Source organism: Candidatus Bathyarchaeota archaeon (genome assembly GCA_026014585.1).
Classification (GTDB): domain Archaea; phylum Thermoproteota; class Bathyarchaeia; order Bathyarchaeales; family Bathycorpusculaceae; genus Bathycorpusculum.
The window spans coordinates 57,672-115,342 of sequence record JAOZIA010000005.1; the positions used below are offsets into that span (position 1 = coordinate 57,672).

General features: G+C 42.3%; 63 protein-coding genes (2 of these 63 cut by a window edge). 47 read left to right on the plus strand and 16 right to left on the minus strand.

Annotated features, from left to right (window positions below):
- Positions 1 to 218, minus strand: the beginning of a protein-coding gene (locus tag NWF01_03315; protein MCW4024047.1) for a LysR family transcriptional regulator. The gene continues 688 nt to the left of window position 1, outside the view; only the first 218 of its 906 coding nucleotides appear in the window; it begins with the start codon at positions 216 to 218; its stop codon lies beyond the left edge, outside the window.
- Positions 219 to 339: 121 nt separating this feature from the next.
- On the opposite strand from NWF01_03315, the gene NWF01_03320 reads away from it, so the two are divergent.
- The 5 genes from NWF01_03320 (at position 340) to mobB (ending at position 4,093) form a co-directional block, all read left to right on the plus strand.
- Positions 340 to 690: a DsrE family protein gene (locus NWF01_03320; GenBank protein ID MCW4024048.1), complete on the plus strand. Its 351-nt coding sequence runs from the start codon at positions 340 to 342 to the stop codon at positions 688 to 690.
- An 8-nt stretch (positions 691 to 698) separates the two neighbouring features.
- Positions 699 to 923, plus strand: coding sequence for a sulfurtransferase TusA family protein (locus tag NWF01_03325; GenBank protein MCW4024049.1), 225 nt, complete (start codon positions 699 to 701; stop codon positions 921 to 923).
- A gap of 85 nt (positions 924 to 1,008) precedes the next feature.
- Positions 1,009 to 2,295 (plus strand): double-cubane-cluster-containing anaerobic reductase, encoded by a 1,287-nt coding sequence (locus tag NWF01_03330; protein ID MCW4024050.1) that lies wholly within the window; start codon positions 1,009 to 1,011, stop codon positions 2,293 to 2,295.
- Between the two features lie 81 nt (positions 2,296 to 2,376).
- Positions 2,377 to 3,396: a selenide, water dikinase SelD gene (gene selD / locus NWF01_03335; protein MCW4024051.1), complete on the plus strand. Its 1,020-nt coding sequence runs from the start codon at positions 2,377 to 2,379 to the stop codon at positions 3,394 to 3,396.
- A gap of 205 nt (positions 3,397 to 3,601) precedes the next feature.
- Entirely contained in the window at positions 3,602 to 4,093 is a 492-nt protein-coding gene (mobB, locus tag NWF01_03340; GenBank protein ID MCW4024052.1) for a molybdopterin-guanine dinucleotide biosynthesis protein B, read from the plus strand.
- A 1-nt stretch (position 4,094) separates the two neighbouring features.
- On the opposite strand, the gene NWF01_03345 is transcribed toward mobB, so the two are convergent.
- Positions 4,095 to 4,598, minus strand: coding sequence for a hypothetical protein (locus tag NWF01_03345; GenBank protein ID MCW4024053.1), 504 nt, complete (start codon positions 4,596 to 4,598; stop codon positions 4,095 to 4,097).
- A 122-nt stretch (positions 4,599 to 4,720) separates the two neighbouring features.
- On the minus strand, positions 4,721 to 5,050 hold the full coding sequence (locus NWF01_03350; protein MCW4024054.1) for a LysR family transcriptional regulator: 330 nt from the start codon (positions 5,048 to 5,050) through the stop codon (positions 4,721 to 4,723).
- Positions 5,051 to 5,255: 205 nt separating this feature from the next.
- Here NWF01_03350 and NWF01_03355 point away from each other — a divergent pair, with 205 nt between their 5' ends.
- Both NWF01_03355 and gltA read left to right on the plus strand, forming a co-directional pair.
- A complete protein-coding gene (locus tag NWF01_03355; protein MCW4024055.1) occupies positions 5,256 to 6,119 on the plus strand; it encodes a sulfide/dihydroorotate dehydrogenase-like FAD/NAD-binding protein in 864 nt (287 codons plus the stop codon).
- Positions 6,104 to 7,528, plus strand: a complete 1,425-nt coding sequence (gene gltA / locus NWF01_03360) for an NADPH-dependent glutamate synthase (protein ID MCW4024056.1) — start codon at positions 6,104 to 6,106, stop codon at positions 7,526 to 7,528. Before NWF01_03355 ends, gltA begins: the two co-directional genes overlap by 16 nt.
- Before the next feature lie 34 nt (positions 7,529 to 7,562).
- On the opposite strand, the gene NWF01_03365 is transcribed toward gltA, so the two are convergent.
- The 6 genes from NWF01_03365 to NWF01_03390 form a co-directional block, all read right to left on the minus strand.
- The gene (locus NWF01_03365; protein MCW4024057.1) at positions 7,563 to 7,772 is read right to left on the minus strand and encodes a hypothetical protein; all 210 of its coding nucleotides are present in this window, start codon (positions 7,770 to 7,772) and stop codon (positions 7,563 to 7,565) included.
- An 18-nt stretch (positions 7,773 to 7,790) separates the two neighbouring features.
- Complete coding sequence (locus NWF01_03370) at positions 7,791 to 8,399, minus strand: hypothetical protein (GenBank protein ID MCW4024058.1); 609 nt, start codon at positions 8,397 to 8,399, stop codon at positions 7,791 to 7,793.
- Between the two features lie 11 nt (positions 8,400 to 8,410).
- Positions 8,411 to 9,385, minus strand: a complete 975-nt coding sequence (locus tag NWF01_03375) for a hypothetical protein (GenBank protein ID MCW4024059.1) — start codon at positions 9,383 to 9,385, stop codon at positions 8,411 to 8,413.
- 360 nt (positions 9,386 to 9,745) lie between these two features.
- Entirely contained in the window at positions 9,746 to 10,768 is a 1,023-nt protein-coding gene (locus tag NWF01_03380) for a phosphate uptake regulator PhoU (GenBank protein ID MCW4024060.1), read from the minus strand.
- A 232-nt stretch (positions 10,769 to 11,000) separates the two neighbouring features.
- Positions 11,001 to 11,747 (minus strand): ABC transporter permease subunit, encoded by a 747-nt coding sequence (locus NWF01_03385; protein ID MCW4024061.1) that lies wholly within the window; start codon positions 11,745 to 11,747, stop codon positions 11,001 to 11,003.
- Positions 11,747 to 12,673 (minus strand): ABC transporter ATP-binding protein, encoded by a 927-nt coding sequence (locus NWF01_03390; GenBank protein MCW4024062.1) that lies wholly within the window; start codon positions 12,671 to 12,673, stop codon positions 11,747 to 11,749. Before NWF01_03390 ends, NWF01_03385 begins: the two co-directional genes overlap by 1 nt.
- Positions 12,674 to 12,753: 80 nt before the next feature.
- Between NWF01_03390 and NWF01_03395 the strand changes: the two genes are divergently transcribed.
- The 11 genes from NWF01_03395 (at position 12,754) to NWF01_03445 (ending at position 21,567) form a co-directional block, all read left to right on the plus strand.
- Entirely contained in the window at positions 12,754 to 13,266 is a 513-nt protein-coding gene (locus tag NWF01_03395; GenBank protein ID MCW4024063.1) for a hypothetical protein, read from the plus strand.
- Positions 13,267 to 13,607: 341 nt separating this feature from the next.
- A complete protein-coding gene (locus tag NWF01_03400) occupies positions 13,608 to 13,985 on the plus strand; it encodes a hypothetical protein (GenBank protein ID MCW4024064.1) in 378 nt (125 codons plus the stop codon).
- Positions 13,986 to 14,014: 29 nt separating this feature from the next.
- Positions 14,015 to 14,362: a winged helix-turn-helix domain-containing protein gene (locus tag NWF01_03405; protein ID MCW4024065.1), complete on the plus strand. Its 348-nt coding sequence runs from the start codon at positions 14,015 to 14,017 to the stop codon at positions 14,360 to 14,362.
- Between the two features lie 19 nt (positions 14,363 to 14,381).
- Positions 14,382 to 14,963, plus strand: coding sequence for a DUF1616 domain-containing protein (locus NWF01_03410; GenBank protein ID MCW4024066.1), 582 nt, complete (start codon positions 14,382 to 14,384; stop codon positions 14,961 to 14,963).
- 121 nt (positions 14,964 to 15,084) lie between these two features.
- Complete coding sequence (locus NWF01_03415; GenBank protein MCW4024067.1) at positions 15,085 to 15,777, plus strand: glycosyltransferase family 2 protein; 693 nt, start codon at positions 15,085 to 15,087, stop codon at positions 15,775 to 15,777.
- Between the two features lie 52 nt (positions 15,778 to 15,829).
- The gene (locus NWF01_03420; GenBank protein MCW4024068.1) at positions 15,830 to 16,831 is read left to right on the plus strand and encodes a Gfo/Idh/MocA family oxidoreductase; all 1,002 of its coding nucleotides are present in this window, start codon (positions 15,830 to 15,832) and stop codon (positions 16,829 to 16,831) included.
- The gene (locus NWF01_03425; protein ID MCW4024069.1) at positions 16,824 to 17,762 is read left to right on the plus strand and encodes a hypothetical protein; all 939 of its coding nucleotides are present in this window, start codon (positions 16,824 to 16,826) and stop codon (positions 17,760 to 17,762) included. The genes NWF01_03420 and NWF01_03425 overlap by 8 nt, the downstream gene beginning before the upstream one ends.
- On the plus strand, positions 17,759 to 18,928 hold the full coding sequence (locus NWF01_03430) for a glycosyltransferase (GenBank protein MCW4024070.1): 1,170 nt from the start codon (positions 17,759 to 17,761) through the stop codon (positions 18,926 to 18,928). Before NWF01_03425 ends, NWF01_03430 begins: the two co-directional genes overlap by 4 nt.
- A 110-nt stretch (positions 18,929 to 19,038) precedes the next feature.
- On the plus strand, positions 19,039 to 19,950 hold the full coding sequence (locus NWF01_03435; GenBank protein MCW4024071.1) for a glycosyltransferase: 912 nt from the start codon (positions 19,039 to 19,041) through the stop codon (positions 19,948 to 19,950).
- Positions 19,937 to 20,851: a glycosyltransferase gene (locus tag NWF01_03440; GenBank protein ID MCW4024072.1), complete on the plus strand. Its 915-nt coding sequence runs from the start codon at positions 19,937 to 19,939 to the stop codon at positions 20,849 to 20,851. Before NWF01_03435 ends, NWF01_03440 begins: the two co-directional genes overlap by 14 nt.
- Positions 20,852 to 20,880: 29 nt before the next feature.
- Positions 20,881 to 21,567 carry a DUF1919 domain-containing protein gene (locus tag NWF01_03445; GenBank protein MCW4024073.1) on the plus strand — a complete coding sequence of 229 codons (687 nt, stop codon included), beginning with the start codon at positions 20,881 to 20,883 and terminating at the stop codon, positions 21,565 to 21,567.
- A gap of 50 nt (positions 21,568 to 21,617) precedes the next feature.
- Here the strand turns inward: NWF01_03445 and NWF01_03450 are convergent, their stop codons facing one another.
- On the minus strand, positions 21,618 to 23,243 hold the full coding sequence (locus NWF01_03450) for a glycoside hydrolase family 5 protein (GenBank protein MCW4024074.1): 1,626 nt from the start codon (positions 23,241 to 23,243) through the stop codon (positions 21,618 to 21,620).
- Positions 23,244 to 23,415: 172 nt separating this feature from the next.
- On the opposite strand from NWF01_03450, the gene NWF01_03455 reads away from it, so the two are divergent.
- The 20 genes from NWF01_03455 (at position 23,416) to NWF01_03550 (ending at position 46,614) form a co-directional block, all read left to right on the plus strand.
- The gene (locus NWF01_03455; GenBank protein MCW4024075.1) at positions 23,416 to 24,528 is read left to right on the plus strand and encodes a glycosyltransferase; all 1,113 of its coding nucleotides are present in this window, start codon (positions 23,416 to 23,418) and stop codon (positions 24,526 to 24,528) included.
- A gap of 15 nt (positions 24,529 to 24,543) precedes the next feature.
- Positions 24,544 to 25,719: a glycosyltransferase family 4 protein gene (locus NWF01_03460; GenBank protein MCW4024076.1), complete on the plus strand. Its 1,176-nt coding sequence runs from the start codon at positions 24,544 to 24,546 to the stop codon at positions 25,717 to 25,719.
- A 29-nt stretch (positions 25,720 to 25,748) separates the two neighbouring features.
- Positions 25,749 to 27,848: a DUF2206 domain-containing protein gene (locus NWF01_03465; protein ID MCW4024077.1), complete on the plus strand. Its 2,100-nt coding sequence runs from the start codon at positions 25,749 to 25,751 to the stop codon at positions 27,846 to 27,848.
- Positions 27,849 to 27,868: 20 nt separating this feature from the next.
- Complete coding sequence (locus NWF01_03470) at positions 27,869 to 28,945, plus strand: glycosyltransferase family 2 protein (GenBank protein MCW4024078.1); 1,077 nt, start codon at positions 27,869 to 27,871, stop codon at positions 28,943 to 28,945.
- An 84-nt stretch (positions 28,946 to 29,029) separates the two neighbouring features.
- Entirely contained in the window at positions 29,030 to 32,212 is a 3,183-nt protein-coding gene (locus tag NWF01_03475) for a hypothetical protein (GenBank protein ID MCW4024079.1), read from the plus strand.
- Positions 32,209 to 32,619: a hypothetical protein gene (locus tag NWF01_03480; protein ID MCW4024080.1), complete on the plus strand. Its 411-nt coding sequence runs from the start codon at positions 32,209 to 32,211 to the stop codon at positions 32,617 to 32,619. The genes NWF01_03475 and NWF01_03480 overlap by 4 nt, the downstream gene beginning before the upstream one ends.
- Before the next feature lie 223 nt (positions 32,620 to 32,842).
- Positions 32,843 to 33,961 (plus strand): DUF2341 domain-containing protein, encoded by a 1,119-nt coding sequence (locus NWF01_03485; protein ID MCW4024081.1) that lies wholly within the window; start codon positions 32,843 to 32,845, stop codon positions 33,959 to 33,961.
- A gap of 125 nt (positions 33,962 to 34,086) precedes the next feature.
- Complete coding sequence (locus NWF01_03490) at positions 34,087 to 34,521, plus strand: FdtA/QdtA family cupin domain-containing protein (protein MCW4024082.1); 435 nt, start codon at positions 34,087 to 34,089, stop codon at positions 34,519 to 34,521.
- Positions 34,505 to 35,197: an acetyltransferase gene (locus tag NWF01_03495; GenBank protein MCW4024083.1), complete on the plus strand. Its 693-nt coding sequence runs from the start codon at positions 34,505 to 34,507 to the stop codon at positions 35,195 to 35,197. The genes NWF01_03490 and NWF01_03495 overlap by 17 nt, the downstream gene beginning before the upstream one ends.
- On the plus strand, positions 35,194 to 36,168 hold the full coding sequence (locus NWF01_03500; protein ID MCW4024084.1) for a GNAT family N-acetyltransferase: 975 nt from the start codon (positions 35,194 to 35,196) through the stop codon (positions 36,166 to 36,168). The genes NWF01_03495 and NWF01_03500 overlap by 4 nt, the downstream gene beginning before the upstream one ends.
- Before the next feature lie 20 nt (positions 36,169 to 36,188).
- Positions 36,189 to 37,505 (plus strand): cobalamin-dependent protein, encoded by a 1,317-nt coding sequence (locus NWF01_03505; protein ID MCW4024085.1) that lies wholly within the window; start codon positions 36,189 to 36,191, stop codon positions 37,503 to 37,505.
- Positions 37,506 to 37,530: 25 nt separating this feature from the next.
- Entirely contained in the window at positions 37,531 to 38,238 is a 708-nt protein-coding gene (locus tag NWF01_03510) for a hypothetical protein (protein ID MCW4024086.1), read from the plus strand.
- Between the two features lie 84 nt (positions 38,239 to 38,322).
- On the plus strand, positions 38,323 to 39,291 hold the full coding sequence (locus tag NWF01_03515; GenBank protein MCW4024087.1) for a GNAT family N-acetyltransferase: 969 nt from the start codon (positions 38,323 to 38,325) through the stop codon (positions 39,289 to 39,291).
- A 19-nt stretch (positions 39,292 to 39,310) separates the two neighbouring features.
- Positions 39,311 to 40,324 carry a glycosyltransferase family 2 protein gene (locus NWF01_03520; protein ID MCW4024088.1) on the plus strand — a complete coding sequence of 338 codons (1,014 nt, stop codon included), beginning with the start codon at positions 39,311 to 39,313 and terminating at the stop codon, positions 40,322 to 40,324.
- Positions 40,325 to 40,343: 19 nt separating this feature from the next.
- Positions 40,344 to 41,957 carry a hypothetical protein gene (locus NWF01_03525; GenBank protein MCW4024089.1) on the plus strand — a complete coding sequence of 538 codons (1,614 nt, stop codon included), beginning with the start codon at positions 40,344 to 40,346 and terminating at the stop codon, positions 41,955 to 41,957.
- Between the two features lie 33 nt (positions 41,958 to 41,990).
- Positions 41,991 to 42,896 (plus strand): DUF362 domain-containing protein, encoded by a 906-nt coding sequence (locus NWF01_03530; GenBank protein MCW4024090.1) that lies wholly within the window; start codon positions 41,991 to 41,993, stop codon positions 42,894 to 42,896.
- A gap of 13 nt (positions 42,897 to 42,909) precedes the next feature.
- Positions 42,910 to 43,893 carry a Gfo/Idh/MocA family oxidoreductase gene (locus NWF01_03535; GenBank protein MCW4024091.1) on the plus strand — a complete coding sequence of 328 codons (984 nt, stop codon included), beginning with the start codon at positions 42,910 to 42,912 and terminating at the stop codon, positions 43,891 to 43,893.
- Between the two features lie 24 nt (positions 43,894 to 43,917).
- Positions 43,918 to 45,570 carry an oligosaccharide flippase family protein gene (locus NWF01_03540; protein ID MCW4024092.1) on the plus strand — a complete coding sequence of 551 codons (1,653 nt, stop codon included), beginning with the start codon at positions 43,918 to 43,920 and terminating at the stop codon, positions 45,568 to 45,570.
- A 54-nt stretch (positions 45,571 to 45,624) separates the two neighbouring features.
- Positions 45,625 to 46,404 carry a hypothetical protein gene (locus NWF01_03545; GenBank protein MCW4024093.1) on the plus strand — a complete coding sequence of 260 codons (780 nt, stop codon included), beginning with the start codon at positions 45,625 to 45,627 and terminating at the stop codon, positions 46,402 to 46,404.
- A 3-nt stretch (positions 46,405 to 46,407) separates the two neighbouring features.
- On the plus strand, positions 46,408 to 46,614 hold the full coding sequence (locus NWF01_03550) for a hypothetical protein (protein ID MCW4024094.1): 207 nt from the start codon (positions 46,408 to 46,410) through the stop codon (positions 46,612 to 46,614).
- Positions 46,615 to 46,620: 6 nt separating this feature from the next.
- On the opposite strand, the gene NWF01_03555 is transcribed toward NWF01_03550, so the two are convergent.
- Positions 46,621 to 47,073, minus strand: coding sequence for a hypothetical protein (locus NWF01_03555; protein MCW4024095.1), 453 nt, complete (start codon positions 47,071 to 47,073; stop codon positions 46,621 to 46,623).
- Between the two features lie 239 nt (positions 47,074 to 47,312).
- Here NWF01_03555 and NWF01_03560 point away from each other — a divergent pair, with 239 nt between their 5' ends.
- The gene (locus NWF01_03560; GenBank protein ID MCW4024096.1) at positions 47,313 to 47,957 is read left to right on the plus strand and encodes a metal-dependent hydrolase; all 645 of its coding nucleotides are present in this window, start codon (positions 47,313 to 47,315) and stop codon (positions 47,955 to 47,957) included.
- A 146-nt stretch (positions 47,958 to 48,103) separates the two neighbouring features.
- On the opposite strand, the gene NWF01_03565 is transcribed toward NWF01_03560, so the two are convergent.
- From NWF01_03565 to NWF01_03585, 5 genes are all read right to left on the minus strand, one after another.
- Positions 48,104 to 48,781, minus strand: coding sequence for an anaerobic ribonucleoside-triphosphate reductase activating protein (locus tag NWF01_03565; GenBank protein MCW4024097.1), 678 nt, complete (start codon positions 48,779 to 48,781; stop codon positions 48,104 to 48,106).
- Between the two features lie 14 nt (positions 48,782 to 48,795).
- On the minus strand, positions 48,796 to 50,928 hold the full coding sequence (locus NWF01_03570; protein ID MCW4024098.1) for a ribonucleoside triphosphate reductase: 2,133 nt from the start codon (positions 50,926 to 50,928) through the stop codon (positions 48,796 to 48,798).
- A complete protein-coding gene (gene nrdR, locus NWF01_03575; protein MCW4024099.1) occupies positions 50,925 to 51,374 on the minus strand; it encodes a transcriptional regulator NrdR in 450 nt (149 codons plus the stop codon). Before nrdR ends, NWF01_03570 begins: the two co-directional genes overlap by 4 nt.
- Before the next feature lie 242 nt (positions 51,375 to 51,616).
- The gene (locus NWF01_03580) at positions 51,617 to 51,940 is read right to left on the minus strand and encodes a hypothetical protein (protein ID MCW4024100.1); all 324 of its coding nucleotides are present in this window, start codon (positions 51,938 to 51,940) and stop codon (positions 51,617 to 51,619) included.
- Between the two features lie 80 nt (positions 51,941 to 52,020).
- A complete protein-coding gene (locus tag NWF01_03585; protein MCW4024101.1) occupies positions 52,021 to 52,197 on the minus strand; it encodes a hypothetical protein in 177 nt (58 codons plus the stop codon).
- A gap of 126 nt (positions 52,198 to 52,323) precedes the next feature.
- Between NWF01_03585 and NWF01_03590 the strand changes: the two genes are divergently transcribed.
- From NWF01_03590 to NWF01_03625, 8 genes are all read left to right on the plus strand, one after another.
- Positions 52,324 to 53,358, plus strand: coding sequence for a DUF2213 domain-containing protein (locus NWF01_03590; protein MCW4024102.1), 1,035 nt, complete (start codon positions 52,324 to 52,326; stop codon positions 53,356 to 53,358).
- Between the two features lie 172 nt (positions 53,359 to 53,530).
- Entirely contained in the window at positions 53,531 to 53,956 is a 426-nt protein-coding gene (locus NWF01_03595; protein ID MCW4024103.1) for a DUF2190 family protein, read from the plus strand.
- A gap of 10 nt (positions 53,957 to 53,966) precedes the next feature.
- Positions 53,967 to 54,923: a phage major capsid protein gene (locus NWF01_03600; protein ID MCW4024104.1), complete on the plus strand. Its 957-nt coding sequence runs from the start codon at positions 53,967 to 53,969 to the stop codon at positions 54,921 to 54,923.
- 70 nt (positions 54,924 to 54,993) lie between these two features.
- Positions 54,994 to 55,233 carry a hypothetical protein gene (locus NWF01_03605; protein ID MCW4024105.1) on the plus strand — a complete coding sequence of 80 codons (240 nt, stop codon included), beginning with the start codon at positions 54,994 to 54,996 and terminating at the stop codon, positions 55,231 to 55,233.
- A complete protein-coding gene (locus NWF01_03610; protein ID MCW4024106.1) occupies positions 55,233 to 56,438 on the plus strand; it encodes a hypothetical protein in 1,206 nt (401 codons plus the stop codon). Before NWF01_03605 ends, NWF01_03610 begins: the two co-directional genes overlap by 1 nt.
- Positions 56,439 to 56,440: 2 nt before the next feature.
- On the plus strand, positions 56,441 to 56,677 hold the full coding sequence (locus NWF01_03615; protein ID MCW4024107.1) for a hypothetical protein: 237 nt from the start codon (positions 56,441 to 56,443) through the stop codon (positions 56,675 to 56,677).
- 26 nt (positions 56,678 to 56,703) lie between these two features.
- Positions 56,704 to 57,249: a hypothetical protein gene (locus NWF01_03620; GenBank protein ID MCW4024108.1), complete on the plus strand. Its 546-nt coding sequence runs from the start codon at positions 56,704 to 56,706 to the stop codon at positions 57,247 to 57,249.
- Positions 57,250 to 57,265: 16 nt separating this feature from the next.
- Positions 57,266 to 57,671, plus strand: partial view of a LamG domain-containing protein gene (locus tag NWF01_03625; GenBank protein MCW4024109.1) — the 5' end (the start) only. Its footprint extends 1,511 nt past the window's final position; only the first 406 of its 1,917 coding nucleotides appear in the window; its start codon is at positions 57,266 to 57,268; the stop codon falls past the right edge of the window.

Below are 57,671 nucleotides of genomic sequence, written 5' to 3' on the forward strand. Positions count from 1 at the left end.
TTTTCCGCAGTTTCTTTTAGGGTTGCGCCTGCGTCGGTGACTTCCACGCCGTTGCTTGTGCGTTTGAAGAGTTCTGCGTCAAAATATTCTTCTAAGGCTGCGATTTGGTGGCTTACGGTGCCTTGGCTGGTTTTGAGTTCTTTAGCTGCTACTGAGAAACTATGTGTTTTGGCAACGGTTAAGAATGTTTTAAGATAGTCGAAGCGTATGGTTTCCATGCTGGTTTAGCCTCTTGCCCGCTTTTAATATGCCTTCTTTATGTTATTTTCTTTTTGTTTTTGGAAAATCCTTATATTAGTTTTTTTAATAACCCCTATCAAAAATCAGGGTTGAAAAACATTGGCGACCTACACAGTAATAGTTTTTGACGCTCCAGTTGCAAAAGAGCGTGCTTATTCTGCATTAAGATTCGCTTGGACCTGCGACATTGAAGGACACAAAGTTCGAATATGGCTCTTTGAGAATGGCATATACGTTGCAAAGAAAGGACAAAAACCCGCTCAAGGCTTAATCAACTTCGGCGAAACACTCGAAGACCTAGTAAAAGGCGGTGTAGAAGTCAAAGCGTGTGTTGTCTGTGCTGAAGCCCGAGGCATAACCCAAGAAGAACTCATTGACGGCGTAAAACTAGCAACCGTGCATGAACTGGTCGAGTGGACAGCCACAAGCGACAAAATCATAACCTTCTAGTGACAATTATGAGCTTTGAAACATTGGATGTTAAGGGTAAAATGTGCCCAATGCCCGTTGCGTTAACCAAGCGCAAGCTTCAAGGCATGGCTGCAGGTCAACTATTGGAGGTTGTCGGCGAGGGCGAATTGGAGTTTGATAACATTCAGCGTTGGGTTAAAAATAACGGGCATGAAATTGTTGAGGCATCCAAGGGTGGGGTTGAGTTTAAGCTTTTAATCAAAAAGCTATAAACTGCACCAATTTTTTAAATATTTTATATCAAAAATTTTAATAAGGTTCCATTTTCTAGCCCACAGCCATAGAACAGTGGTTTTCATGGCAGAAAAATATGTTGAAATGTACAAAAACCTTGGAATGGACATAGAAAAACACAATCAACTCCTAAACATTCTAGGGCAATATTACACCGCAGTTTATCTCTCACAAAAAAACCGCCCCAAAGGCATGAGCTACTTTGACTTTGTCGTCTCAGAAGTCCATGGCCTGCGCATAAAAGAACTCAACGATTCCCGCGCAGCAGGCAACAAAGTAATCGGCGCATTCTGCATCTACGCACCCGAAGAACTCGCATACGCTGCAAACGCAACAGTTGTCGGCTTGTGTGGCGGTGCAGACTTCTCCGTGCCTGATGCGGAGGCAGTTATTCCAAGGAACCTGTGTCCCCTCATCAAATCCTTCTACGGCTTCAGACTCAACGGAACCTGCCCATATTTCCAATCCAGCGACCTAGTCGTTGGTGAAACCACCTGTGACGGTAAAAAGAAAGTCTATGAACTTCTCGGCGACCTCATCCCAACCTATGTAATCGAGATTCCCCACAAACCCGACACACAACAGGGCAAAGAGTTCTGGCTTAAAGAAGTTGAGGCTTTCAAAGCCAAAATCGAAGAAGTCACAGGCAACAAAATCACCGCAGAAAAACTCAAAGAATCCATCCAACTCATCAACGAAAAACGCAAAGCCCTACAACGCCTCCAAAACCTCCGAGCACAAACTCCAGCACCCATCAGCGGCTTAGATGCGCTTTTGATTTATCAAATCAGCTTCAATGATGACCCCAAACGCTTCATCGCCAAAGTCAACGAACTCTGCGATGAACTCGATGAGCGAGTGAAAAACGGCGTCGGCGTTTCAGCTAAAGATGCCCCAAGATTGATGGTTTCAGGTTGCCCTATGGCTATTCCTAACTGGAAGCTGCACAGCATCGCTGAAGGTTTAGGCGCATCCATCGTGGTTGAGGAAAGCTGCGTTGGAACACGCTACTTCACGGATTTGGTTGAGCCTAAAGGGGACAGCATTGAAGAGTTGCTTTGGGCTATTGTGGAGAAATACAGCAAGATTCCCTGCGCATGCTTCACACCCAACGACAGACGCATAGAAAGCATAAAGGATCTCGCTAAACAGTTCAATGTTGAAGGCGTAATTTACTACACTCTGCAAAACTGCCATGACTACAATGTGGAAGCTGTCAAGGTTGACCGTGCAATGAAAGCTGCTGATTTGCCGATGCTTAAAATTGAAACTGATTATGCATTTGGCGATTCTGAACAGATTAAAACACGTGTCGAAGCGTTTCTTGAAATCATCAAGGACGAACAGTAAACCATCCCTTTCCTTTTTTAGGTTTTTATATTATAAGGCTCCAATGTTTCTTGGGGCACAAGTGCAAGGAGAACAAGAAAAATGAGCTACAGATTAACCAAAGTTGTACCCGTGCACGGATGCAGCTGCAAACTACCTCAATACCAACTCGGTGACCTTCTTGAGCAAGCAGGCATAACCGAGGAGTTCAGTGAAGATGTTTTGGCGGGTCCATGGGAAAACAGCAGCGTTGTCAAAGTCGCCGATGGCATTGCCGTCCTCAACACGCTGGATTTCTTCACTCCGATGGTTGATGAACCTGAAATTCAAGGACGAATCGCAGGTAGCAACGTAACCAGTGACATCTACACGTTGGGCGTAACAAAAATTCCCTGTGTCCTTACCATTATGGCGTTTCCTGAGAATATGCCCACTGACTTAGCGGTTGGAATGCTCAAGGGACTGGGCGATTTCTGCCGAGAAATGGACACGCCCGTTATTGGCGGTCACACAATCCGCAATCCATGGCCAATCATTGGCGGCGCCGCAACAGGCATTGGTGACCCAGAAAAAATCGTTTACACCAAAGGCGCCAAACACGGTGACAAACTGTTCTTAACTAAACCCTTAGGAATCGCGCCTGCTATGGCTGCGTATCGTCTGCGTAAAGAAGAGGAAGGCAAAGAACTCCTCCAAGACATTCCCGAATCCGTGATTGATACGGCAGTGAACGGCGCCATCACTGGCATGATAACCTCCAACAAGTCAGTTGCGGAAGTCATGCAGAAGGTTCCAGTGCATGCTGCTACTGACGTGACAGGCTTTGGATTGAAAGGGCACTCTGCGAACATGGCGATGCTTGGAAAAGTTGACATTGTAATCAATAACCTCTATGTTATCCCTGGCACACCCGTGCTGGCTGACCTTTTCGGTTATCCATTATTGACAGGTGAATCTAAGGAAACTGCGGGTGGCATCTTGATGGCGGTAGCAAAGGAAGACGCTGATGACTTACAAAGCGAGTTGGATAAGCGTAAGGTGCAGCACTGTGAGGTCGGCTACGTAAAAGAAGGCGTTGGTGTTGTTCACGTGCTAGATGATGCTAAAGTCACCGAAGCATAACCTTTTTCTTTTTTACTCATATTTTTGGTTGGAAAAGTCGCCATAGTGACCTACTCCTCTATGGGTTCTGCAATGAATTTCTAATAGGAACCAAATAGACAGCAAATAGAAATGTTAAAAAAAGTTATTCACTTGATGTGCTGTTGTTTGTTGGGTTGTTTTTTGCTTATATAAAACGGGGCAGTAGTGGTTTTGGGTGCCTTATTTGCCAAAGGTTATTGCAGTTGTTGGCGGGAAACATTCAGGAAAAACCACCATAATTGAGCATTTAATTACCGAGTTTAAACGCCGCGGCTACCATGTGGGCACAATTAAAGAGATGGTTAAGATTCCCACTTTGGATACACCCCAAACCGAAACCGACCGCTACACTCAAGCAGGCGCTGAAGTCATCGCGGCAGTACCCCGAACAGAAACAGTTGTTTTCATCAAAAAACGGCTTGATATTGGGGAGATTTTACCATATTTTGAGGGCTTAGATTTTGTGTTTTTGGAGGGGTTTGAGTCGGAAGACGCGTTTTGTAGGGTGATTGCTGCTAAAACTGTTTCTGAGGCTCAAAGTTTTATGGACAAAAATGTTCTTGCTATTTCAGGTGTGATTAGTGCGTCTGAGGATGTTGCTGTGGTGCTTGGGGTTCCTGTGTTTAATGTTTTGACGCAGGTTGCTCAGCTCGCTGATTTGATTGAGCACCGTTAGGTTACTCAACTGTTATGGACACTACATCTTTTAACGATTTTTGGGTGTCCTGTTCGTTGCTGATGATTAATCGCAAAGGTCCTTCACCATCGTTCATCGTTGACATGTACATGTTATTTTTTACGTATGCCATAATCATGGTGACATTATCTGCAAAGATATAATCAAGAGTGAATGTTTCGCTTGTACCATCTGCGCTTTGAATTATGGCTGAGGTTGCATCTTCGTGCATTTTGGCGGTATAAAGCAAAAGTGCTACAGATACACCTGCGTAGGTGTCCGTGCTTGAGTCATCAGAATTTACGTCTAGAGTTATCTGGTCAACAGACACCAAGTCGTCCAGAGTGCAATTTGCGGGAACGTACACTTTTCCTTTTATTTCAAGATTAAGGTAAGGTTCTACACCATTTAGGCAAGTGAAATAGTAAATTGGAAGTGCTAATGCAATTATAAGCACAATTGTTGCTACAGCGATTTTCTGGTTTTTCCTGCTTTTTTTTCTCAACATTTTTCACTTAGTTAATTTTTTGTTTGCCTTATCATGTAATTGTGAAGATATTATATCAAGCATGCTTAGCGTGTATGCTATTTGTATTAATAAATAGATTTTCCCAAAACTCACCCTTATTAGGGCAGTTTTTTTAGGGCATTATTTAGTTCATGTTGAGCGTTTCTGTACTTGGTAACTAAGGCTTTTCCATATTCGGTGACTTCGGAGCTACCGCCGCCTTTTGCGCCTCCTCTGACCCGTGTGACTAAGCTTTCGCCAAGGCGTTCTTCTGATATTGTTATTCTGTGGAGGGCGTACCTGTAGGACATGCCTAGATGTTGGGAGGCTTTTAGGATGGAGTGGTGTTTGTCTATTTCTTCTATGAGTTGTGCTATTCCGTCGCCGAAGGTTGCTTGGTTTTTCTCGTTTACCATCCAGACTTTTATTTTGTATGTTTGGGTGCTCAATGCTTGTCACTGTTTATTATTTTGGTGTGTTGGGCACTTAAGTTTAGTGCTTTTTTGGGGGGGTTGTGGGTTTTTGGTTTTAGTTTTTTTTATGTTGGCGCTGTGTTTGTAAACCAGCAACACTTTTATAGCATATATATTGTATATACAATTAATATTATTCAGCAGCTCAAACCGGGAGAACGTACACTTGACACAATCCAACATGCAACCCAAAGTTAATCAGGTTGTCGAAAAAATAGTCCTAAATTCAGTCACCAAAAAAATCACAGTATACGCCCCAGACATTGCAGAAAAAGCAAAAGCAGGGCAATTCGTGATTTTCAAAATACGCCAAGACAGCGAAAGAATCCCCTTAACCCTGTCATCATGGGATAAAGAAAAAGGCACAATATCCCACATTTTCCAAGAAGTCGGCTACTCAACCAAAGAGTTAGGCTCACTGGAAGTGGAAGACCACATAATGCACATAGCAGGTCCACTGGGAAACCCCAGTGAAATAGAAAACTTTGGCACTGCCGCCGTCATCTGCGGAGGCTTAGGTACAGCAGTTGCGTACCCCGTAGCAAAAGCCCTCAAAGAAGCAGGAAACAAAGTAATCTCCATTGTGGGTGCCAGAAACGCTGAACTCTTCATTTTAGAAGATGAAATGACCGCGGTGTCAGATGAAATCTACTTCACATCTGATGATGGCTCAAAAGGCCAAAAAGGCTTCGTAAGTGACGTTTTAAAATCATTAATTGCAAAAAACATCAAATTCGACATTGTATTTGCCATTGGGCCCCCAATCATGATGAGCGTAATCGCAGACATCACCCGTCCATATGGAATCAAAACCATTGCCAGCCTAAACCCAATCATGGTGGACGGCATGGGCATGTGCGGTGCCTGCAGAGTAACCATAGGTAACGAAACCAAGTTTGCCTGTGTGGACGGCCCAGAATTTGATGCTCACTTAGTTAACTTTAAAGAACTCATGCAGCGGCTCAAAAGCTACTGTACCGAAGAGAAAAACCTCATGCAAGCACACGAACACCACGGAGGAAATTGTCAATGTCACAACCACTAAACCAAAATGGAAACAATAAACGCTTCACCGCAGTTGACGTGCGAAAGCAAGACCCGTCAGTGCGAACCAAAAACTTCAAAGAAGTAGTGTTAGGCTACACCGAAGAACAAGCAATAGCTGAAGCATCCCGTTGCCTAAACTGTGTGGCACCAAAATGTGTTGAAGGTTGCCCAGTTGGCGTACAAATCCCCGCTTTCATTAAACTCATAAAACAAAACGATTATATCGATGCCATAAACAAAATCAAAGAACGCAACAGCTTACCCGCCATCTGCGGACGGGTATGTCCCCAGGAAGAACAATGCCAAAAAATGTGCATCCTAAGCAAAAAAGGCGACCCAGTTTCTATTGGTAGGCTCGAACGGTTTGTTGCCGATTTTGAGCGCGAACGAGGTATACAAGTGCCCGCAATTCCGCCAAGTAACGGCAAAAAAGTTGCTGTTGTCGGTGCAGGACCAGCTGGCTTAACCGTTGCAGCAGACCTTGCAAAACTCGGCTACAAAGTCACAATTTTCGAAGCACTTCACAAAGGCGGCGGTGTCCTTGTCTATGGTATTCCTGAGTTCCGTTTGCCAAAGCAGATTGTGCAAACCGAAATTGACTACATCACCAAGCTGGGCGTAGAGTTCCAGCCTGACTACTTAATCGGCAGAATCTTCACCATCGAAGAACTATTCAAGCAAGGCTACGAAGCAGTCTTCATCGGAACCGGTGCAGGATTGCCCAAATTCCTCTGCGTCCAAGGCGAAAATCTCAACGGCATCTACAGCGCAAACGAATTTCTCATACGCGTAAACCTCATGAAAAGCTACAAGGTCCCACAATCCAAAACCCCAATCCGCGTTGGCAAAAACGTGGCAGTTATCGGCGGCGGCAACGTTGCTTTGGATTCTGCTCGTTGCGCGTTGCGGTTAGGTGCTGATAAAGTAACAATTATTTACCGACGAACACGAAATGAGATGCCTGCACGACAAGAAGAAATCGATAATGCCGAGGAAGAAGGTATCGAATTCAAGTATCTCACTGCACCCCTCAAATTTACAGGCGACGAACAAGGTAACGTTAAGACGATGGAGACAATTTCGATGCGGCTCTGTGATGCAGATGACACTGGAAGACACCAAGTTGCACCCATAGAAGGCTCCGAATCAACCATGGACGTGGACACAGTAATCGTAGCCATCGGACGCACACCCAACCCCATCATACAAGGCACAACCCCTGGCCTAAAAACCCAGCGCGGCGGCATAATCGCCAGTGACAGCAACTTCAAAACCAGCCTCGAAGGCGTCTACGTCGGCGGCGACATCGCAACAGGCGAAGCCACCGTAATCAGCGCCATGGGCACAGGGAAAACCGCGGCAAAAAGCATCCACGAATACCTACAAAATAAAGAAAAGAAAGAATAAATCGGGAACGCTTAGGCGTCCCTTCACCTAACTTTTAGTTTTTCTCTGATTTTTGTGCTTCCCTTAACCGCTGGTTTTCCTCGATTAAAGATTTTATCGCGTCGGTTGCGGAGGTTAATAGGTCGTTGAAGCCCAAGTTGATATTGGCAACACGCATGTTGAATATTTGGATTTTTTGCTGAATCTCAGATGAGAGCTGGACTTGGTTGTGTTCGGTTTTAGGGTTTAATTGCTGCTTTTCCATTCTTTTCCAGACCTCTTACTAGCTTGTTTTGTTTTTTAACGCTTTAAGTTCCCCATTAATTCTTACTCTGATCGGGGACGCGTCTGGATCGTCTGTTTCCACCACGGAGACATCAAGGGTTTCGTCGTTGTACCGTATTTTTAGCGGACTACTGCCTAAAGCCGCAAGCTGAATCTGGCTTGTGACTCCACTGGAACGATAATTCAGATTGGGCAATGAAGATGTAAAAACCATGTTTAGATAGCTGTCACTTGTCGCTGTGGTAACGTTGAACCAAACATTAGTAAGAATTACGGCAACTCTAAAGATAATATGTAAATGAAATGCCCAAGGACTCGAAAGTGTATAATCTGCTCCGACAGGTGATGATGTTGCTGAACCAAGAACATGACTGCCTATTTTTAATTCTATATAAATACGGTCTGTTGAAGTAACAGTTCCTGAAACAGGAATATTATAATCACTTGTCCAATTAATTATTTGCCAAGCAGGCCCTGATACTGGACAATTGCCCGAACCGAGAATCGCCCCGACAGCATTGTTTTTGCGAATAACTAAATATGTGTTATCCATACCGACAATTTGGAGGTCTGAAACTGTTGGTATAGTTAATGCCAGATTAACCATCTATATTCCCCCTACGTTAGCCAGATGTCGCCGTCTACAGGTGAAGCAGGCGCACCAACACGAATTTGAAAAGGAAACGTTGAACCATCCAATTTTTTAAGACTATCAGTACGCAGTGCCGCAGTTGAAATGTATGGTGCAGTGTCCTCGAGTCCAGCGGTTAATGTTCCCCAAGTTTTTGTTTCACCAACCAGCCCAGCATAAATGTTAACGGTGTGCGCTGCAAAATCACCAAGCTGGTTTATTCCATAATCTGTTCCAATAATTCCCAGTCCCTCAGCATAAATATTGGCACATTTCAGGTTTCCAAGGTCTGTTTGGTTAAGGCGGTAAATGTGTAGGGTATCTAAGTTATAATTATATTCGCTTGTTGGAGCAAATTCTTGCCATTCCGCTGCTGTTTCATTATATTTATAGATCATGGCTTCGCCTGTGTTGATATATAATTCGCCATCTTCGGGTGTGGCACTTGGAAAATCGTTTATGTCATGCAAAGCGCTCAATTCAGAGTGCATCAGCCAAATCATAGGTTGATGAAACGGATCATACATTCCGCTACCAAGACCTAGCATACCTTGGTTAGAAGATATATATCCTCCAACTGCGAAGTCTTTTTTTACTATAAAACCTTGACTCCAAGTTAGAATCGGATTATTGGTACCAGACATTTTTATAAGGGATAAGTCCCCATAATGTCCACTATCTGTGTCCTTAAACCGAATATAGTTTTCTCCAGTAGGGATTGTATAGGTATGAGGCTTCCAAAGACCATTTTTCCATTCCCAAATGTAATGATAAACTAGATCATTTGGGCTAATTGTCGGTGTCTGGGTAGGAAGCCTGATACATCTGCTTATATTCAGGGTTAACTTATTAGTGCCATCATCATCGAATATTGTATCTAGGTTAATATAGTTCTCATCATCTGATGCTTTAATTGTAAGTTGAGGTTTGCATGTTAGGTGGTCAAATATTCCATCTACCACAGGTTTTTACCCCTTAACGCTTGTTTTTCTGTGTTATGGATTTGTTGGTTTTCTTTTGATGTTTTTGCTATTTTCATATTATTCACGCTTTGATTATTCTATTGCTTGTGCTTTTAAGGAAGAAGAACGGTTTAGGTAACAGGGATATAATGCAAAGTATCCTGAATACCGAGAAATTAAGAAAAAGAAGTGCAGACCTTTTATGAGATAAAACGGTTACATAATTGTCGATTAAAACCTCGGAAGTGCCAAGGAAAACTACACTAATATTCTTAGAAGCATTTGGCAATCATGACTACGTTATTTGTGACGCTCGTGGATTCACAATGACGTATGTATAAGCAGCTTAAACGGAAAATCTCAGGGTTGCTCAGTTATTTTAAATGCACGGTTCACTGCAACCTCAGCGATGCTTTGAGCACAATGGGCAATACGACGCATGTTATCTCGAATTGAGCACAAGGCGCAGACGAGTTCGGCGCTTTTTTGGGGTCCAACAAAGGATTTGGCAGCGATTTCAACGTAGAGTTTTTCCATTCTCTGCTGACTTTTCATGATTTCAACTGAAAAGTTGATATCCCGGGCAAAAAATGCCTTAAACGCCTTAACATAGAGGTCAATGGTTTCATTTCCAGCCGTAACCATCAACTCCGCAACGTCATCAGGAATCCTGTCATTGTTGCCTTCAATCATGACAAGGTTGCGGGCTATGCTTGCGGCGTAGTCAGCGGCGTGTTCCATTCGATAAATCAGGATTTGATAATCCATGCAGTCCAAGGGGTCCACGTGAAGTTCGTTGGCTAACACGGGGTCTTGAGCAGCATTGCGTAAAATCCTCAGAACAAAAAACGCAAATTGGTCCACGTCATCATCGAGGGGGAAGATGGATTTTGCGAGGGGTATGTCGTGGTCTTTTATGGCGGTGATGGCGCTTTCGCACATGGAGAGGGATATGAGGTGCATGCGTTGTATGGTTTGCTGAAGTGAGGCTTGGGATTCGTCAGTGAGACTTTGGATAAAGACGCATTTTGAGTCAGATTCCATCACGCGCATGTAGAGGCGTCCTGCAATGTTGCGGATTGCCTTAGTCTGCGGAACGGAGAAGACTTTGGAGGAAGATAGTTTGATTCCTGAATACCCATTGAGGAATGCGCCTAAAACTTTTTGAGTTATGAGAAGTTCGTCTTCGTTTTGATTGATATTTAGGGTTGTTTCTTTTTGGGTTGTTTTTTTTAGGGTGCTGGGGTAGATGACTAAGGAGCGGTCGCGTTGTATTGCGAAGGATACGGCGTCACCTTTTTTGAGGTCGTTGAGTTGCATCCAGTCTTTTGGAAGAGAAACAACCAAGGATGATTTGCCAAGAGACATAATTTTTCTTTCCAAATCCATTCCCTCGTCATATCACAGGTACATTACTAGTATTATTCCCTTCTAGTATATATTAGCATATACAATCAGAATCTTAGCAACAAAAATATTTGCCACCTATTAGGCTCCTAATAGCCAAAGTATGCAGAAACGATAGAGGAGAGGTTGGTTTGGTGTTTTTTACAAGTCAAATTATTAAGAAAAAGATGATGAAGTGGGTCTGCCGAAAAACAACAGACCTGTGTGCCTATTTCCATTTGGTTAGGATTTCTTCGCGCTGGAACGTGGCTTTGCTTAAGTAGAACAAGCCAATGTCGGCTGCGGCTAATGCAACAGAGACTACCACTGCCAATAGGGTTACAGCGGAAAATATCGCTCCAAAGATAACCACGAAAATCAGCGGCAAAACCACTATTCCGCCCAGTTGTTGCGCGGCTCGTATGTCACTTACTCTGGAAGAGATTATGACGTTTCCTAAGACACTCATGACACAGCCCAGTGGTGTAATCACGAAGGTCAGCAGTGCCCAGTACAAGTTGGGAAACAGGTAGATTCCGATGGTGTTGTAGGACCAGATATCAATTATTGGCAGGAAGATTGCGGCTGCTAGGTATGTGACTGCCATGCAGGGTAGAAATGAGGCTAAACATTTACCCAGCAGCAGTTCACTGTCGGTGGTCGGTGTAGCTAGGAGGGGTTCAAGGCTTTTTTCGATTTTTTCTCCAACGATGCTGTAGGATGCGATTATGGAGGGCAAAACGGCTGGTATTAAAACGAAATACATGATGGACAGGTTACCAATTTGAAACACTGTCTCGTACAGTTCTTCTGTAGTCATTTGACTTGCACCCGCGGTTATGCCTTGCGTAAGGAACAGCGGCAAAACCACCCCTAAAATGATGGGCATGGCGATTAGCGAGTAGAATACGTATCGGTTTCGTCGGATTACGCTTAGGTCTTTTTTGGTTACTATCCACGCTTTTGACAGCCTCATTATGCTGAAACCTCCCGAATCAACTTTAGGTAAACATCCTCAAGCGTTGACCGCAGCTCCGTCACGTACTGGACGTTGCCGCCTGCCAAAACAACCGCCCGAACAACCTCGGGGTTATTTCGTTCAGGATTATCCATATCCAGTATCAGCTTATTGTCTTGAGAACGCACTGCCTTAACAGCGCTTAAGTTTTGCACTGCGGATAAGACTGTGTCTGAAACGGTTTCTAAGTGAATTATGGTTTTGCGGTGATACAGGCTCTGCTCTAGGTTTTTGGGTGAATCAACCGCGATTAGTTTGCCTTTGAGGATGGCGATGCGGTCGCAGAGTCGTTCAGCCTCGTTTAGGTTGTGCGTGTTTAGGAAGATGGTACGTTTTTCCTCTTTAAGCTGCACAATGAAGTCGCGGACGGTTTTGGAGGCTTCAGGGTCAAGATTCGCTGTAGGCTCATCCAAAAATACCACCTGTGGATCATGAATAAGCGCTCGTGCAATGGCAATTTTCTGTTTCATGCCTTTGCTAAATCCTGCAACTGCGTCGTTTCTGCGCTCCCAAATGCCTAAAGCCTTCAACAAGCGTTCGATGTTTTCTTTGCGTGTGGCTTCGGGGACTTCGTAGAGTTGCCCGTAGAAGTCGAGGTTGCGGTATGCGCTTAAGCTTTCGTATAATCCTACGTTTTCAGGTAGGAAACCTACGAGTTTTCTGATTTTTAGGCAGTCATCTGGGTTATTGATGCTGTAACCGCCTATTGTTGCTTCGCCACTTGTTTTGCCTATCAAGCAGCAGAGCATGCGCACGGTTGTGGTTTTTCCTGCGCCGTTTGGACCAAGGAAACCAAAAACTTCGCCTTTTTCAACTTGCAGTGTGAGGTTGTCCACTGCTGTGTTTGCTCCGAATTTTCTGGAGAGGTTGGTTGTATCTATCATTTTAGTGCCATCCTTTGTATGTTTGTTTATGTTGTTTATGATGAATAACTATTTAAGCAAAACGAAACCGTTTTCACTTTATGAAACTGATAAAACTGCTTGACCAAGAAGGCACAAAAATCGTCTCAGACCCCACAAACCAACTCATCCTCAAAGAACTCGTCAGTTCCGAGCAATCCATCGCACAACTCGCCCAAAAAATGAACATACCAACCCTCAAACTCTGGAGAAGAATGCAAAAATTCGCTAAAGCAGGCCTAGTTGAAATCTCTCGAACAGAAAAAGTCGGCAATATAGAAAAAAAGTTTTACCGGTCAACAGCCACATGGTTTGCATCCCAGCAATTTTTTGATTTTAAACCCAAAGACCGCAACCTTCAGGAAGCATTCGACATCTACTCTGACATCCAAAAAAGCATGATGATACAGTTGTCCTCTTTTGGTGACGTACCTAAAGACATTGACCCTGTTGATTTTTCCATGTATGCTAACATGCAGGCTTTTGCTGATTTTTGCCAGACCCCCGAAAAGAGACAGAAAATTGCTGAGTTAGTAAGACGGCTTGAGGTTTTTAAGACACAAACTGGTCTTTGATGATGTGTTTGCTGTTGTTGTGCAGGGGTGCAACTGAACACTTATTAATGGACAAAACAACTAATACTTGTTATTTTATTGGGTAATTTAATATTAAATAAGCATAAATATATAAAATTTTGAAACTGTTCCATTAAATAACCTTTAATATTCCATACAACCCACGTGTATGGTCAAGAAAAAACTGGATAGTTTTACAAATCATCTATATTTATTATCCACAGTTGTTTAAATAGCGCTATTTTAATTATTAGCTGAGGAAAAACCTCAATTTTTCTGCTTTTGAAATATAGAAAAATTGTTTCTTGTTCCACTTCTGTCAAGGAGGGATTTGTTCAGCATTGGTTATCAACCAAAAAGAGCTCGTTGAAGAACTAAAAAGTGAATGGAAAAAACTCTGGCGAGAAAAGCACAATGATAAAATCAGGGCTGAAGGCATAGCAGTAAATGATTACTCCACACTTTTTGTCGATAAAGGCACAATAATTCATGCAAGCCGAGACTTCAAACTACTAAATTTCAGAGACATACTAGAACAGCATGAAATAGCTGAACAATACATCCCCGTTAACCCCTGTGTAGGCGGATGGACAAAGTTTGTGAAAGAAAACATTACAAAAAAACAGGTGCCCTCCAAGAAGCGGGATGAACTCTTTTTTGATGAAAGAAAAATTAAGCAGCAACCTAAAAAGGGCGGAAGAGGCTGGCTGCACGCGTAGCATTTGAACCTACTTTTGAGGAATTTTTCTTGGTTAATTATAGAGACAGGTTGGACATTATAGCAGACATTTTAACTGTTGCTAGTCATGACGCTAAGAAAACTCAGATAATGTACAAGGCAAATCTGAGCTATAAAGTGCTGCAAAAATACCTAACCGAGATAATGGGGGCTTCTTTAATTCGATATGAAAGAGGTCGTCAACTCTACAGTTTAACTTCTAAAGGGCAAGCATACTTAGATGCCTACAAAGAGTACGCTCAAACTAACAAACGCATAGAAAAACGCTTAACCGACATATCCACAAAAAAGAAAAACTTGGAAGAGTTTTGTACAAACGAAGACTGCCCAACTGAAGAAACTCACATTTTTGAATAATTCTGGGCGACTATTTCTTATGACCATACGTAATTATTCTGCTTTAATCTTAGTAGCAATTTCAGTAGTATCCTTATTTGCTATTGCCCCCTTTGTTGAGTCTTTCAGTTTTTTCCCAAACCCTACACCACTAAGTGAACTCTACATGCTTGGACCAACACATAATACAACCTACCCCTTCTCGGTTAGCAACAACCAAAATTACCGTCTCTACATCGGCTTAATAAACCATGAAGAAAAAGACTGCAACTATGAAATTCAAGTAAAATTCCGCACACCCCAACAAGCAACCTCTGAAACGTACACAGAACACCCAGAGCCCAGCAACCAAAAAGTCTTAACAAAAATACCGCTCCAACTACCCGATAACGCAACCAAAGAAATGCCCCTTGACATTTCGTTTTCTTATGAGCACACCGATTCCATGCTAACCATGAATACCGTTAGAGTAAATAATGGCGCCTACACTTCAGGCTGCCAAATACCTGTTGATTCTGACGGTGATTTTTACGGCAACTTAGTCTTTGAACTCTACCTGCTTGATTCTCAAAATAACAGTGTGTATAAGAGTCAGGTTAGTTTGTGGGTTCGGTTAACTTAGTTTTAAACCAAACATAGAACATAACAAAAATGTTCTTGACATCTTTTCCTTATACCCTTAAATTTTTTCTCAGATTCTATTATTAACAATCTAAAAATCAAACATTTTTGGAGCTGCTTTTGTGGACAAAATTCAACCGCTTATTTCAGTGGTAATTGCCGCGCTTAACGAAGAAGAAGGCATAGGCAAAACCATAGGTGAACTCCAACAAGTTCTACAAACACCTCACCTAGTAGTAATTGACGGCAACAGCGTTGACAAAACCATTGAAATAGCCAAAAACATGGGTGCAGATGTTCTGCTACAAGAAGGAAAAGGCAAAGGCAGCGCTATGTTTCAAGGCATAAAGATGCTTAAAGCAGATGAGAATTTTGTTGTTTTCACAGATGCTGACTACACTTACCCTGCAACTTACCTGCCTGAAATGATTGATGTTTTAGAGCAAAACCCCCAAGTTGGCATGGTCATTGGAAACCGCTTCAGAGGGGCAATAAATGAAGACAAAACAGTTTGGAATCCCTTCTATATAGGAAATAAACTTTTGGCGTTTGCCCAGCATGTAATGAACGGCGTAAAACTTGAAGACCCCTTGTCCGGCTTGCGCGTTGTTCGAAGTGAAATTTTGTCAAGCTGGAAACCAAAAAGCAAAGGGTTTGATGTGGAAGCAGAATTGAACGCACTTGTTGGACGTAGCGGCTACCGTATTGTTGAAGTTCCCATTGATTACCGAAATAGGTTAGGCGTTAAAAAACTCAAGTTGCGTCATGGTTTGGGCATAATGAAGCGGATTTTAGCGGAAAGTTTGACTTTTTAAATTCATAGTTTCTAGTTTTTGCAAGACTATTTTCTTAATTGGAGCAATAAGTATGGAAGTTAATAGTGCAATTCAAAAAATTGGTGTTGTCGGATTAGGTAAAATGGGTATAATGCACGCTTGTTTACTGAATGTTTTGCCTAATGTGCATGTTGAGGCGTTATGTGATAAAAGTCGGCTTATGCGTACAGTGGCAAAAAGCGTTTTCCAAGGAACACTGGTAACAAACAGACTAGACGCTCTTACAGACTTGAATCTTGATGCAATCTACGTTCTTACACCTATCCCTTCGCATTACCCAATAATCAAGCAAATCTACACCAAAAACTTAGCCAAAAACGTGTTTGTAGAAAAAACTCTCACAAGCAAATATGCACATTCACTGGAGTTGGTTAAAATGGCTGAGGCTCTCGGCGGAGTTAATATGGTTGGTTACATGAAACGTTTCGGAGTAACTTTCAATAAAGTAAAAGAGCTCCTTGACAAGAAAGTTTTAGGAGATTTAATTTCCTTTAAAGCCTACGCGTTTTCATCAGATTTTGTTGATGTACCCCAAGGTTCCTTGGTTTCAAAAGCCAGAGGCGGCGTGGTGGAAGATTTAGGCTCACATGTTGTAGATCTTGCTGTTTGGTTTTTTGGAGACCTCAAAATAACCTATGCCAAAGTCAACTCGCGGATAACCGTGGGTTCTTTAGATGATGTGTCCTTTGGGGTTGTTGGTGCTGACGGGTTAGAAGGAGACTTTGAGGTTTCATGGCGAAAAAGCGGCTATCGCATGCCCGAATTTGGACTAACAATTAATGGTACAAAAGGCAGCTTAAACGTAAACGACGACCAAGTAAAGCTTGAACTAAACGGTGCTTTGCCTTCTCGATGGTACCGCATGGATATGGATGATAATGTGGATTTTTTGCTTGGTGGTCCCGAGTATTGGCGTGAAAACAAGCATTTCACTGACGCTGTCGTTTTAGGTCAGCAGTGCCAGTCAAATTTCAAATGTGCCTTAAAAGTTGATTTTATGCTTGAACAAGTTAGGTGTCAACTTCATGACTAAAAACCAACTAAAACTTCTGGTCGGTGACAATCCCTTCCATGGAATCAGCCATCTTTCACAGGAAAGAGCACGTGCACGACTAATTAACCAAAATAAAGACGAAATTGACTGGGCAACAAGGCTTGTTAGTCTCAGTTTAGAAAACGGCGCAGATGGCTTTATGTTCTCCGTGGACCAAACCACCCTTCAGATAATTCAAAAACTCGATACCAGCAAACTTGATGTCCACTTGCACGCTATTGCACCCTACGCCTACGAGTATGTGCGTAAATCCACACAGGCCGGTGGCATATCGGGATTGGCTAAGGCTTTTGCTATGGACATGCTTTTTTCCTCTAACATCAAAGTTTTGATGTTTAATGTTTTTGGGATTTTGCGTTTTAACCTGTCTGCTCTTATGAAAACCTACGTTGCCTACGAACTCTCACGCATCCGATCCGTTGCGGGCAGCCGCATGCATTTGGACTCATTTATGCTGCATGAAATCATAACAGACATGGCGCTGGCGCTTAACATGGAGAAACTGTTCAAGTCATATATTGCATTTCTTGAAAGCTACAAGATTCGACCTGGATTAGAAACCCGAAATTTCCCCTGCCTAGTAAACAAGTTTAGCAAGTGGAATATTGATTTTAGCAAGTTAACCATAACGGCATCTTTTAACAAGGTTGGCTTCCAAATGTGCCCAAGCCAAGCCGATTGCGAAGAAGCATTGGAACGCGCCAGCGAAGCTGAAGTTATTGCGATGAGTGTGCTTGCAGCTGGATACCTCAAACCTCCTGAAGCCTTCAGTTACTTGCAGAGTCTTAAAGGGTTAAGTGGACTTGTCATCGGCGTTTCAAAAGAGGAACATGCAAAACAGACGTTTAGGGCTTTTAGAGCGGATAATTTAGTGTTTTTACCTGCTATTGGTGAAGAAGTGAGAGCTTGATTTGGCTTTTAGCTATATGGGTTACTGTTGGTGCCTTGTTCTTGGGTGTTCCCGCAGGGTATTTCTTTTACATGCGTCGAAGTTCTTCTTCTGGTTGGAACCTTAAACTTGACAGGGATTATGTTCCTTCAACAACTATTCTTATTCCTGTGCATAATGAGGAAAAAATTATTCGTTATAAACTTGAAAACATCAGCAAAGTCAATTATCCAAAAGACAAAATGGACATTATCATCGTCAATGATTCCTCAACAGACAACACTCTTACCGAAGTAAACCATTACATCCAAGATTACCCCAACCAAAAAATCAAGATTTTCGACAGCAAAGTGCACATGGGAAAAACAGGCTGCCTAAACAATGCCTTAAAAACCATAAACTCAGATATTGTAATTATTTCTGATGTGGACTGTTTCTGGCCAAGCGACATACTCACTAAAGCAATCTCGTACCTGTCTGACCCAACAGTGGGTGCCATAACTGCGCGGGAACTGCTATTGAATCCCAAAGATTCATGGGTTACACTTGGCGAGCAATTCTACGACAGCAACATCCAATCCGTTCGCATCGGCGAATCAAAACTACACTCAACCATCTTTTTCCAAGGCGGTTTTGCAGCGTATAAACGAAGTGCGCTGGAAGAGTTTAATCATGCAACTGATGATTCAGGAACCGCACTAGATATTGTGCAGGCAAATCAGCGTGCATTGTTGATTCCTGAAATCGGCTTCTTTACACTTAGTCCAACAAAATGGAAACACAAAGTTGCCATAAAACTGCGCCGCGCCAGCCACCTTCAGCATCTATGGGCAAGATGCCTAAACTTGCTGATTCACGGCAAACTTGCTATGCCCAAGCGGATTGCGGTTCCAGAGATTGTTTTGCACATTTTTAATCCTGTTTTGCTTGTTTTGTTGGCGGTTTTATCTGTGGCTGTTATGGTAGTGTACCCTTGGCTTGCTGCTGTTTTGATGGTGCTTCTTTTTGGCGTTTTTGCTGTCAAAAAAACCCGTGTTACAGCTTTTGAGTTGTTGCAGAATAACCTGATTTTGTTTGCTTCGTTGTTTTCTTTTTTTGGTAACCGCCAGATTAAACTTTGGAAACCTGTGCAGGAATCACGTTCAGTGCTAACTGAGAAGCTACTAAGGGAAAACCAACTCATCTAACTCGCGTGGCCATAAGCCTCCTGAATAGCAAAAAAAGTAAACAACCTTGAGGTTTTTTTATGATATTTCCGCTTCTGTGTAACTCCAATTATATTTCTGAGTTGAATTTTTTGGATGAAGACTTCGTGGTAACCGTTGGTGTATGTGTTAAAAATGGTGCCCCTCTGATAAAAAGAGCCATTGAAAGTCTTTGCTGCCAAACTTTTCCAGCTGAAAACGTTGAGTTAATTGTGGTTGACGGAAACAGCAACGACGGCACCTTGCAGCTAATCCAGAGTAGCTTGCGTCGAAATTTTGGTAGATTAACCATTTTTCAGGAGAACGGCGGCTTAGGAATCGCGCGGCAAATGGTGGTTAAACACGCCACTGGAAAATACATAATCTGGCTGGATGCAGACATGATTCTTACGCCCAGCTATCTTGAGAACCAGATTTCTTTTATGGAGCAACACCCTGATGTAGGACTTGCTGCAGGAAAATATAACGTTCACATTGGGCATGGTCTCGCAGCTGACCTAGAAAACATCGTTTATGCTGTGGACTCGGTTTATGGTCATAAAAAAAACTCTGAAAAATTCGGTTATTTGCCTGGTGCTGAAGGAGCAATTTACCGAGTGAAAGCTGTCCGCGCTGTAGGTGGATTTGATACACGCATAAAAGGCGCAGCTGAAGACACAGAAATGGCTTACCGCGTCAGAGCTAATGGTTGGAAGATTGCAGAAACCAATGAAGCTTTCACAGAATCTACAAGGGCAACTTGGCAGTCACTATGGCACCAGTATGTATGGTATGGACGAGGCGCCCATTTTATTTTTCATAAAGACCCAAATACGATTAATCCCCTAAAAATGACGCCTATGGCTGGGTTCATCGCGGGGACTATGCGGTCTCCCTGCGCGTATTTGCTTACTCACAAAAAGTTCTCTTGCTTGTTGCCTATTCATTATACTTACAAGAGGTTAGCTTGGTTTGTTGGCTTCTTTAGTGCGCATCTAAAAGGCTACGGACATGAACTCAAATAATTCCCCTCTTGTAACAGTTGGCGTCTGCGTGCGAAACGGGCAAGACATGCTTCCAGCCGCGTTAAACAGCATCCTAAACCAAACCTACCCCGCCCAACAAATCCAAATCATAATAGTCGACGATGACAGCCAAGACCACACCCCACAAATAATCCAACAATACAGCAACCTGCTGGGCGACAGAGCCAAAACGTTGAGGTCCAACTGGAAAGGGTTAGGTCATGCAAGAAACCTGATTGTGGATAATGCTGACGGCGAGTTTCTCCTTTTTGTGGATGCCGACGAAATCCTAACTCCCAATTATGTGAACGCACAAGTTGAAGTGATGCGCAAAAACCCCAAAGTTGGCATAACCGCGGGTGTCTTCCGAAGCATCCCCCGTAACCCCATCCTAAATCTTGAAGTAATCCCCCACATTGTGAACCAAAAAAGCTTTGGCAAACCCAAAAGTTTTGTTTGGAAATCAGACAAGCTAATCGGGACCGGTGGAACAGCATTTAGGATTAATGCGGTGCGGCAGGTCGGCGGGTTTGACGAGCAGATTAAGGGTGCAGGCGAAGACACTGACTTGATTTTGCGAATCAAACGTGCGGGCTGGGAGATTGTGGCTAATTCCGCGGAGTTTTATGAATTTCACGGTGGCTTATCAAGTCCCACACAGCTTTGGCGTAAGTATTTTTGGTACGGGTTTGGTTGTCAGAGAAGCTTTCAGCAGACAAAAGATGCGTTTTCGCTTCCCCGCATGTCTCCCTTAGCTGGGCTGGTAACGGGGCTTCTTTATTCGTTTCCTGCTTACAGGTTTTTGCATCAAAAACAGGTTTTTCTTTTACCTCTGCATTACGGGTTTAAGCAGGTAGCTTGGACTTGTGGCTTCATGAAGGGACAACTCGAACATAATTAACAGCAAACATACTGTTTTTATGTGAAAGCATGGACCTCAAGGCTTTCATAAAAGGCATTAACGTTAATGCTGTAGAAACAAATGTGAAATGGAATTTTATCGATAGATTTTTTTCATGGATTCCATGTTCCAAACTGAAAAACAAAACTTTCTCAATCATCGGTAATAACTGTTTCACAGGCGGCATATACCACAAATTCGGCTTGCAATACAACACACCAACCATTTGGACCTACATTTATCCAAAGGATTACCTGAAACTTCTTGAAAACCTCATCTGGTATCTAAAACAGCCATTGACGTTCAAGAAAGAAACAGAGCATAAAATGGCTCACAGCTTCTGTGAGGGCATGAATGAAACATTTCCAATAGGCGTGCTCTATGATATAGAAATACATTTTATGCATTACAGAAGTGAACAGGAAGCAAAGGAAAAGTGGACACGACGAGTCAAACGACTAAATCTAAACAACCTGTTTGTGCTTTTTTCTGATGGTGACGAGTTCAATGAGGAATACCTTGAAAGATTTGAAAAAATGCCCTACAAAAATAAGATTTTCTTCTCTTCAAAACCACGCAGCAATAAAACCACAGTTTTTATTCGTGAATGCCTAGATTCACCAGTTGTTTCTGACATGACAAGAAACCGCAAATATGAAAAATATCTTGACTTAGTTAAATGGCTTAACGGCGAGCCGAACTTTAAGAAGATTTAAACAAAAAAGGGAGTAAGGAGAGCTTTGCTCATCCCACTTGAACGCTGGTCTTAAAAGAACCAGCTGAAAGGTGACCACCAGAAACTATTCCAGGGATTAAACCGGAATAATGTTAGTGGCTGGTGGTATGGTCTGAATGTCGGAAACACTGGATTTGTTGATTCTGTCGGCGTAGTTGTTGGTCGTGGGTTCCACCACCATGAATTTGAAGGTGTTGGCGTTGGGGTTGTCGGTGTCGAAGTCTCTGTTGGTGTAGTTGTAGGTGTGGGTGTCGGTGTTACAGGTGTAGGAGTAGGAGTTGGTGTTGGGGTTGCCGTTGGAGTTGGAGTCGCGGTTGGTGTTGGTGTAGCTGTTGGCGTCGGAGTTGTCGGGTTGGTTGTGGTAGTCGGAACATAAGCATTGATGAATCTTGTACCCATCTCGTTTGGTGAATAACCGCTGCTTAGCATTGTTTCTCCTGAATATGCAGGACCTAAGCCTGAATCGCTTAGCCAATAATATGCACAAGCACCAATGTTGAGGTCACGTTGAGCTTTGAGCAGATTTCCCCACCATGTGTAGTCAGCGTTTTTGTTGGTGCTACAAACAAGGCATGAGCCTTCTTCGTTGATAACAAGTGGTGCATTTACACCCATGCTGTTAATGCCTGTTTGTATTTGTGATTTGATTGTGTTGTAGTCTGTTGCCCAGTATGATGTTAGGTCAGATGGCGCGTAATAGTAGAAGTGTGTTGTGTACACCATGTTTGTTGGGTGGATTGCATTGTTGATTTGTGAGGCAAAGCTGAGGTTGTTACCGTAACCGTTAGGGAACCAGCCCACGTGCCACTGCATCATGATTAGGTGGTTTGAGCCTGTTCCGCGGATTGCATTGTACATTGTCTGCAGATAGGTCATGTATCCTGATGGGATAGCGTCAACGTCTGAGCCTAGGTTGGGTTCGTTCCATGCTTCAAAGATAGCGTTTGGGCAGTCTTTGAGGGTTATGGCCATGTCAGACCAGAACCATTGCCAGAATGCCTGTTCATTGTTGCCGTATCCTGCATCGTTGAGGAATCTTTGCGCAGCAGAATCCCATGTGCACATTGGCATTCCTTGCCAGCCAAAGTTTTCAGTTGCGTATGGATCACTGGCAGATGAGCTTGCAGGCGGCGTCATCATGTAAGGTACAATGTCGACGTATATTCCGTATTTGTCTGCTTCTTTGCAAAGTGTTTGTAGGTATTCTTTGGTGCTGATTGGTGTTGTTCCATAGTTAGGGTCTTCCTGTTGTGGAATTATGTTGTCTCGGTAGTACCAGCTTGGGTAAACGAACACGCGTATCATGTTAACGTGCCACTGTGACTGCATCGCAGAGAACGTTTGATCCATCACAGAAGTTGGATTATAGTTCCATTGTGCAGCCCAAGAGTCACTTTGGCCTTGTCCCCAAAATATTAGGTTGGGTGCAAAACCGGCGACTCCCATGCCACGCAGATAAACTGGGTTTCCGTTGGCATCAAGAATCTGATCGCCTTGAGTGTGCAGTGCTGACGTTGTTGCTGCTTTAACAGGGGTTGCATTGAAAACTGCAAACATGCTGATTGCAAAGATTGCAACCAGGCAAATTGCAGTGGTTTTGGCGAGTTTTCGGTGGCTTAGGAGATTTACTCTGTTCCGTATGTATGATATTTTCATTATCCCTCTCTCTTCTAAATTTTCAAAATTTGAACTGGGTTGTAACTATTTTATAGGTTTTTGAAAAGACCATTAACGCAAGTTGAAAACTATATTGTGCTTTTTGCGAAGCCAATTTTGCAATTTTTACGAATCCATTTAACGTTTAACCGTTTTTACAGGCGACAAACTGATGCCCCAAAAAATCGGTGTGTTCTGTCCAACTTTGAACGTTTACGGTGGAGGCGAATACGTTGCAGTTGCCATCGCAAACGCTTTAGCAGAAAATAATCAGAACGTAACCCTGTTTTCATCCAGCCAAGTTGACCCCAAAGAAGTCAAGAACTATTTTGGAGAAAGCCTCAACCCAGCCATTGAAGCAGTAAAGCAGACTTCAAATTTTAAACCTTGGGCATTAGCGGGATTTTATCAAACAATCCTTCAGTCAATCCTTGCAAAATCAAAATGTAACCTGCTAATTGACGTGTTCTCAAACTGCGTATTTCCATGGGCACAAGTCAGCTACATCCATTACCCCTTCCTAAACAAGGACTTTTATCGTACAACATTTCCATATCTTGAAAATCCTCACTTATTGCCAGTTGGCGCGTTACCTCATGTGTTCTTAGAAAAAAATTTGACCAGTTTTGACGACAAACTGATTTTGGCAAACAGCCACTACACCGCTGGGGAAATCAAAAAATACCAAAACAAGCCAGTGGAAGTTCTTTACCCGCCTTTTTCATCAGTAATATCCAAGATAGGCAAAACAACCCTCAAGAATCCTAAGGAAAACCTTGTGGTTACAACTTCACGGTTTGCACCAGCCAAAATGCTTGAGCGCATCCCCCAAATTGCAGCTAAAACCCGAAAAGACATAAACTTTGCAATAATAGGGCGCGTGTACAGCAGTGAAACATTGTTTGAGCTTCAAAAAATGGTCAAGCAAATGGATCTGGAAAATCGAGTAAAATTTTATCCTGATGCTTCAGCTCAGCAAAAATTTGATTTGCTCAAGAGGGCAAAGGTTTACTTGCATACAATGGTTGGGGAGCATTTTGGGATTTCTATTGTTGAAGCAATGGCATTAGGTTGCATTCCGCTTGTTCATAATTCTGGAGGCATGGTGGAGATTGCACCTGTACAGTACCGCTATGAGACACGGCAGCAGGCTGCTGAAAAAATAGATTCTGCAATCAGCGGTTGGTCTGAGTGGGAAAGTCTGTATGTGAAAGAGTTGGCGCAAAAGTTTTCTTTGGAGAATTTTTCTGTTCGGTTTTTGGATTTAATGTCACGGTTTTTTTAACGGGTGAATTTGTACTTGCGTGTTTGTCATATTTGGGACAAGTTCTACCCTACTATTGCAGGTGGCGTGGAACGTTACCTACTAAGCTTAACCCAGTACCTTGCAAAAAACAGGCAAATAGAATTTTCACTCATCACTGACCAATCCAAATTCCTCAATTTCACAAAGAAAATCCCAAAGTTTGAAGATACAGGCTACCTTAAAGTTTACCGTCTTGGACCCCAACCAATCGATGTTATTAACGGCGCAGTTTATTATGCCACAAAACGCACACCCAGATTTCTTTGGAAAATAAAACTAATCAGCCAATGCAACCAAGCTGTCCATCTAGACTTTGCCAATCCAATAGACCTTTTCCATGTTCACGGTTTATGGAACGATTTAGACTACGCTAGTATCAGTCGTTATCTTGGTTTATGCTTTAATAAGCCACTGGTTGTTACATTGCATGGCGGATTCATCGGTGACGTCGCATTCGGTGGAATGCCTCTTGAACACCCCTATCTGCAAAAATTCTTAAAAAATGACGTGGCAGCAATAACTACATATTCCCAAGAGGTATTAGATGGTTTGCGTATTCTTGGGTTTGAAGAAAAAAGTTTCCTAATTCGAAATTTTGTTGATACCAAAAAATTCGCAAAGCCAAAAACTGTGCAACCTCACGATTTGACCCTGATTTTTGTTAGCCGGTTGGAGGTTTTGCAGCATCCTGAGCTTATAGTTGAGGCTTTCCGAAGAGTCAATAAACAGTTTCCAAACACTAAACTGCATATTGTAGGTTCAGGTTCCCTGTTTGAGAAAACCCAAAAACTTGTCAGGGATTTGAATCTTAAAGATAGTGTGGTTTTTTTTGGTAAGCAGACAGATGTGCGAAAGTTTCTTTGGAACAGCGACATTTTTTTGGCAAGCAATTTTGGGTACATTGCATCACTTGAAGCGTGGTCTGCTGGTCTTGTTGTGGTAGCACCCAACTTTGGAGTAATGAAGGAAACAATAAAGGATGGCTATAACGGCTTACTTTTCACACCACAAAATGTTAACGCGCTCACGGCAGCAATCATCCGTCTAATTGAGGATAAACCCCTCCGTGAAAGATTAGCTGCTAACGGTAAGCGAACCGTAAGAGAATATGACATTGGAACGGTTGCGCCTAAAATCGCGGATATTTACGAGTCCGTAGCAAAGAAGTAGGTTTTTACTGAAGTGAACAAATATTGAATATGCCTAATCAGGATTTTTTATTTAAAAATTTCATCGGCATCCTGCTTATTTTGCAGGCGGTTTTGTACGTTACGTTTTTCTTTGATTTTCCACTTGTCCGCCAAGTTGTAGGCATCGGCTATTTGACTTTTGTTCCCGGCATCGTTTTCGTCAAATTACTAAATATCAAAAAACTCAGCATCGCCGAGTTCACCGTGCTGTCGGTTGGCTTTAGCCTTGCTTTCATAATGTTGGCGGGGCTTGTTCTTAACGAGATAGGTGTACAACTTGGCATTGCCTCACCAATTGCAAGCTTTCCGCTTTCAATTTTCATAAATACACTTGTTCTTGTAGGTGCAGCAGTAGCCTACCGTTTTCAGGAAAAAACTATCCCTGCGCAGCAACCAACTGAAACCTTTTTCCATCCTTTAATGGTGCTTTTTGCAGTATTACCTGCCTTAAGCATTGCAGGAACCTACTTAATCAATGCCTACAACCAAAATTTCCTTTTAATCATAATGTTTCTGTCCGTAGCTATGATCGTTGCCTGTACAGCATTTGTTAATGGCAAAGTAATGCGTAAAATTTACCCCTTTGCAATTTTTATGATTGCATTGGCGCTTCTGTTTCAGTTCTCTCTTCTTTCAGGGTATATTCAATCCTACGGAGGAGACTCCAGCGTTGAAACATACGTTCTCAAGGAGACTCTGGCAAATGGGCAGTGGTCTATGCAGTCGATAGTATCCACAGACCAATCCTTAGGTAGATACAATGCGATGCTAAGCATCACAATTCTGCCAACAACTTATGCAAATGTTGCTGGACTCAACCCTGATATGGTATACAAAATAGTTTACCCCATAATCTTCGCTTTAATACCTGTTGCGTTGTTTCTGATTTGGGGCTCTTTTCTGGATAAAAAATTTGCTTTCTTTGCAGCTTTTCTGTTCATGGCGCAGTCAACATTTTACACTGAAATGTTAGCGTTGAATCGCCAAATCATCGGTGAATTATTTTTTGCTTTACTGCTTTTCGTTTTGTTAAGTAAAAAAATTAGTCCAAAAGTTCGGTTTGTAAGCTTTGCCGTTTTTAGTTTAGGTTTAATTTTTTCGCATTATGCCCTTGCAGAAATCTTCATCTTATTCATAGTCGCCGCGTGGATAACCTCTGTTTTCATCATTAAGCGACCAAGTGTTAATTTGAAGGTCAGTATGCTTGTTTTTTTCTTTGCTGCAATGTTTGGCTGGTACATTTACACTTCAGGCGCCGTGGTTTTTGATAGTTTTATCGAGTTTGCGAGTTACGTGGGAAGCCAATTTGGAGACTTCTTTGACCCCATGTCTCGCGGCACCACTGTTCTTACGGGTATGGGCTTAACGGAGTCGCCTTCTTTCTTAAACACAATAAGCCGAATGTTTGCTTACGTTACAGAAATCTTCATTGTAACTGGAATAATTGCCCTTCTTCAAAATAAAACCCGCTTTGTTTTTGAACGAGACTACAAAGTTTATAGTTTAATCGCTGCGGGTTTTCTGGTTTCATTAACGATTATCCCAGGTTTGGCTAACACATTAAACATGACCCGCTTCTACCATCTCCTGCTAATGGTGCTCGCTCCCTTTTGCATTATAGGTGCATGGGCAATTGTTAAACTCCTGACAAGGCATGAAAAGGAACTTGTGGTTTCTTTGCTTATAGTTGCAGTTTTAGTGCCATATTTCCTGTTTCAAAGTAATGTTGTTTATGAAATAGCTGGAACCCAAAGTTGGTCTCTTTCTCTAAGTAAAGACAGAATGGATCCTGTGCAGTTATATGGTGATTTTGGCTGGGTTAATTCTGCAGGTGTTTATAGTGCACAGTGGGTTTCAAACCAAACAGCATACGAATATAATATGGTGGCGGACAGTGGGCTCTATTCTACGCTTACACCTTACGGACAAATTTACCGTGGGTACATCACGCCAATCACCAATTACACCGTACTTACGCCTGGAGAATATGTTTATTTTTCTTCGGTAACCATGAATTCGGGGAATCTTCCTATTTTTTCAGAAGTTTTAGATAAATCAAACGTTATCTACTCTAACGGGGAAAGCCAAGTTTTCTATGTTCCTAAATAGTATTATGCAGGCTTGAGATTTTGCTTAAAAATGCTTCAACGCCATTAATTTCAGTGATTATTCTAAACTATAACGGGAAAAACTATCTGGATAACTGCATAGACTCTGTTCTGAAAACAAGCTACCCCAACTTTGAAATTATCCTTGTGGATAACGCCTCGACCGACAATAGCCTAAAAAACATCAAGAAAAAATTCGGAAAAAACACCAGTCTAAAAATCATCGAAAACTCTGATAACCTTGGATTTAGCGGCGGCAACAACATCGGCTACTCCTTCTCCAAAGGAGAATACGTTACTTTCCTAAACAATGATACTATAGTTGACCCGGATTGGCTGAGCACCCTTTATGATGCCATGAAGGAAGATGAGACTATCGGATTAGCCCAAAGCATAATTTACAATATTGATGGTGAAAAAATTCAGCAGGGTGGCTGGATTTACAGCAACTACTTGCTGCGAATGTCGGGTTTGCTACAGAACTGGCATAGCATTTCAGGGTTTAAGCCAACTTTTGAGGTTTCTGTGGCTTCTGGCGCTTCAATGATGACTAAACGTGGATTAATCGAGAAAATGGGCTTGTTTGATGCTTCAATGCCTTTCTTTTACGATGACACACTTTTGTCTTTTAAAATGTGGTTGGTAAACAAACGTGTTGTGACGGTTTCAAACTCCAAAATCAGGCATATTGGCGGCGCAACAAGCGCATGGACGACGCAACTGGTAAATTATAACTTGGTTAAGGCCAGATTTTGCTTAATTTTTAACATTTATTATAAGAAAAGTGAGTTAGTGAAAGCAGTTTTTGTTAATGTACTTTCAATGGTTTTGGGTTCCTTTTTTTCTTTGAAAGAGAAAAATTTGGCTTTGCCTTTGGGTTTTTTTCAGGCTTTGGTTTGGAGTATAAAGCGGTTTGGTTACTTGTGGGGTGGTCGGCTTTATTATTGGTCCAGAAACAAGGTGCCGCCTAAAATATTGAAGGATAAAATGATTCGAATTAGTCTTCCATCAGCACTCTATATTGCACCAACTAAACGAGCTAACGAATATTTTAAATCTGAATTTGAAATCTATGAAAAAAAGCTGGTTTTCAAATAGAGAACATTAATATTCTTCGCAGAGAATCTACAAACATCTAACGCTTGCCTTTTTGCGGGTTAAGCTTTTAGTGAGTGGATTCTTATGCAATTTAATGTTCTCACTTCTGCCACTTTTTCTATCAAAAAAACATTCACAATCATACTTGTTTTACTTCTTCTCTTTTCAGCATCTCTTGTCGAACTAACCTTTAGTGCTTCATCAACTGAGCAGCAATTAGACCTACAAGTAAAACCTCTATCCAGCTTTCCAAGCCAAATGGCTGCTTCAGCATACACAGAAAACGGCACCCTATTCGCGGGAGACTACAACTACACCATCTACAGAAGCGACGATGACGGACTCTCTTTTCGCAAGATCTACACAATTCCCCCAGAAGTAAACCCTCAAAGTGACCGAGCAGGCATAGTTTGGACACTTTTTATTAACTCAAAAAATAACCTTTTTGTATCTGTGCCCTCAACAAACAAGCTTTACAGAAGTAGTAACTTTGGAGCCAGCTTCAACGTTGTCTTAAACACTAACGGAACTCAAAAGGATGGCTTCTTTTCAGCAGTAACCGAAGGCACAAACGGAACACTATACACAGCAACCTACGGCAAAAGCGCGTACCCCGAAAAACCTGCAGTACTAAAAAGCACCGATAACGGTGCTACCTGGACCAAAACTGCCGAGTTTGCTGCTGCAAGTATAAACAACATAAAAGTCAACCCTCAAAACAATTACCTATACGCAATCACAAGCGAATATACACCAGACGTAAACAATAGCCAATGTGAAAGAGTTTTTCGAAGCAAAGACAACGGCACCACATGGACCACAGTTATCAACCGCCCTACTGAACTGCAAACATACGGCAACACAATTTACACGGCAATTCTATTTTCAGGCGACCATGTATATTTGGGAAGTAGCCAGCCTCTTAAGCCAAACTGGATAGACAGCTTTAACGATGACGGCTCAGACAGCCCCTTTACACCTGCAACCGTTTACACTTTCCCTTTAACCTGCAATTTCCCAGTGCTCTCCGCAACAAAACTTAACCAAACAATGCTTTTCAGCTCAACCGTTCAGTATCAAGCAGGAACCAGTCAGATAATTGCAAGCACAAACGGCACAACTTGGAAAGTCATAAAAAGCCAACAGCTCACAGTAGCCCAAAACTACACAAACATCCTCACCAGCAACTCCAACTACACAATTTTTAGTTCAACTGACACTGACCAAAACTTTGTTATAAAAAATGTTCCCATAACAATGACCCAAAACATTGCAGGCGCATGGATTGCCCAAGACGGAACCCTCTATGCCTCAGTTGACAACAGCCTCTACAACAGTACTGACTATGGGCAAACTTGGTCCTCAGCAATGGTTACAATTCCTCTTGCAACCCAACTGTCTGGTCTTTTTGTTGATTCAAATGGCACAATTTACTTTTCTCCAGCTGGACGAATTGGACTTGACATTGACCCTTCAGTCGCGGGGATTTGGAGAAGCACTGACCAGGGGCAAACTTGGGAGAGAACTCAGACCCTTAGTATCTATGAATTTATCTTCAACATTGACGAAGACAACGATGGCAACGTTTACGCAGGGGTATACACCATGGGCAGTTTATCGGATGCAAAAATCTACAAAACAAGCAATAACGGCGCCACCTGGTCAGTAATCTATTATGACCCAGTTGCCAGACATGTGCACGACGTAAAAGTTGACAGGTACACCAACTATCTCTATGCAGTAATCGGGGATAACATGGTACCCTGGAACAGCGCCTACATTATACGCTCCACTGATGGCGGCGCGAACTGGACAAAAATTTTGCCCTCGTTGCCTCAAATGGTATCTATAGGTTTTAGTGAGGATGCAAGATTTTTTGGTACTGACTGGAGTAACGGTCAAATATACAAGACAACTGACGATTTAACGGCTACAAAAGTTTTTGACACAAACTCTCTGTCGTACTGTTTCTGGATTCGCCAAGACGATTTGGACGATATTTTATATGCGGGGTTTTGTGGGCATGAATCCCAGCCTCGAACTGCAGGAATTTACTACAGTATTGACGACGGTGAAACTTGGCTTCTTCAAGAAGACCTCCAAGCACCAATGGCTTATGATGGAACCTCAGGGGCAAGCAACTTCAAAGATGGTCTATTATACTGCAACATTATTTTAAATGGTGTTCCCATAAACGGGTTTTGCATTTACCCACAATACACATGGGATCAAGCAACAGAATATCCATATCTGTTTAGTGACGGTTTTGAATCAGGTGACTTCGATGCATGGGATGACACAGGCGCATCAGGTACCTCCACCCTTACAGTTGAAACAAACAATCCTTATCAGGGTTCATGGAATGCCAAATTTATATCTGACGGGTTAGACTGCTGGGCCACCAAATCCGTCAGCGGTTCCCCTGTGCTTTATTATCGGCAATACATCAAAGTTGGCAACCTGCCCTCATCAGGCGGCTACACGTACTTAAACGGCATCGCATACGAAGACCCAAACAATGCAGTCACCGCATACATATACAACAACAGTGGGCACTGTTACTGGGGATTACTTAGTACTGTTAACGGTGTCCAGTATATGGTAGAGGAATCCACACCCAGTGACCCCCAAGTAGACATTTACTATTACCTTGAAATGTGCAGAGATACAACCAATGGGCTAAATCAACTTTGGGTAAACAATGCCATCGCAGTTTCAGCTTCTGCACCTAACTTTGGAAACAGTAATGCAATATTTACTGGTATACTGTCTTCTTATGCACCGGTAACTGTTTATTTTGACAATATCAAAGTTGGTTTGTCTTTTATTGGGCCTGAAGAAGTATTTGATTCACTGATTATTTTAAATCAGCCTGTGAACTTAAGCACAATTCATACTTATGCCTGTAACTTTGTTTATACGCCAACATGGCAAAACGCAGATATTGTAAGTGCTAGCTTGTTTGTGAATGGTTCACTAGTGCAAAGTAACCAATCGGCTGTGATAAATGGGGAAGCAAACTTTTTCTCCTACACTTTCTCTGAGAACGGAACGTACGTTTGGAACGTGCAGGTAAGTAATGGAACCCATGTAGTGGTGGCAAACCAAAATTTTGTTCTTACAACAAGTGTAGATGGCTCTGAACCAACCCCGACACCGCCGCCTTTTCCTTCTCTTCGCTTTGTTTTTAATGGTAATATGACTGCCACTTTGCAGGACAGTAATGATATTACAAAATCTGTCAGGAAAGGAGGTGAAAGCAAATGAAAAAGAAATCGATTCTGCTTTTATTTTCAGTTCTTGCTCTAACTGTTGTGATAGTAATTTCTGGTTTGATTGTTTATCTTTTAAACATTAACATGTCAGCAACAGTTGGTCAGCAAGGAGACGTCACAGTGTTTATTGCTGAACAGCAATGGACCAACGGAACCACTATCCCATGGGGCACTGTTCACTTTGGCGATAACTATTTGCCAATTAACATAACAAGTAATGTAAACACAGAGCTTACGCCAACTATAGCTGGCGCACCTACAGGCTGGACTATTTCGCTTTCACTTAACAGCACGACTATTGATGCTTTTGGTGCAGTGACTGGTAATGTGGTGCTTACAGTGCCGTCTGGTGCTCTTGCGCAAGAGTATAATTGGGCTTCAACCTTGACTATCGAATGATCACGGTTGATTTTTATCTAATTCTGACTCCAGAGTTTATTTTCCTAGACTATTTTTTATTTCACGTTTTTGCATTTTTTTCTTTAAAATGCGTGTTTTTAGTACAAATTATGCACAGCGTACACCCTATTTTTTAAATTTTTTTGAAAAGTAATGTAAATATAGAACTTTCACCTTAGTATAATCATTCTGTTTTTAAAAATTTTTTTCAGGAGAAGAATTTATGGAATTCAAAATAAAATTATTGATCGCTTTTTTTGTTTTAGCAATAATAATTGTGACTTCTGTTGTTGCATTAAATGTGATACCCATTTCTGAAAAACCTACTCGAGAAGATTGGCTAAACGGCTGGACCTACCGAATGAGCCACAACATAACAGGGTCACAAGGGGCAGGAAATGATTACCAAATAAAACTAATTGCCAATTACCAAAGCGGTCAAAACCAGGACAACACATTTTACTTAGATGAAAAATGTCAAAGTAACTTCAACGACATCCGATTCACCGACGATGACGGAGCAACACTTCTAAGCTACTGGATGGAATCCAAAACAGATGGTAAATCTGCAATTTTTTGGGTTAAAATCAACGATAACTTGGATACTGACCAAATGATTTACGTTTACTACGGCAACAACTTCGTAAATAGCGCAAGCGACATAGATTCCACCTTTCCCTTTGCAGATGATTTTTCTGATTCAAACATTAACACTGAAAAATGGGAAACTGTGGGATCAGGTGACATTTCCCTAAATGATGGCATCTGCACATTGACAACAAAGTGGGGTGACAACGGCTGGGCATACATACGGGGCACTGAAGACTTTGGCGTGAATTATGCAATCAGATATAGCTCAGTTATTTATAATCAGGCCTTTTGCAGATGGACTCATCACGGATTCGGTGACGGAACGCCGTTCACTACTGTACTAATAACTGAAGAGGGCACTGACAAAGGTTTGACAGTTCTTGAAGACCTGCCAAACTTTATTACTGAGAGTCAAGAAACAACCAATTTCACGTGGACTTGGCGTATAAAAACTGAGTCTAATTTAACAAGAATCGACCAATCAGATAACACCCCCGAACCAGGAGTCTATTACACGTTTGAAATTCAACGCAGCGGCAATTCAGTAGTTAATTTTTATCGCGATAATGTCTTAGAAGGTTCAATAGATACTAACATTCCAACAGTTAACCTGCGAGCAATGTTTGCAGTTGATAACTCTGCACATGACCAGACGGCAGTTACTTCTTTAGATTGGATTCTGATCCGAAAGTGCATAGACCTTGAGCCATCATCGGGTACATGGGGAAACCAACAAACCATTAACGGATAGGTCGGTAACTTGTGAATAACACAAGAAGTAAACAGTTAAAACGTTCTTTTGGTTTTTTTAGGTTAATTGATACCTATTTTTGGTTTACAGCAATTTAAAAAAAATACTTTTTGAAGTGAGCTTCTTTGCTTGTTGAAAAATGCAATATTTCTAAATGTAAAATTGTTAATTTTCCCAAAATAACTGACTTTCGGGGGAACTTGTCTTTTATCGAAGAGCACAACCAAATTCCCTTTGAGATTAAAAGAGTCTACTACTTGTATGATGTTCCCAGCGGTGCAACCAGAGGTGGTCACGCTCACAAGACCCTTGAGCAAATGGTAATTGCATTAAGCGGAAGCTTTGACGTTGTGTTGGATGATGGAACTAGTCGCCGGAATTTCTTTTTAAATCGACCTCATTACGGTTTATATATTCCTCCAGGCATATGGAGGGAACTGGAAAATTTCTCCTCTAACTCTGTGGCTTTATCCCTTGTTTCCCAGATATACGATGAGGAAGATTATATCAGAAATTACACTGTTTTTAAAAGGATGATGCAAGATGGGGTATGGCGGTAAGCAAAAACTTGTAATTATCGGTGTTGGAGAAACCGCTGAACTCGCCTACGAATATTTTACACGTGACTCACCTTTCAAAGTTGAAGGCTTTAGCGTTGAAGAAGCATACATAACAAACAAAACTCAGCACGGAGTTCCTGTGGTGCCGCTGGAACAAATCGAAAAACATTTTGACCCCAATAAGCACCGCGTATTTGTTGCCGTTTCCTACACTGGACTAAACCGATTAAGAACCCGTCTTCTAAACCAAGTAAAAGCTAAAGGGTACTTACCCTGTAGCTACATCAGCCCAAAAACCTTCATTGCAGAAAACTCCAAAATCGGTCAGAACTGCTTTATTTTTGAAAATGTCGTGGTTCAACGAGGCGCCCAAATCGGTGATAACACTATCATTTGGTGTTCCAGTTCTATTGGACATCGATCATCGATTGGGCAAAACTGTTTTCTGGCGTCTCAGGTTGCGGTTTCGGGTTTTGTTGATGTTGGTGAGAACTGTTTTTTTGGCGTTAACAGCTGTGTTGTCGGAGGCGTGAAGATTGGCGGTGACTGCGTTGTTGGTGCAGGAGCGGTCATAATTAAAGATGCTGAAGCGGGTAGAGTTTATGTTGGAAACCCAGCTAAACCTGTGCCAAATAAAAATGTTATTTCTTTTATTGAAGGAGCAGAACAGATATGACTCTGCTTGAACTTTTACCTAAAAACAATCAGGTAACTGTCCAACCATACAGCAGTAAATACAAGATTGTATGGAATGATTTTATTTCAAAATCAAAAAACGGGGTTTTCATGTTTAACCGTGACTACATGGACTACCATTCCAGCAGGTTCCATGATTACTCCCTTCTTTTCTTTAAAGGAAAAAAATTAGTGGCAGTGCTACCTGCAAACATGGAGCAGCAGACACTGTTTAGTCACGGAGGCTTAACTTTTGGGGGAATAATCTCAAATTACGATATGACACAAAAACTCATGCTCAAAATAGTTGAGGCCCTACTTGAATATTGCAAAACCGAAAATATAATCCGTATACTCTACAAGACAATACCACATATTTATCATGTTGTTCCCGCAGAAGAAGACTTGTACGCCTTGTTTAGACATCAAGCAAGACTGGTTGGACGAAACCTTTCATCCACAATTGATCTAACCCAAACAGTGCCTTTTGATAAAAGCCGTAAAGAAAACATTAGAAAAGCAAGAAAAAACAATCTTGAAATCAAAAGAAGCTACGACATAAACACTTTCATGAAAATAGCCCAAGAAATCTTGATGGAAAAACACGGCGTAACCCCTGTGCATACTGTTGATGAGCTGGCACTGTTGATGAAGCGTTTTCCAGATAACATTAAACTGTTCGGTAGTTTTTTGCATGATGAAATGGTGGCGGGTGTTATAATTTTTGAAAGCAAAAACGTTGCGCATGGTCAGTATGCAGCTAACTCTTATGTGGGTAGACGAATCGGCGCACAGGACATAATTGAAGATTATTTAATTAACGATTATTATCGGAATAAGAAAAAATTTTTTGATTTCGGCATCTCAACACTTCATTTCGGTAAGGAAGTAAATGAAGGCTTGCTTTCTCGGAAGGAAGGGTTTGGTGCGAGTGCTGTCGCCTATGATACTTACGAAGTAATTGCGCCATAAACTGTTATAGAGACACTTTAGTGAAGGTTCTTCTAATTCAGACTCCACTTCTTAAAACGTCAGGGTTGCTTGCTGCTTTCCCTTTGGGTTTAGCTTACTTGGCTGATGCATTAAAAAGTCACGAAGTAACCGTTATTGACCCAAACACAAGCGAATCCCCATTTGAAACTGTAAAAAAAGCAATCGCCAAAATCAACCCTGACATAATTGGTTTATCACTGCGAAACATTGATTCCGCGCTGTCTTCTGACAACGTTTCTTTCTTTGAAGGTTTTCAGTATCTACTACAGACTGCTCGTGAAAACTGTTCAGGAGCAAAAATTGTGGTCGGCGGCACAGGGTTCTCCATTTTCCCAAACGAAATCATGAACCGCTGCAAAAATATTGATTTAGGTCTCTTTTTGGAAGGCGAAGCCTCATTTCCCCAGTTACTGGATAACCTGGATTGTCCTGAAAGGGTTAAAGGCATCTACTACCGAAAAAACGGCAAAATACACTTTAGCGGAAAAAACGGAACAGTTGATTTTGATAGTTTAGCATTTCCTCCAAGGGAACTACACGGGTTAGACTTGGATTGTTACCGAAAAATTCCTCATTCAATGGGCATCCAAACGCGACGCGGCTGCGTTTTTAACTGTGCCTACTGCACCTATCCTTACCTGCAGGGCAACTGTCTTCGTGTTCGCTCGCCCAAAAAAATAGTGGATGAAATAGAAAATATAGTTGACAATTACGGAATTGAGCACTTCTTTTTTGCTGACACGATATTTAATTACCCTTTTGATCACGCCCGCCAAATCTGCCGTGAAATCTTGAAAAGAAAACTCTCCATACGTTGGAGTGCTTGGTTTAAAGAGAACTATATCAACAAAAACTTTGTTATCGAATCCCAAAAGTCAGGTTGCATCGGCTTTGAGTTCTCTCCCGACGGTGCATCTCAGTCATCTCTTAAAATTTTGCATAAGGACCTTGCTGTTCAGGATATCAAACGTGTTTGCAAGTTAATCAGAGAGGTTGAGGAAGCAAGGGTTATTTTCAACTTTTTAAGAAACGTTCCAGGCGAAAACCTAAAAAGCGTCACAGAATTTCACAAACTTCTTTCATGGATTTTAGCTACGAACCGCAGACAAATCTCTTTTATCGGCTTAAACAGCATCCGCATATACCCACACACTGAAATCTACAATATTGCTTTAAGAAACGGAGTTATTAGTCGCGGTCAAGACTTGATTGAGCCAACTTTTTATGATCCTTTTCCAATGAGTGCTGCCTATTTTCCTGTAAGATGTGCAAATTATGTTTACCTTCGCGCCAGAAAGCTCCAACTTTTTAAGTAATTCACTAAGAGGTTGCATGCACTGATTGCTTAAAACAAAACTTTTTTGGGTGCTAAATATTGCGCCTCACGCAGTTCGTGGCGGCTTAATCCGGTTTAAACAGTACCGCATAAAACAAAAAATCACCAACAAAAACGCAAAAATCATAATTGCAGATCCCCTTACAAAAATAAAAATTACCAAAGAAGAAAATGCCAAGTTTATAGTTAACGGTATCCTCAAATTTTATGATTTTAACGTTGGAGGAAACAGTCTTATCCAAATTTATCTTGGCAAAAACGCAACTTTCCAAATTGATGGCAATTTTGTGATTGGCAAAGGCGTAAAAATCAGTGTTGAAAAAGAGGGGATTTTGTATATTGGCGGCGATAAAGCTGGTCTTCACTCGGGTATCTCATGTGATACGCGAATCATGGTTTTAAAACATGTAGAAATCGGCAGTGACTTCGGTTGTTCATGGAATGTTTTTATAACTGACAGTGACTGGCACTATGTTGAGTATGATGGCAAACCTACTTCTATGCAGTCAGATGTTAAAATAGGTGACAGAGTTTGGGTTTGCCCTGAATGCAGTATCCTAAAAGGTACTGTGATAAATGATGGCTGTATTATCGGAACAAAGTCTCTCCTAAACGGGAAAACTTATCCGTCAAACTCACTTGTTGCAGGGATACCTGCCAAGGTTGTAATGCGTCAAGTGAAGTGGAGACGAGAGTTACCAATTTCGTCTTAATTTTATACCTTTTAGGCGCTTAAACTGCAATTAGTCTCTAAGCATCAAATTTAAAAGCCTGTTTTAGCTCATAAAACATGATTTATGATCACCGATTTTTCTTCTGAAAACAAAGGTACAGTTACCCTTTGTGCTTACACGCCAGAGCACAAAAATCAATGGAACACTTTTGTTTCTACGTCAAAAAACGGCGTTTTCTTATTCTACCGTGAATACATGGACTACCACTCTAACCGCTTCCAAGACCATTCTTTAATGTTCTTTAATGAGGATCAGTTAGTTGCTTTGCTTCCTGCAAACGTTTACAAAGAAACCCTATACAGTCATGGTGGGTTGACGTTTGGTGGAGTAATCAGCGGGTTTAACATGAAAACTCCTTTGATGCTTAACATTTTTGAAGCTCTTTTGAACCATTGCAGGAATCAATCAATTAAAGAAGTTGTTTACAAGACAATACCCTACATTTATCATCTGGTACCTTCTGATGAAGACTTGTATGCGCTTTTTACCTGTAAAGCACGATTAGAAATTCGAAATGTTTCCTCTTGCATTTTGCTCCCTAAAGCCAGCGAGTTTGCCTACAGCAGAAAAAGAAACATACAGAAAGCACAAAAAAACGGTATAGTGGTTCGTCAGTCCTCAGATTTTGGGTCTTTCATGAAGATACTGGCTGATTCTTTGCAGACACGGCATAACGTTAAGCCTGTGCATACATTGGAGGAGATTAAGCTTTTAGCAAGCAGGTTTCCCGAGAACATCAAATTGTTTGCGTCCTTTCAAGATAGCGCTATGCTTGCGGGCATAGTGGTTTATGAAAGCAAAAACGTTACTCACATCCAGTACGCCGCTAACTCCCCAAAAGGTCGGGACATAGGTGCACAAGATATAATCGAAGACTACCTTATCAGAGAACAGTACAAGAACAAGAAATACTTTGATTTTGGAATCTCTACAGAAAAAATGGGCCATTTTCTAAATTTAGGTTTAATTCGGCGTAAAGAAAACTTTTCCGCAAGCGCCATAATGTATGACACCTATCAGATAATCGTTTAAAACTTTTAGAGGCGATTTTTTGAGTTATTACCCGTTTGTCTCAATTATTATTCCAACCTTTAAAAGGGCACAATTGATAGGATACGCTCTTGAAGGCTTAACCAAACAAACCTACAACAACTTTGAGGTTCTGGTGATTCTTAAGCCCAGCGGAGACAAAACCCCAGAGGTAGTTAACAACTACAAAAACAAGCTAAACATTCGCCTCTTCAACTACACCCGAAAAAGCGGTGGATGTGTAACCGACCAGCTAAACGTCGGCTTAAAACTCGCTTCTGGAGATGTAATCATTTTCCTAGATGATGATGCGGTTCCTGCACCTGACTGGCTAGAAAACCATGTTAAAAGCTACAATGTGGGTGTCGGTGGGGTTTCAGGCAATGTTATTCCATCATTTTTAAGTGGTGATGTTGCGGTGCCAGTTGCGGGGCGAAGCTCAGAAATTATCCCTGAGTACCATGTTTCCCTGTTTGATGTTGGCAGAAAACTTTGGAGTTGCCCCATTGATGGCCAAGAAGATTTTCTAGTGTACATTTCCAAGGCAGGTATTGTAGATTACAATTTGAGTATGGCCCAGCAAGCTAACAGCAAAGTCACGAAATCGCTTCTTGGCATGGGCGCTAACATGTCCGTTTTGAGGAAACCGTTGAAGGATTTTTCATTTCCCGCGTGGACTTATGGGGTAGCATGGGAGCAGTATCTGGGGTGGTATTTGTGGAAAAAAGGTTATGTTCTGCTTTTTAACCCAAATGCTAAAGTTAACCATCTTTCGCATGGTCAAACGCTTAGCCGCAACTTAACTGACCATAACCGGATGGTTCTACGTCAAGTTGAAACTCAACTGCTGTTTTTCCGTCTTTACAGTTCTGAACCTAGCCTTTCAGTTATGCATAGGCTTTCCTGGGTTATAATCAATCTTTCACTAAAAGTAAAGCATGCCCAAAACCTAAGAGAAGTAACGGATTTGCTGAAGAGCATTTTTATCGCCAACATTTCAGGATTTCAAATGTTACTCTCAAAAAAGCCAGCCTAAAAATTTGGAGAACAACATTTTGAGTTATAAAAAACAGCTCATGGAAAATAAGCGACTGTTTGATAAAGCTGAAAAATTGGCGGTTACCTCATACAGTAAAGGTAATTACGAATCTGCTGTAGCCTGGGCAAAGATTGCTGCTCACTTTGCTTTTGTTCGTCACCCTGGCTTTTATTTTGATTCAACCCTGGAAGAAATGCTTATTTCTATAGCAAAAAAAATCGATGGAGAACTTGTTAACCCTAACGATTGCCTGCGGGGTATAAAGCCAGTGACTAAGGGCAAAACACGTTTTTTGCATGTTATCACTGAAAGTTACAGCACAGGTGGACATACCGCTTTTGTTTCAAGATGGATAGAAAACACGCGCCAAAGCTCTGTGCACAGCCTAGTAGTAACGTCTAATGACAAAGAATCTCACTCCCCGCTACATACTGTCATAAAAAAATCGCAAGGACAATATGTTTCTCTTCCAGAAATTTCAAGTAACATCTTCAAACAAGCACTTTTCCTAAGAAAATTTGCCCACGAAAACGCTGACATCGTAGTCTTGGTAGTTCACCCCTTCGATCCTTTGCCGACACTTGCATTCGGCGTGGAGGGTGGACCCCCAGTAATCCTGATTAATCATGCAGACCACACCTTTTGGATTAATGCCAGCATTGTAGATTTAGCGGTTGATTATCACTTTTCTGGCGCTGATTTATGTGTTAAACGCCGCGGATTGTCACGGTCAAAGATTCTGCCTATACCCTTAACAAAAAACGATGTCAAGCCCTTCAAAGACGCTGCCCGTGCACAGTTAGGCTTGTCTTCCAAAGACGTGATGTTGTTAGCGGTTGGGCGTCCAGAGAAGTTTTTGCCCTACGGTAAATATGATTTCTTGAATGTTATGGTTGATGTTCTAAAAAGTCATCCTAACGCAAAATTGTTCGCGGTGGGACCCGCAAATCAGGGGCTTTGGGCAAAATCTGCACTGCAAGTTGATGGAAGAATCAAAGCGTTAGGCCTGTTGGATCGGGCTTCTTTAGAAACATTGTATCAAGCGGCTGACTTGTATGTAGGGAGTTTTCCGTGTGCAAGCGGAACCGCTTTTCTTGAAGCGGGTGCCCATAGTATACCTGCTGTTTGTTTGGAGATTAAAGAGCTTCCGCATATTAGCGGTTGTGATGATGTTTCTTTTCTAAAACAGTTCACTGCGGCAAAGTCAACTGGAGAATTTGCGGATTTGCTTGATTTGATGATAAATGATTCTGGCGCGTATTTTGGGAAAGCTCATGATTTGAAGGAAAGTATTGAACATGAACATTGTGCTCCGGGTTGGAATCGTTACTTAGATGACATACTGCATTCTTTGCCTTCTGAACATCAAATACGTGTACCTCGCAAAGTTGCCTCTGGACTGGAGTACTATGACGTTTATGTGGCATATTTGGATTCAAAAATTCTTCTCGACGAGTTACCCTATTACTCTTTTAATAGGTTGATATATTCCAACAGGGAAAACCTGTCTAAACAGCAGTCCTTATGGGTTCAAGCTAACGTTCTCATGAATGCCTTAATTAAAGTAAACAGTTTAAGAAGCGCCCGAGAATGCATCAATAACATAAAGAAATTTGTCAGCAGAGCCTAACTGTTAGGCTTCTACTTTTCAGGAGAAACTACTTTGAGTTTAGTAAGCTTAGTAAAAATTAACAATGTAAACCAGCGTCTTGCATACAAACAAGCTATCGCTGAAGCATTAGACCTGATTGGTTACACTTTTAAAGGCAACATAAAAACAGTCGTGATTAAACCTAACCTGTGCTATTACCTTGAATGTTCAACGGGACAAACCACTGACCCCAAATTCGTAGCAGACTTAATAGACCTCATCAGAGAGAAAACATACCCCACAATAGACATCTCCATAATTGAATCCGATGCCTCCGCAATGCGCTGCAAACACGTGGACCGAATGCTGGGCTATGAGCAACTTGCCCAAGAAAAAAACGTAAAACTCATAAACCTCTCCGAAGAAGACGCCACGCCAGCCACAGTTTCTTGCAACCAAAAAAGCTATACTTTTAATGTTCCAAAAATAATCCAAAACGCCGACCTAAAAATTGACATTGCAAAAATCAAGTACACCGTTGACCCTGTTAAGCTGACCTGTGCACTCAAAAACATCTACGGCTGCAATCCATACAAGAAAAAATATGAATACCACACTAACCTAGGCAACGTGATTGTAGCTTTAAACAAAGCTATGCGTTTTAACCTCTTCCTCATTGACAATAACATCGCTTCAGGCGTTCAACCAAGACGACTGGGACTCACCATGGCAAGCCTTGACCCAGTAGCGTTAGATGTTGCTTGCGCCCAAATCGCCTGGTTAAACCCCGAAAAAATTCCCTATTTTAAAACTGCAGAAAAAGAGGGTGTGGGTTCTAGAGAATTTTTGGCTAAAGGCGCGCCGCTGGAGGATTTCAAAGCGTTGTATCCTAAAAAAGCCTTCCGAAGCAAATTCATGGGCTTGGTGCTTAAGGTGATTCTTAAGGTTGGGCTTGGAAAAAGAATGGGGCTTGAATAAGGAGGTTTTCCTTTTGACTGTTAAACTGGGTATAATTGGACTGGGCTTTATTGGACAAACACATCTAAAACATAGCTTAAAACTACAAGACGCACAAGTTATCGCGGCTGCAGATGTGTCAACAAAAGCCTTACAGAACGCCAAAAACATGGGCGTGAAAAAAACATTCAACAATTACGTTGACTTGCTAAAAGACCCCGAAGTTGATGCCGTGCTGATTTCCCTACCAACACATCTTCACTTAAAATGCGCCATAGACACTGCTGAAGCACACAAGAATATTTTTCTTGAAAAACCCATCGCGGTATCTGTGAATCAAGCCAGACAAATCATCAACGCCGCAAACCAAAACTCGGTCAAACTGATGGTTGGTTATCCCTTGCGGTTCAACAAAACATTTCTTAACCTAAAAAGCCAGTTGGAAAACGGGTTAATCGGCGATGTGGAAAACGCGCATGCAACCTATGTTAGTTCAGGCCCCTTCTTTCATCGGGCTGTAGGTTACTCGCCTGTTCCTGTCCCTGAATGGTGGTTTAACGCTGCAGAATCCGGAGGCGGAGTGCTCATGGATTTAGGTTGTCATCTCATCAACCTTTTGCGGTGGATGCTTGGCGAAGTAGTGGATGTTAAGGGCTACTTTGGGCATCGTTTGAACTTGGATTTTGAGGATTCCGCGTTGTGTCTTGCCAAGTTTAATTGTGGTGCGGTGGCTATGATTAATGTGGGCTGGTTTTCACAAGAGTACGCTCTTAAACTGAACATGCTTGGAACTGTTCGCAACGTTTTCACTGAGCACATGCCGCCCAGCTCAATATCTGGTGCATATCAAATGTTTACTAAAGGCATATCCAGTTTTCTTCAACCGCATTTAGATGAACTGCAATATTTTGTTGATTGTCTAAAAAATAATCAGTCGCCATCGCCGTCTGGAGAGGACGCTTTATTGGATTTAGAGGTTATATCCAAAGCCTATAAAAACAGGATACAGTTAGAGTAACAGCGTTCGGTTGAATGGTGCTACATGGATAAAGCGTTACAAATGGGCAAATCTTCAGCAACAGGCAGCTTCCATTTGTTAATCGGAGTGGTAGCATCATCAGTAATCATGGCTGTCGGCACCCTGATCTTAGCATCCCTCCTATCAGACAACGAATTAGGGCTGTACGGTGTAGCCTTAATTCCCGCGTCAATGATTAACTTCTTTAGAGATTTAGGCGTCAACTCAGCAATGACCCAGCAAATCGCTGCGTTGCGGTCTTCTGGGCGTGACTCTGAAATTCATAAAGTGATTGTTTCTGGGACAATTTTTGAATTAATCGGCGGCGTAGCCCTCTCTTTGGCTTGCTTTGCCCTTTCAGGTCCTCTGGCTATTATCCTACAAAGACCTGAAGTTACCAATTTAATCGCAATCTACTCACTGTCTATCTTTACGGGTGCTGTGATTGCAGCTACATCCGCGATTTTCATTGGGTATGAACGCATGTGGCTTAACAGTTCCGCTACCATCGTTCAGTCTGTAGTTAAAACTTCTCTTGGACCCTTATTGGTTATTCTCGGCTTTAGTGTTTTAGGCGCCGTTGTTGCAGCAACTGTCTCTGTTTTGGCGGGTGCACTGGTTTCGTTTGCACTGATTTATTTCAAACTGTACCGATATCTTAAAAAAGATAAAATCCCTTGGAGCGAAATCACTGCAAGCATAAAATCAATGCTAAACTATGGTGTTCCTCTTTCTGTTTCAAATTTGGTTGTGGGGTTGTTGCCTCAAGCGGTTGCTTTCCTGATGGCAGTTTATGCTTCAAACCCTACCATGGGTAACTATTACGCTGCAACATACTTTAACGTCATTATAACCTTTGTCTCTTTTCCAATAGCCACTGCTCTTTTCCCAGCATTCTCCAAATTGGACCCAAAAAAGGAATCGGGCCTTCTACAAACAGTTTTTGCAACTTCAGTAAAATACACATCTTTACTTATGATTCCCGTAGCAATGATTATGATTACCCTCGCTGCACCAATAGTTAACACACTATTTCCCGCAGACGGCATAATCAACTCTCTTTTTGTTGTTGGAGCAGCTCCCAAGTTTCCTTATGCAGCCATGTTTTTGGCGCTCTCTTCATTAATTAGTCTCTTGCCCCTTTTTGGCACAATTAGTTTAGGCACGTTTCAAACCGGTATTCGAGAAACTAACCAGATAATGAAACAAAGTATTTTGTCCTTGGTGATTTCGCTTCCTGCAACGTACTTTTTGATTGTATATCTTAAATCAATTGGTGGAGAAGCCTTTGCTGTTGTTGGTGGTATTCTTGGAATTTTGCTTTCATGCTTGCCGGGTCCTATGTGGGGTCTGTATTGGAGTTGGAAAAAATATGGCGTAAAAGCCAACTTTAAGTCTTCAGGAAAAATCTTCATTGCAGCCCTATTTGCATCATTAGTCACGTTTGTATTTATTACATTTGTTAGTTTGCCCTACTCAATATTGCTTGTTTTGGGTTTCATCATTTTCGTAACAGTTTACTTAGTTACAGCTCCGTTGATTGGCGCGGTTAGTCAAGCAGACATTGATAATTTTAAAACAATGTTTTCTGGGTTGGGAATTGTTTCTAAAATTCTTAATTTGCCCTTACTTTTAATGCGTAAAATCTGTAGGGAAAACGGCTACAAAAAAGAATAGAACAAATAACAATAAATTCTATAAGTATCATATATTATTAGGCGAGTTTTTGTAATGAATCCGAAAGAAAAAATGTCGGCTGTTGCCGCATCTTTTGTTGCTTTAGGTGCTTTATGTATTATTCTATCTGTTTTTTATACAAACCAGATTTTAGCCTTTGTTGGTCTAGGTTTGATTTTTTGGGGTGCAATTTTTAGTTTTACCCATGTAGGAAACATGGTGGAAGCCTCCTTCATGGACAGCACAGCAAAATCAAACTATTCAACCCTAAACCGAATAATGAATAACTATGCCTTCACAGGCAAAGGCTACTACATTCCTGCCTACCCTTCAGATGTTGTTATACCAAGGTACCTTCACAGTCTAAGAGAATCTCTTGTTTTCATCACCAACGAATCATACAAGGGTCCACCATCCATTGATGACATGGTTAAAGGCAAGTTTTTGTCATCTAACACTAATGGTCTTTTTGTCACAGCACCTGGCTATGATTTATTATCTGATTTTGAAGCAGAACTCAAAGTTGATTTATCCACAGTCAAATCTTCAGATGTATTTGAACTACTGACGCGAAGCATCATAGAGTCAAACTTGGCAAAAAACGTGAAAATATCTTTTAAAGCAGAAAACCTTGTCAGTTTAGAAGTTTCACCTGTAATTTTCCAAAGCCTATATGTGAATCAAACAAACTTGCAAGTGGTTAATGCTCTGGGTTGCCCAGTTGTTAGTGCTGTAGCTTGTGCATTAGCTAAAAATTTTGCAAAATCCGTCTCAATAAGGGAGCAGAAAGTTTCTGGCGGGAAAGTTGAGGTTTTATTTGAGGTCTTGGGGTGATGCATGATGTTTTTTCCGTTGTCCTTGTCTGATGTAAGTTTGTGGCTTGCAGTTGTAGCAGTCATCGTTGTTGTTGGTTCAGAACTGCTTTATTCCCTGCCAGAGTACGTGTCAAGTTTAGTTGATAAAAAACTTTTGAGGCTAGTGGCTGTTGGGTGCGGTTTAGCGTTTGGAGTAACTGTTTTTATGCGTGTAATTCAATTGATTTAAAGAAAGTTAGCTTTGTTCTCCTGTTATTATTATGTTAAAGCTGAAGTTAGTTATGCTGGAATCTATTATTGGGCTAACGTTTAATGAAATTGTGGCGCTTATGGACTGACCTGCTGTTAACGCAGTGTTTTCTCTGTTCCAGCCAAGGGTCATTGGCCCAGCGGCGGCTTCAGGAGTCCAGTCGGTACAGTTCATGCTTAGCGTGATAGGCACGCCGCCTGTGTTTTTGATGTATACTGTTTTGCTTGCTGAACCGCCTGCGGCTATGGTGTCCCAGTCTATTGATGTGCATTTTTGTGTACAAGCTTGGTCATTATAGACTGCTACGTTGATTGTAGTGATGTTTCCGCTTGAGGGAACTTGGTCGTTTGCGGATAAGGTTGCAGCTGTCATGATGGTGAGTGATACGGATGCTACTATTGCTATTAGGAGTATGGTTATTGTTTTGTTTATTTTCATTTCAACCACCTCTATCTCATAACGCAAGACTTGAGTATTAATAAAGATTGTTTATTTAGATAATTTATTTTAAATAACACATAAATACACGAAACCATGCCGCCTGAATCCAGACAGCACAAAAAGCTGCCGCAGACGAGCATCACAAAATACACTCTAAACCTCAACGCTTAATAGCCACGAAAAAAATTCCAACCCCCTCTAAAAGAGGAAAAAACCACTTGTTTGCAGTTGGACACATGGCTATAGCATACCTTCTCGGTAAAGCATCCGCAAAAGCCCTCCACACTAAAATAAACATACCCCTCATACTTGTCGCCTCCATATTACCCGACATAGACATAGTATTTAGCACAATCTCGGGGACAGAATTACACCGTGGCATAACACACTCAATACTTTTTGCAGTAATCCTGTTTTTACCCTTTTTCTGGAAATACAAAAAACAAGCCATACCCTACTTCATAGCCTTCTTATCCCACTCTCTAATCGCAGACTTCATAATGGGTGGAAACGTGCAGCTTTTGTGGCCTTTGCAGGCTAGTTATGGTTTAGCTGAGCTTGGAGGTCCCTTTATTGACGTGTTTAGTGTAGGGGACGAGATTGTTGAGCTTGCGCTGTTTGCGGTTGCTGTAACCTTAATGATTAAAACTGGTGATTATCGCGTGTTTTTCAAAGCAGACAAAACTAACCTGTTTATGATAATTCCAACCGCCACTGTGCTTCTTCCGCCCCTAATCGGCTACCCCCTCTCACAACCGCTAATCTGCACTTTCCCTGCTTTGGCACTATCCCATGTGGTTTGTCTTGTTGTGTTTGTGGCAGCCATCACGATAACCCTCCGCTCCCTTAAATCATTTCAAGACCTCTACAAACCCAACTAAACTGCTCAATTCAATCATCCAATACGTTTAGAGATATGTTCTTCTTGGAACTGCCACTATGCAACATCTATTGGTGATTTATTGCAAAATTTGGTTCTGGCGGGTTTCTTGGTAATGCGAAAGTGGTCGCATGAGAGACCAGCATCTTAAATTCGTAAAATCACATTACCAACAGACTTCTTTAGTGTATCAGCGAATTCTTGGAATGTCTCTGGCGGATATTGGTTTAGTGTCTCAAAACGTTTGTCCAATGTATCGTTTGCTATGAATTGTTGCAGCGCAACGGTTTTTGCGCCTTTTAATAGTTCGGCGATGACGGCGATGTCTTGGGCGGTTACAATTTCGGGAACCACTGTTATGCGGAACTCGCAAGGAACATTGCTTGTTTTGAGCAGTTCAATGGAACGTAGAAAACCTGAAATGTCTTTTGCACCTAAAAGAGGGTACTTTTCAGGGCTGGTTTTAACATCTAACGCTACATAATCAACGCTTGAGAGGCACTCTTGCAGTACATCTGGATAAAACCCGTTTGTATCCAGCTTCACTAAGAAACCATGTTCTTTGAGTTTGGCTATGAACTGGGGCAATTCTTTGTGCATGCAGGGTTCTCCGCCTGTAATAACGACGGCATCAACGTATTTTTTGCGTGCCTCCAAAATCTCCCACGCTAGCCCTTCCGCGAGAAAGGGCGGTTGGGGGTTGGTTGCTATGCGCCAGTTGTGGCAGTAGGGGCAGCGCAGGTTGCATCCAGGAGTGAACAGTACGCTAGCTATTTTGTCGGGGAAATCAAGTAAACTGGTTTTTTGTAGTCCGCTAAACTTCATGATATCCTTCACTCTTAAGTTGACGCTGGAACTTGAGCAGTTTGCTGTACTGTTGAGCGGTCAAAGGTTTTGCGTATATCGAATTCTGCTCGTTTGCCATCGTTCCACTGGTCAACAGGACGCAGATAGCCGACTACTCGCGAGTAAATCTCGCTTGTTGCACCGCAGACTGGGCAGGTTTTGTGTTCTCCGCTTTGGTAGCCATGTGTTGGGCAGACGCTAAAGGTAGGTGTTAATGTGAAGTAAGGCAGTTTTGAGTTCCATGCAACTTTCTTTATAAGTTCAGCAGCAGACTTCCATGATTGCAAGCGTTCTCCAAGGAAGATGTGGAAAACAGTTCCACCGGTATATAGTGACTGCAGGGTTTCCTGATTTTCCAGTGCATCAAAGAGGTCACCTGAAAAGTCAACAGGTAACTGAGAACTGTTAGTGTAGAAGGGTTCCGCGCGATTAGCAAGGATTTGTTTTTGGTTGGCAAAGATGATGTTGCGGTAGCGTTTTTGATCTAAGCGGGCAAGACGGTATGATGTGCCCTCTGCCGGAGTGGCTTCAAGATTGTATATGCTGCCTGTTTCCTCCTGATAATCTACAAGATGCTTACGCATGAACGAGAGTATTTTAACGGCGAAAGCTTGCCCCTCTTTTGAGGCGATATTTTGCCCAATCAAGTTAATGACGGCTTCGTTTATGCCTACTATGCCGATGGTTGAGAAGTGATTTTTCCAGTATCTGCCATATCCCTCGTAGACATGGCGTAGGTAGCGTCTGCTGTAGGGGTACAAGCCGTTTTCGGTGAATGCTTCAAGGACTTTACGTTTTATTTCTAAGCTGGCTTTAGCGGTTTCCATGAGTTTTTCTAGTCGCTCAAAGAATTCCGCTTCATCCTTAGCGAGATATCCAATTCTTGGAATGTTAAGTGTGACTACTCCGATGCTACCTGTAAGGGGGTTTGCTCCAAAGAAGCCTCCTCCACGTTTTCGGAGTTCACGATTGTCAATTCTTAGACGGCAACACATGCTGCGTACGTCTTCGGGTTTCATGTCGCTGTTAACAAAGTTGCTAAAGTATGGTACGCCGTATTTGGCGGTGACTTCAAAGATTGCTTGCGACACTTTGGAGTCCCAGTCAAAGTCTTTGGTTATGTTGTATGTTGGGATTGGGAAAGTGAAAACTCTGCCTTTGCTATCACCTTGTTTCATGACTTCTGCGAAGGCTACGTTGAACATTTCCATTTCTTTGGTCATGTCGCCGTAGGTATCTTGGGTTACTTTACCGTTGTAGATGACGGCTTCGTTTTTCATGAAACTAGGAACAGTTAAGTCTAAGGTTAAATTGGTGAAAGGTGTTTGGAAACCCACACGAGTTGGAACGTTCATGTTGAAGAAGAACTCTTGAAGCGCCTGCTCAACATCTTTCTGCTGTAAATGGTCATATCGAATGAAAGGAGCAAGGTATGTGTCAAAGTTGCTAAACGCTTGTGCTCCAGCAGCTTCACCTTGAAGGGTATAGAAAAAGTTTACAATTTGACCTAATGCGGTGCGGAAGTGTTTTGCGGGTTTGCTCTCAATTTTTCCAGCTACACCTCCAAAACCTGACATTAGAAGGTCACTTATGTCCCAACCGACACAGTAGGGCCCCAGTACGCCTAAATCGTGGATGTGTATGTCGCCTGAAAAGTGTGATTCCGCTATTTTTTGTGGGTAAATTCGTGAAATCCAGTATTTGGCGATTACTGTTGAAGAAAGATAATTGTTTAGTCCCTGCAGGGAGTAGCTCATGTTGCTGTTTTCTTTAACCCTCCAATCTTCAAGCTGCAGGTACTGGTCTACCATGTCTGAAGAACTCAGGAGCGCTGCGAGTTCACGCATGTCATTGTGTTGTTTACGGTAGAGGATGTAGGCTTTTGCTGTTTGGGCATGACCGTTTTCGATTAAACGTTTCTCAACTATGTCTTGGATTTCTTCAACTGTTGGTACGCCATCTTCGCCATATTTCTTGTTGAGTTCAGCCATGACTTCATCGCTGATGCGTTTGGCTTGTTCTTTGTCTCTACCACCCACTGATTTTACTGCTTTCCAAATGGCATGTGTAATACGTTCTTGATCGAAGGGTTCTAGTTTACTATCACGTTTTAATACGAACTTCATTTTTTCTTTACCTCAAGGAGTACTCGCCTGAAGTCTTCAGGCTCTTCAAATTTTTTGTAAACTGATGCGAAGCGAATGTACGCTACGCGGTCGACGTTTTTGATGTACTTCATTATTAAATCGCCGATTTCAGCAGTGGCGACTTCTTCGGTACCTTTTAGCATCAAATCTTGACGTACAAGTCCAGCTAACTCGTTGATTTGGCTCATTGAAACAGGGCGTTTTTCGCATGCTTTTTGTAAGCCGCGGATTATTTTGTTAACGTCGAAGCGTTCAAGCTTGTTGTCTTTTTTGCGCACCATCAATTCCACTGTTTCCACGTACTCATAAGTTGTGAAGCGTTTGCCGCAGTTTACGCATTCTTTTCTTCTGCGCGTGCTGTTGTCTGGGGAGTCGCGTGTTTCGAGTGTTTTGAAGTTTTCTGAGGCGCAGTAGGGGCATTTCATAGGTATATTCTCTCGTGCAGGATTATATGTGTAGTGTAAACAAGCTTTTCTATACACTATATTTAGCGCATATATAAGTTCTTTTTACATCAATTATGAAATAATACGATAACCGCTAACTTGCTCCCCATAAAAATTATACAAAAAAACCAAAATAAAAAACCAACAAAAAAAGTCCATTCCAAAAAAGAAGCCTAAATAAACTATATACTCAAAAAAGTCAGCCCTTGCTCAAAAACTGATTAAGCCAAAAACTTTTGCCTTGACCTGTTAATGTAATCAATAAATTCCAAATCATTAGCGCTATCAAAAACATCAGGCAAATTAATCTTAGCATACAAATTTTTAAGTATTAAAATCTCAATAAAGCGGGAACCTGTCCCAAAAATTTTTTCAATACCCTCTTGGAAACAGTCAATTTTTTGGGGAATTTCTTCATAACTCAGTTGAAATTGGCTTTTTAGGTGAAAGTATATAGCGTCACGTACGGTGCCACCTAAACTGTTGAAAGAGTCGTCTATGGCCTGTAGCAAGAGTTGATTGAAGTCTCTTGATTTCGTAGCCATTAAGATACCCACGTATGTGTTGGCGTTGAATGTATTTAAATATAGTAGGGCAACTTAGCGTTTACTTGAAAGTTAAACTATTACCCTAATTTTTTACGATGAATACTCTCACTAAGCAAACTTAACTCCTTAACATAATCCAACAAAGCCAACCGCAATGTCTCACTCTCACTTGCACCCAAACGCAAAGCCAACTCCGAGAGCATCTCACGTTGCTCTTTGCTCAGCACGACTTTTACCACGCATTTTCTTGCCAAATTTTTTTCACTTCACCCACTCAGATGGTCATAGTTTACCCCACAGACGACCAAACCTATGGTACAATTCGACTTTTCAGTTTCCCACTATATAATGATGGTATCAGATGTGTGAGGAAAAACAGTATGCCATGGGAAGAAACAGAAAAACAAATCAGAAGCGGGCACAAAGCGCCTGAAGACTTCCAAAAAGATACCCAGAAAACCATTACTCTAAACGAACAAGAAGGAATCCAAGCAATAATTGCAAAGCCAAATGGTAAAGAAACATTGGAAATTCAAAGTTACCTATTCTCAAAAGACAAAGGCTGGACAATAGAGAAAGCCCAAGAATGGTTCAACAAACTCCACCCCACAAAAGAACACCTCCACATAATAATGCCCTTCGCAATCGCCGAGAAAATTCTAGACCAACCCCTCAAAATTCGCGGTTTAGCCATGTCCACGGGACTGAGTCGAAACATGAATTTTTACACGCCACAAGAACTTGAGGCTTTCGCAGGCAAACTTGCAGATGCACCTGTTTATCTTGAGCATGTTTCAGCGCAGAATGCGGTGGGCAAAGTCACCCGTGCAGAATGGGACGGCAAAAACATCATCTATGAAGCAGAAATCTATGACGAAGACACCGCAGAGAAGATTCGCAGAGGCTTACTTCAGCACGTAAGCGTGGGAGCGGATTATCAAACAGTTGACCAAGTAAATGGCAAAGTCCCCCATGGCCTTTTTAACGCGGAGATGAGTTTGGTGGCGGTTCCAGGAATTTCAGAAACCAACATCCAAATCATCGAAAAACTTCACCTCAAAGAACAAGCATACGAGCCCATATTGTCGGGCGAATACACACTGGGATTTTATCAAGACACCGCAGCTTTTCTGCCCGAACATTTCAGCACAGTTTGGTTGGATAAGGAAAAAGGTGTTTTAGCCGTAATGGGCAAGCCACAAGAACAACCCAGCCTTCAGCGTACCCAAGCCATATTCTTCTCTAAAGGTCACTGGGACCAAACCAGTATCAAAGACTGGCTTAGCCTGCACCCAAGCTACCAAACACCAGTCACAACTCCAACCCTGCCCGACAGCAACCCCGTACCAAGTTTAACCCAAAAAACCCCCGAACCCAGCATCCCAGTAAGTCAAGCCGCGAAGCTAATAGAATAGGTTTTACCCACACCGATAATTCAACGTAGTTGGAGTCTTGGACCACAACGTATGTGCCAAGAGCTAAGGCGTGTGGTTTTGAGGCTTCGTAGTTTGCAGGAAAGTCACATTGTTGACCGCAAGTAACCATGGATGAACTTGGTGAAAACGAAACAAAAAGGAGAACACAAAAATGACTGATTTAACCGAGAAAACTTGGCTTTCAATAGGCGAAACCGACGACCCAAACGCCATAATCGAATCCTTTGAGGCAGAAGCACCCGTAACCAAAGGCGACCCTGTCTATTTAAGCTCAGACCACAAAGTTTCACCCGCCGCAGCCGCACAGGAATGTATAGGCATAGCAGTTAAAAGCGCAAATGCCGAGGCTCAATGTCCCGTGCTGGTTAAGGGCAGAGTTAAGGTGAAGGCTGGCGAAGCAATCACGCGGGGCAAAGCAGTTTACGGCGCTGACTCATCTAATCGTGTTTTAGAACTCTCCGATCAGGCTGTAGACGAAGCTGGTTCAGCAACCTATACGCTCTATTTTAACCGCAAACTTGGAACCGCCCTAGAAACCACCGCAACCGCTGACGACTTGCTGTTCATCCAACTGTAGGTAACCCAAAATGAAACCTAAACTTTTTGAATCTCTCATAGCACAAGACGGCGAATTCAAAGAACACCTCGAAACCCTCAAACATAAAACCGCAGTCCATCCCTTCCTTAAACGCTACTGCGAAGTAGGCGTAAAGGAAGGCTTGTTTAGCGACACTATCTCAGCCATCGGCCACATGCACGACACGCTAGTTCAGGCAGCTTACCCCGACATGATAGGCAGAAACATCATCACTGTCATGCCAACCACTGAACCCGTAGAGCGTTTCCCGCTGGACGAGAAAGCAGTCGCCTACAAGTACGCGGAAGGAGCAGCCACACGTCTAAGTGGCTCAAAAAACGGCATCACAGACATATACACCAACATCCTAGCCGAATCCTCAGAGGAGTGGACCCGCGAGTTTCTTGAAGACGCAACCTGGAACGTAATGAACACCATGGTTGACAAGGTCGGCAGAGCCCTTGGCGAAGAAGAAACCAACCGCATCATCGAACTCTACGGAGACATAGCAGACGAAGACCTAGCAAGCGGAGACACACTGGACCAAGATGATGCTATTATGGATTGGGATGCAGTTGTAAACCTGCACAATGCGGTTCGCTCAGAAAACTGGCGCCCAACCGTTTTGGCAGTTAACGAAACCCAACTCCACCAGCTACTAACCGACGACAAATTCATACACGCGCAATACCTCCCAGCTGGACAAACAGACCTTGACCAAGCAACAATCTCAAACGTGCTAGGCATGAGAGTTCAAGCAAGCACGCTGGTGCCTAACGGAACCGCCTATGCCATTGATACACGTGTCGCTTCTGTGATGCTTCTGCGCCGAGACGTAACTGTTGAGGATTGGGAAGATATCAAAAACGGCAAATACGGCGTACGAGCAACCACACGATTTGGCATTGGAATCCTACGAAGCAACGCAATCGCCAAGATGACAGGAATATCTGACGAGTTAACCTGAGGCAACCACAATGTCAAAACAATTTTTTTTTCTCCCCATTTTTTCAACAAAAAATTCACGGTGAATAAGCATGAGACGTTTAACTGAACGAATGAACCTTGCAAAAACTGTTCTCAAAGAACTTAGTAGGCAACCCCTTTGCCGAACAGAGCTCGAAAAACGCACAGTACGCAAAAATGGTACCCACGCGACTTTCGAAGGAATATTTCGTTACCTAACCCAAGGTGGCTATGTAGTGAAAAGTGAACAGAAACACTTGGCAAATTATGCTCTCACAGAGAAAGGAGCCAAACTTTTGGAGGCCATCTAATGAACAATAAACTTCAACAGTTAATTGAAACCCTAACAGTCAAAACCAAAAGCGGATACGCTACGCCCCAAGGCAGAACAATTTACGAAACACCCCGTGTCCCCTTAGCAGATGTGATGAAACTGTATGAACGTGACCCAACCTGCAAGGCAAGCGTGGATTTGTTGGCTGCATCCGCTGTTGGCTCGGGATTCTACACCACCATAGACGAAAAATATGACCACGCTGCAGAAGCCAAAACAGTCATTGACAATTTCAATGAGCAAATTAACTTGGACTCCTTGCTCAATGACATGGCACGTAGCCTGATTGCTTGCGGAAACGATTTTTGGCTAAAACTTCACCCAGAAAACCTCAAAGAACTCCACCGCCTCCCCGTTGACGCAATTGAACGCATACATCAAAATTACCTGCAAGAAGAAAACCTCAAAATTCCCTACCAAACCCAAAGCTACAAACTACAACAAACCTTTGGAGGACAAAACCTCGCCTCAGAAGCAGTAATTCACTGGCATATTAACTGCTTGGACTTTTCGGGATATGGCACAGGGGTACTGCAAGTTCTTCTGCACTCCCTAACATTCCAAAATGACCGCCGCCCCGCTTTTGCGTCAATCAAAGCCAAAATCGAGCGGATTATGCCTAAAATCTTTGAAAAATATGCTGGACCAGACGTTTTAGCCCTGCTAGAACGCGCAGATGACGAGACAATTGGCAAATTTCAGCAAGCCATCAAAAACCGCGGTGAAGAAGGCGCATGGCTCTTCTACAACGGCAACGGCGACATAAAACCCGTTACCATCGACCCCCGAGCCAGATTTGAGTATTACGTGGATCATCTCATAAACCAGTTCTATCTAGGCTGCGAAACCCCTCTGCCCCGTCTATTTAGCACACCTGGCTTCACTGAGGCATCCGCTAACGCGGCGCTGGAGCTCCAAGACATCCTAATCAAACCTATCCAACGCTACATCAAACGCCAAGTTGAAAGAGAAATCTTTGATGTTGTCCTCTTACAAGCAGGCCTAAACCCAGCCAAAGCACAAACACGCCTAAACTGGAGCCCCATAAAAATGCAGCAAACCAACCTCGCCGACCTTCTCAAAGCTGCCGAGCAAAACCTGATTCGTCCTGAAGAGTTCCGCAAAAACGCAATCAAATTCGGCTGGCAACTTTGGGAACCTGAAACACAGGAGGACCAGTAGCAGTGACGGAGGTTGCATACGGCAGGTATGATGAGGCGTACCGGGCAATTCACAGTGCCTTAAGTGACCTCACGTGCCCGCCACCTGGAAAAAAACTTACCAAACTGGGGTTCTGCTGGAACCAAAACGGCACCTTGGCATCATTGAAGGCATATGATGTTGCCGAGTTGTTGTTTACGCTTTCGTTCTCGTGGAATATGGATGGGTCACTTAACGAGGTTGCAAGAAACAACGAGTAAATTTCAGAGTAATGGAGGAAACAAAAATGGAAAAAACCAAAGATGCAGTAAATTGGAAAACCACTTGGAGAATCGACAAATTCAAAGACCAAACAGGAACAATCGCAAAAGCCCTAACCCATGGAATACCCCTCAAACAGGCACAAAACCAGTTCAACGCAGCATTCATAGGAACTGAGCAATTCGCCAACAATATCGCCCTCAACGAAGGCCTACAAGAACTTATAGACATCATCTGCGACTTAGGCACTCCAACCAAATGGGACAATACAAACGCAAGAATCGGCGTAGGCGACAACAACACAGCAGAAGCAGCAACACAAACAGGACTACAAGCAGAAACCAACAAGACATTCAAACAAATGGATTCAGGTTACCCACAGCGAAGCGGGCAGACCGCGGAGTGGCGTGCAACTTTCGGAAGTGCAGACGCAAACCATGCCTGGGAAGAGTTCACGGTGGTTAATACGGCAGACGACAGCGGCAAAAACCTCAACCGCAAAACTGCCAGCAAAGGCACCAAAAGCATAGGTGAAACGTGGGTTTTGTCACTGCAGATGACATTTTCATAGAACAGGTTGATCAAAGATGAACCCTTTGCCTTTAGGCTGGGGATGCACAAAATCCCTCACCCTTTTTGCTGGATCTGGCTCAGGCACAAACTACCAGATAATAATAAAAGCATATTTTGGAAACGGCACTGACGGAACAGAAATATTAAACGAAGAAACTATCGCCAAGTTTTACTGCAACGGTAAATGCCAAACTGATTTTGGTGACATAAGATTTCTGCCCAACAACTGCATTAATCCCTACACGTACAAGTTATGCAGTAAAGTTGATGGTGACTGGGCGGTTTTTGCAGTAAAAATATCTGAGGATTTGGATGTTAATCAAACAATCCGTGCAGCATATAACAACCCTGCCGCCGTTGATGTAAGCTCTGATGATGTATTCATAAATAAAATCGACAATGTTGTAGGTGCTTGGCCAC

Coding starts and splice junctions, on each gene's coding strand:
- NWF01_03425 (MCW4024069.1), top strand. CDS start 16,824: ATGACTAAAAACCAACTAAAACTTCTGGTCGGTGACAATCCCTTCCAT.
- NWF01_03365 (MCW4024057.1), bottom strand. CDS start 7,772: ATGGAAAAGCAGCAATTAAACCCTAAAACCGAACACAACCAAGTCCAG.
- NWF01_03600 (MCW4024104.1), top strand. CDS start 53,967: ATGAAACCTAAACTTTTTGAATCTCTCATAGCACAAGACGGCGAATTC.
- NWF01_03620 (MCW4024108.1), top strand. CDS start 56,704: ATGGAAAAAACCAAAGATGCAGTAAATTGGAAAACCACTTGGAGAATC.
- NWF01_03565 (MCW4024097.1), bottom strand. CDS start 48,781: ATGAAGTTTAGCGGACTACAAAAAACCAGTTTACTTGATTTCCCCGAC.
- NWF01_03465 (MCW4024077.1), top strand. CDS start 25,749: ATGCCTAATCAGGATTTTTTATTTAAAAATTTCATCGGCATCCTGCTT.
- NWF01_03370 (MCW4024058.1), bottom strand. CDS start 8,399: ATGGTTAATCTGGCATTAACTATACCAACAGTTTCAGACCTCCAAATT.
- NWF01_03590 (MCW4024102.1), top strand. CDS start 52,324: ATGCCATGGGAAGAAACAGAAAAACAAATCAGAAGCGGGCACAAAGCG.
- NWF01_03440 (MCW4024072.1), top strand. CDS start 19,937: ATGAACTCAAATAATTCCCCTCTTGTAACAGTTGGCGTCTGCGTGCGA.
- NWF01_03560 (MCW4024096.1), top strand. CDS start 47,313: ATGGCTATAGCATACCTTCTCGGTAAAGCATCCGCAAAAGCCCTCCAC.
- NWF01_03390 (MCW4024062.1), bottom strand. CDS start 12,673: ATGATAGATACAACCAACCTCTCCAGAAAATTCGGAGCAAACACAGCA.
- NWF01_03450 (MCW4024074.1), bottom strand. CDS start 23,243: ATGAAAATATCATACATACGGAACAGAGTAAATCTCCTAAGCCACCGA.
- NWF01_03330 (MCW4024050.1), top strand. CDS start 1,009: ATGGCAGAAAAATATGTTGAAATGTACAAAAACCTTGGAATGGACATA.
- NWF01_03355 (MCW4024055.1), top strand. CDS start 5,256: ATGCAACCCAAAGTTAATCAGGTTGTCGAAAAAATAGTCCTAAATTCA.
- NWF01_03595 (MCW4024103.1), top strand. CDS start 53,531: ATGACTGATTTAACCGAGAAAACTTGGCTTTCAATAGGCGAAACCGAC.
- nrdR (MCW4024099.1), bottom strand. CDS start 51,374: ATGAAATGCCCCTACTGCGCCTCAGAAAACTTCAAAACACTCGAAACA.
- NWF01_03580 (MCW4024100.1), bottom strand. CDS start 51,940: ATGGCTACGAAATCAAGAGACTTCAATCAACTCTTGCTACAGGCCATA.
- NWF01_03555 (MCW4024095.1), bottom strand. CDS start 47,073: ATGAAAATAAACAAAACAATAACCATACTCCTAATAGCAATAGTAGCA.
- NWF01_03570 (MCW4024098.1), bottom strand. CDS start 50,928: ATGAAGTTCGTATTAAAACGTGATAGTAAACTAGAACCCTTCGATCAA.
- NWF01_03495 (MCW4024083.1), top strand. CDS start 34,505: ATGGGGTATGGCGGTAAGCAAAAACTTGTAATTATCGGTGTTGGAGAA.
- gltA (MCW4024056.1), top strand. CDS start 6,104: ATGTCACAACCACTAAACCAAAATGGAAACAATAAACGCTTCACCGCA.
- NWF01_03420 (MCW4024068.1), top strand. CDS start 15,830: ATGGAAGTTAATAGTGCAATTCAAAAAATTGGTGTTGTCGGATTAGGT.
- NWF01_03605 (MCW4024105.1), top strand. CDS start 54,994: ATGAGACGTTTAACTGAACGAATGAACCTTGCAAAAACTGTTCTCAAA.
- NWF01_03455 (MCW4024075.1), top strand. CDS start 23,416: ATGCCCCAAAAAATCGGTGTGTTCTGTCCAACTTTGAACGTTTACGGT.
- NWF01_03515 (MCW4024087.1), top strand. CDS start 38,323: ATGATCACCGATTTTTCTTCTGAAAACAAAGGTACAGTTACCCTTTGT.
- NWF01_03545 (MCW4024093.1), top strand. CDS start 45,625: ATGAATCCGAAAGAAAAAATGTCGGCTGTTGCCGCATCTTTTGTTGCT.
- NWF01_03480 (MCW4024080.1), top strand. CDS start 32,209: ATGAAAAAGAAATCGATTCTGCTTTTATTTTCAGTTCTTGCTCTAACT.
- NWF01_03445 (MCW4024073.1), top strand. CDS start 20,881: ATGGACCTCAAGGCTTTCATAAAAGGCATTAACGTTAATGCTGTAGAA.
- NWF01_03325 (MCW4024049.1), top strand. CDS start 699: ATGAGCTTTGAAACATTGGATGTTAAGGGTAAAATGTGCCCAATGCCC.
- NWF01_03540 (MCW4024092.1), top strand. CDS start 43,918: ATGGATAAAGCGTTACAAATGGGCAAATCTTCAGCAACAGGCAGCTTC.
- NWF01_03395 (MCW4024063.1), top strand. CDS start 12,754: ATGAAACTGATAAAACTGCTTGACCAAGAAGGCACAAAAATCGTCTCA.
- NWF01_03475 (MCW4024079.1), top strand. CDS start 29,030: ATGCAATTTAATGTTCTCACTTCTGCCACTTTTTCTATCAAAAAAACA.
- NWF01_03500 (MCW4024084.1), top strand. CDS start 35,194: ATGACTCTGCTTGAACTTTTACCTAAAAACAATCAGGTAACTGTCCAA.
- NWF01_03485 (MCW4024081.1), top strand. CDS start 32,843: ATGGAATTCAAAATAAAATTATTGATCGCTTTTTTTGTTTTAGCAATA.
- selD (MCW4024051.1), top strand. CDS start 2,377: ATGAGCTACAGATTAACCAAAGTTGTACCCGTGCACGGATGCAGCTGC.
- NWF01_03610 (MCW4024106.1), top strand. CDS start 55,233: ATGAACAATAAACTTCAACAGTTAATTGAAACCCTAACAGTCAAAACC.
- NWF01_03385 (MCW4024061.1), bottom strand. CDS start 11,747: ATGAGGCTGTCAAAAGCGTGGATAGTAACCAAAAAAGACCTAAGCGTA.
- NWF01_03550 (MCW4024094.1), top strand. CDS start 46,408: ATGATGTTTTTTCCGTTGTCCTTGTCTGATGTAAGTTTGTGGCTTGCA.
- NWF01_03410 (MCW4024066.1), top strand. CDS start 14,382: ATGACCATACGTAATTATTCTGCTTTAATCTTAGTAGCAATTTCAGTA.